44 protein-coding genes (1 of these 44 running past the window's edge) are annotated in these 57,671 nt (G+C 67.9%); 21 read left to right on the forward strand and 23 right to left on the reverse strand.

Going from position 1 to position 57,671, the window contains the following annotated elements:
- The first annotated feature begins 35 nt into the window (after positions 1-35).
- Both ON37_RS01145 and ON37_RS01150 read left to right on the forward strand, forming a co-directional pair.
- Positions 36-668, forward strand: a complete 633-nt coding sequence (locus tag ON37_RS01145) for an SMI1/KNR4 family protein (RefSeq protein WP_051031028.1) — start codon at positions 36-38, stop codon at positions 666-668.
- Positions 669-869: 201 nt separating this feature from the next.
- Positions 870-1,985: a hypothetical protein gene (locus ON37_RS01150; protein ID WP_040715506.1), complete on the forward strand. Its 1,116-nt coding sequence runs from the start codon at positions 870-872 to the stop codon at positions 1,983-1,985.
- A 111-nt stretch (positions 1,986-2,096) separates the two neighbouring features.
- On the opposite strand, the gene ON37_RS01155 is transcribed toward ON37_RS01150, so the two are convergent.
- The 3 genes from ON37_RS01155 to ON37_RS01170 form a co-directional block, all read right to left on the reverse strand.
- Entirely contained in the window at positions 2,097-2,381 is a 285-nt protein-coding gene (locus ON37_RS01155; protein WP_157171319.1) for a hypothetical protein, read from the reverse strand.
- A 311-nt stretch (positions 2,382-2,692) separates the two neighbouring features.
- Positions 2,693-4,114: a hypothetical protein gene (locus ON37_RS01165; RefSeq protein ID WP_040715513.1), complete on the reverse strand. Its 1,422-nt coding sequence runs from the start codon at positions 4,112-4,114 to the stop codon at positions 2,693-2,695.
- Positions 4,115-4,119: 5 nt separating this feature from the next.
- Positions 4,120-4,392 carry a hypothetical protein gene (locus ON37_RS01170; protein WP_157171320.1) on the reverse strand — a complete coding sequence of 91 codons (273 nt, stop codon included), beginning with the start codon at positions 4,390-4,392 and terminating at the stop codon, positions 4,120-4,122.
- A 579-nt stretch (positions 4,393-4,971) separates the two neighbouring features.
- On the opposite strand from ON37_RS01170, the gene ON37_RS01175 reads away from it, so the two are divergent.
- Complete coding sequence (locus tag ON37_RS01175; protein ID WP_040715517.1) at positions 4,972-6,873, forward strand: ArnT family glycosyltransferase; 1,902 nt, start codon at positions 4,972-4,974, stop codon at positions 6,871-6,873.
- 32 nt (positions 6,874-6,905) lie between these two features.
- Here the strand turns inward: ON37_RS01175 and ON37_RS01180 are convergent, their stop codons facing one another.
- The 8 genes from ON37_RS01180 to ON37_RS01215 form a co-directional block, all read right to left on the reverse strand.
- Positions 6,906-7,664 (reverse strand): glucose 1-dehydrogenase, encoded by a 759-nt coding sequence (locus ON37_RS01180; RefSeq protein ID WP_040715519.1) that lies wholly within the window; start codon positions 7,662-7,664, stop codon positions 6,906-6,908.
- Positions 7,625-8,569 (reverse strand): helix-turn-helix transcriptional regulator, encoded by a 945-nt coding sequence (locus tag ON37_RS01185; RefSeq protein WP_083892626.1) that lies wholly within the window; start codon positions 8,567-8,569, stop codon positions 7,625-7,627. Before ON37_RS01185 ends, ON37_RS01180 begins: the two co-directional genes overlap by 40 nt.
- 101 nt (positions 8,570-8,670) lie before the next feature.
- Complete coding sequence (locus tag ON37_RS01190) at positions 8,671-11,370, reverse strand: fumarate reductase/succinate dehydrogenase flavoprotein subunit (RefSeq protein ID WP_040715521.1); 2,700 nt, start codon at positions 11,368-11,370, stop codon at positions 8,671-8,673.
- A gap of 87 nt (positions 11,371-11,457) precedes the next feature.
- Positions 11,458-12,213 (reverse strand): ABC transporter ATP-binding protein, encoded by a 756-nt coding sequence (locus tag ON37_RS01195; RefSeq protein ID WP_040715523.1) that lies wholly within the window; start codon positions 12,211-12,213, stop codon positions 11,458-11,460.
- Positions 12,210-13,076, reverse strand: a complete 867-nt coding sequence (locus ON37_RS01200) for an ABC transporter permease (protein ID WP_040715525.1) — start codon at positions 13,074-13,076, stop codon at positions 12,210-12,212. Before ON37_RS01200 ends, ON37_RS01195 begins: the two co-directional genes overlap by 4 nt.
- Positions 13,073-14,500 (reverse strand): ABC transporter substrate-binding protein, encoded by a 1,428-nt coding sequence (locus tag ON37_RS01205; RefSeq protein ID WP_040715527.1) that lies wholly within the window; start codon positions 14,498-14,500, stop codon positions 13,073-13,075. The genes ON37_RS01200 and ON37_RS01205 overlap by 4 nt, the downstream gene beginning before the upstream one ends.
- A gap of 51 nt (positions 14,501-14,551) precedes the next feature.
- A complete protein-coding gene (locus ON37_RS01210; RefSeq protein WP_030516520.1) occupies positions 14,552-14,779 on the reverse strand; it encodes a 4Fe-4S dicluster domain-containing protein in 228 nt (75 codons plus the stop codon).
- Complete coding sequence (locus tag ON37_RS01215) at positions 14,754-15,617, reverse strand: GntR family transcriptional regulator (RefSeq protein WP_083892627.1); 864 nt, start codon at positions 15,615-15,617, stop codon at positions 14,754-14,756. The genes ON37_RS01210 and ON37_RS01215 overlap by 26 nt, the downstream gene beginning before the upstream one ends.
- A 474-nt stretch (positions 15,618-16,091) precedes the next feature.
- On the opposite strand from ON37_RS01215, the gene ON37_RS01220 reads away from it, so the two are divergent.
- Positions 16,092-17,372: an ROK family protein gene (locus ON37_RS01220; protein WP_040715529.1), complete on the forward strand. Its 1,281-nt coding sequence runs from the start codon at positions 16,092-16,094 to the stop codon at positions 17,370-17,372.
- Positions 17,373-17,454: 82 nt separating this feature from the next.
- Here the strand turns inward: ON37_RS01220 and ON37_RS01225 are convergent, their stop codons facing one another.
- Positions 17,455-19,074 (reverse strand): DUF2207 family protein, encoded by a 1,620-nt coding sequence (locus ON37_RS01225; RefSeq protein ID WP_040715531.1) that lies wholly within the window; start codon positions 19,072-19,074, stop codon positions 17,455-17,457.
- 429 nt (positions 19,075-19,503) lie between these two features.
- On the opposite strand from ON37_RS01225, the gene ON37_RS01230 reads away from it, so the two are divergent.
- Both ON37_RS01230 and ON37_RS01235 read left to right on the forward strand, forming a co-directional pair.
- Positions 19,504-20,454 carry a neutral zinc metallopeptidase gene (locus ON37_RS01230; protein WP_245552922.1) on the forward strand — a complete coding sequence of 317 codons (951 nt, stop codon included), beginning with the start codon at positions 19,504-19,506 and terminating at the stop codon, positions 20,452-20,454.
- Between the two features lie 189 nt (positions 20,455-20,643).
- Complete coding sequence (locus ON37_RS01235) at positions 20,644-21,720, forward strand: neutral zinc metallopeptidase (protein ID WP_040715533.1); 1,077 nt, start codon at positions 20,644-20,646, stop codon at positions 21,718-21,720.
- A 5-nt stretch (positions 21,721-21,725) separates the two neighbouring features.
- Here the strand turns inward: ON37_RS01235 and ON37_RS01240 are convergent, their stop codons facing one another.
- From ON37_RS01240 to ON37_RS01255, 4 genes are all read right to left on the reverse strand, one after another.
- Entirely contained in the window at positions 21,726-22,409 is a 684-nt protein-coding gene (locus ON37_RS01240; protein WP_040715535.1) for a TetR/AcrR family transcriptional regulator, read from the reverse strand.
- Complete coding sequence (locus ON37_RS01245; protein WP_040715537.1) at positions 22,409-24,670, reverse strand: MMPL family transporter; 2,262 nt, start codon at positions 24,668-24,670, stop codon at positions 22,409-22,411. Before ON37_RS01245 ends, ON37_RS01240 begins: the two co-directional genes overlap by 1 nt.
- 88 nt (positions 24,671-24,758) lie before the next feature.
- Complete coding sequence (locus ON37_RS01250; RefSeq protein WP_040715683.1) at positions 24,759-26,066, reverse strand: ammonium transporter; 1,308 nt, start codon at positions 26,064-26,066, stop codon at positions 24,759-24,761.
- 93 nt (positions 26,067-26,159) lie between these two features.
- On the reverse strand, positions 26,160-27,002 hold the full coding sequence (locus tag ON37_RS01255) for a hypothetical protein (protein WP_210741008.1): 843 nt from the start codon (positions 27,000-27,002) through the stop codon (positions 26,160-26,162).
- A 485-nt stretch (positions 27,003-27,487) separates the two neighbouring features.
- On the opposite strand from ON37_RS01255, the gene ON37_RS01260 reads away from it, so the two are divergent.
- The 4 genes from ON37_RS01260 (at position 27,488) to ON37_RS01275 (ending at position 37,999) form a co-directional block, all read left to right on the forward strand.
- Entirely contained in the window at positions 27,488-30,421 is a 2,934-nt protein-coding gene (locus ON37_RS01260) for a DNA polymerase III subunit gamma and tau (RefSeq protein WP_040715689.1), read from the forward strand.
- Between the two features lie 327 nt (positions 30,422-30,748).
- Positions 30,749-31,960, forward strand: coding sequence for an acetyl-CoA C-acetyltransferase (locus ON37_RS01265; RefSeq protein WP_040715538.1), 1,212 nt, complete (start codon positions 30,749-30,751; stop codon positions 31,958-31,960).
- Positions 31,961-31,997: 37 nt separating this feature from the next.
- On the forward strand, positions 31,998-34,160 hold the full coding sequence (locus ON37_RS01270) for a 3-hydroxyacyl-CoA dehydrogenase NAD-binding domain-containing protein (protein WP_040715540.1): 2,163 nt from the start codon (positions 31,998-32,000) through the stop codon (positions 34,158-34,160).
- 263 nt (positions 34,161-34,423) lie between these two features.
- Positions 34,424-37,999: a serine/threonine-protein kinase gene (locus ON37_RS01275; protein WP_040715541.1), complete on the forward strand. Its 3,576-nt coding sequence runs from the start codon at positions 34,424-34,426 to the stop codon at positions 37,997-37,999.
- 80 nt (positions 38,000-38,079) lie between these two features.
- On the opposite strand, the gene ON37_RS01280 is transcribed toward ON37_RS01275, so the two are convergent.
- Both ON37_RS01280 and ON37_RS01285 read right to left on the reverse strand, forming a co-directional pair.
- On the reverse strand, positions 38,080-39,399 hold the full coding sequence (locus tag ON37_RS01280) for a class I SAM-dependent methyltransferase (protein WP_040715542.1): 1,320 nt from the start codon (positions 39,397-39,399) through the stop codon (positions 38,080-38,082).
- The gene (locus ON37_RS01285) at positions 39,396-40,862 is read right to left on the reverse strand and encodes an FAD-binding oxidoreductase (protein ID WP_051031029.1); all 1,467 of its coding nucleotides are present in this window, start codon (positions 40,860-40,862) and stop codon (positions 39,396-39,398) included. Before ON37_RS01285 ends, ON37_RS01280 begins: the two co-directional genes overlap by 4 nt.
- A 371-nt stretch (positions 40,863-41,233) precedes the next feature.
- Here ON37_RS01285 and ON37_RS01295 point away from each other — a divergent pair, with 371 nt between their 5' ends.
- Positions 41,234-41,665, forward strand: coding sequence for an SRPBCC family protein (locus ON37_RS01295; RefSeq protein ID WP_040715544.1), 432 nt, complete (start codon positions 41,234-41,236; stop codon positions 41,663-41,665).
- A 39-nt stretch (positions 41,666-41,704) separates the two neighbouring features.
- Here the strand turns inward: ON37_RS01295 and ON37_RS01300 are convergent, their stop codons facing one another.
- The 3 genes from ON37_RS01300 to ON37_RS01310 form a co-directional block, all read right to left on the reverse strand.
- Positions 41,705-42,058 carry a VOC family protein gene (locus ON37_RS01300; protein WP_040715545.1) on the reverse strand — a complete coding sequence of 118 codons (354 nt, stop codon included), beginning with the start codon at positions 42,056-42,058 and terminating at the stop codon, positions 41,705-41,707.
- A 50-nt stretch (positions 42,059-42,108) separates the two neighbouring features.
- Positions 42,109-42,930, reverse strand: a complete 822-nt coding sequence (locus ON37_RS01305) for a MerR family transcriptional regulator (RefSeq protein ID WP_040715546.1) — start codon at positions 42,928-42,930, stop codon at positions 42,109-42,111.
- Between the two features lie 66 nt (positions 42,931-42,996).
- On the reverse strand, positions 42,997-43,614 hold the full coding sequence (locus ON37_RS01310) for a hypothetical protein (RefSeq protein ID WP_083892628.1): 618 nt from the start codon (positions 43,612-43,614) through the stop codon (positions 42,997-42,999).
- A 146-nt stretch (positions 43,615-43,760) separates the two neighbouring features.
- Between ON37_RS01310 and ON37_RS01315 the strand changes: the two genes are divergently transcribed.
- A complete protein-coding gene (locus ON37_RS01315; RefSeq protein ID WP_083892641.1) occupies positions 43,761-44,102 on the forward strand; it encodes a YbaB/EbfC family nucleoid-associated protein in 342 nt (113 codons plus the stop codon).
- A gap of 19 nt (positions 44,103-44,121) precedes the next feature.
- Positions 44,122-44,730 (forward strand): recombination mediator RecR, encoded by a 609-nt coding sequence (gene recR, locus ON37_RS01320; RefSeq protein WP_040715549.1) that lies wholly within the window; start codon positions 44,122-44,124, stop codon positions 44,728-44,730.
- A gap of 43 nt (positions 44,731-44,773) precedes the next feature.
- Here recR and ON37_RS01325 read toward each other — a convergent pair whose 3' ends face one another.
- The gene (locus ON37_RS01325) at positions 44,774-45,415 is read right to left on the reverse strand and encodes a hypothetical protein (RefSeq protein ID WP_040715550.1); all 642 of its coding nucleotides are present in this window, start codon (positions 45,413-45,415) and stop codon (positions 44,774-44,776) included.
- 201 nt (positions 45,416-45,616) lie between these two features.
- Between ON37_RS01325 and leuA the strand changes: the two genes are divergently transcribed.
- The 8 genes from leuA (at position 45,617) to ON37_RS01370 (ending at position 57,228) form a co-directional block, all read left to right on the forward strand.
- Positions 45,617-47,443, forward strand: coding sequence for a 2-isopropylmalate synthase (gene leuA, locus ON37_RS01330; protein ID WP_040715552.1), 1,827 nt, complete (start codon positions 45,617-45,619; stop codon positions 47,441-47,443).
- A gap of 257 nt (positions 47,444-47,700) precedes the next feature.
- Positions 47,701-49,923, forward strand: coding sequence for a MinD/ParA family ATP-binding protein (locus tag ON37_RS01340; protein ID WP_245552923.1), 2,223 nt, complete (start codon positions 47,701-47,703; stop codon positions 49,921-49,923).
- Between the two features lie 115 nt (positions 49,924-50,038).
- A complete protein-coding gene (locus ON37_RS01345) occupies positions 50,039-51,793 on the forward strand; it encodes a hydroxysqualene dehydroxylase (RefSeq protein WP_040715553.1) in 1,755 nt (584 codons plus the stop codon).
- A gap of 134 nt (positions 51,794-51,927) precedes the next feature.
- Positions 51,928-52,545 (forward strand): pyridoxamine 5'-phosphate oxidase family protein, encoded by a 618-nt coding sequence (locus ON37_RS01350; protein ID WP_040715703.1) that lies wholly within the window; start codon positions 51,928-51,930, stop codon positions 52,543-52,545.
- Positions 52,546-52,636: 91 nt separating this feature from the next.
- Positions 52,637-53,884, forward strand: coding sequence for a Mur ligase family protein (locus ON37_RS01355; RefSeq protein WP_040715554.1), 1,248 nt, complete (start codon positions 52,637-52,639; stop codon positions 53,882-53,884).
- Complete coding sequence (locus ON37_RS01360) at positions 53,884-54,594, forward strand: type 1 glutamine amidotransferase (protein WP_040715556.1); 711 nt, start codon at positions 53,884-53,886, stop codon at positions 54,592-54,594. Before ON37_RS01355 ends, ON37_RS01360 begins: the two co-directional genes overlap by 1 nt.
- A 135-nt stretch (positions 54,595-54,729) precedes the next feature.
- A complete protein-coding gene (locus ON37_RS01365; RefSeq protein WP_040715557.1) occupies positions 54,730-56,346 on the forward strand; it encodes a GMC oxidoreductase in 1,617 nt (538 codons plus the stop codon).
- Between the two features lie 75 nt (positions 56,347-56,421).
- Positions 56,422-57,228, forward strand: a complete 807-nt coding sequence (locus tag ON37_RS01370) for an ion transporter (RefSeq protein WP_245552924.1) — start codon at positions 56,422-56,424, stop codon at positions 57,226-57,228.
- Between the two features lie 3 nt (positions 57,229-57,231).
- Here ON37_RS01370 and ON37_RS01375 read toward each other — a convergent pair whose 3' ends face one another.
- Positions 57,232-57,671 carry the end of a low temperature requirement protein A gene (locus ON37_RS01375; RefSeq protein ID WP_040715709.1) on the reverse strand. It continues 769 nt past the right edge of the window, so the window shows 440 of its 1,209 coding nt (coding positions 770-1,209); its start codon lies off the right edge, out of view; the stop codon is at positions 57,232-57,234.

Raw genomic sequence — 57,671 nt, forward strand, 5'->3', positions numbered from 1 at the left:
ACGTGCCTTGTCGCTGATTGCGAAAGGGATTCACCATGGGCGTTCACCCCGATGTAGCCGTGTTGCTCGATCTTGTGCCAGCCGATTTTGCGGGCGGCGAGCGGCTCGACTGGACGGCAGCCGAGGCTTTGCTCGGTACCAGGCTTCCGCGCGACTACAAGGCACTGCTGGACACCTACGGCGTAGGCGATATCGGAGAGCTCGTCATTCTGCCTCCATTGCCGAGTGACGTGCCCAGGCGGGAGGGGACTCACATCGGCAGTCACACGGCCGGTTTGCGCAGGCTCTGGGACAGCGACGGAGGTGTCCCCGGCGTGACGCTGGGTGCTGATGCCGTGCTGCCTTGGGGCTCAGGAATGAACGCCAACGAGATGGCTTGGCTCATGAACGACCCCGAACCGGACAATTGGCCAGTCGTAGCCTGGCGGCGGCACGTCTCGTGGGGCGAGTCGCCGTGGGCCCTGTTCGAGTGCGGCATGGTCCAGTTCATCACTCGAATGATGCTGGGCCAGTTCGAATCCTGCCCGCTGAGCGATGCGTCGCTCTGGAACCGGACTGACACCTTCGTCAGCTGGCGTGAGCAACATCGACGGCTTCTGGCCGGCCTGGACCCGCAGACCGGCGAGCCCGATCCATACGCTGACATGTTTCCCATCACCGAGAGCTGACCCGAGTGGGACGAGGATGTCCCCTGATCGTCGGCTGGTGGGCCATCTGGATCGGGAAATGTTGGTGAGCAACGCATCAGGCACATCTTTCCGCGACCGGTGCCATCGTCGGCATGCGTACCTTCCCGTCACATGGAACAGGTGCGTGGGTATCGGTCTTGGGCTCGAACACAGTGCAACGAAGACCAATGAGGAGAATGCGTGTCCAACGATCTTCCGGATTGGCAATCAATCGTCAGCTCTCCTTCGGAAGCACTCCTCGAGGCTGCGGACCGGCTCACGGAGAGCGGGATCATCGGGGTCTCAGCGGCATACTCCACCACATTCGGCACTGTCACCGGCGACTTCGTCCTCACCACGAATGGGTACGCGTCCGGCACGATCAAGGACAACTATGGCTGGGACCAAGCGGAATTTCTCGCGTCGCCGACCACCAGTGCTGTGCGCGGTGACGTCGACTGGTGGGCGCTACGAGCGCCCCGCCAGATCAGTCAGCTCGCAGACAGGTGGATTCGCCTCGACCGGGACATCGACTGGGCCAACCCGGACCAGGGCGGCGCGTTCGCGGTCGACATCGTCGACACACTCAGTCCCGATGCCCTCGCCGACGCCATTCGGGCTATCGCACCCCTGGCTTCCGCCGATATGTCAGAGATATCCGACGACTACGACATCTTCGGCCAAATAGCTCTCACGGCGGGCAAATGGACCGTCGTGTTGAACGGGAGCGCACCGCACGACATAACCGGAATCTGGATGCCGCTAGTCGGCGGCATCATCGACCGATCCGCCGTCCAAGATCTGGCCTCCGTCCCGCAAACCGACGATGACGACGTACCCCTGTGGGACGAAGCGGGTAGGCCGACCGGAATCAACGTCGCGATAACCACCCGGTCCGGTCACGCTGGGGCGCTTCAGATCCGAGCCGACCGCGTGCTCGCGGACGACGACCGATTCGCTATCGGTCCCCCCGCCCAAGTCGGTCTCACCGAACACGCGAGCCGCGTCGGCAACCTCCTCCTGGACACGGCAACAGCGCTCGATGACCCCGACAATCCGGGTCAGGCGCTCAATAACGTACTTGCCGGCCTCACGGAGCTGGAACCGGTGATCGTGACAAAGCCACCGGAAGTCGTTATAGGAGTTGATGTTTCACCGATACTCACGCCTGCCATTGTTCTGATCAATGTACTCACCGCCCGCGTCGCCAACCTCGAAAAAACGTCCCGAGATACGGTGATATCGACCCTCCGCGATCAACTCGATGCTGCCGCCCGACACTCACCCCCGTCCAACGGCCCAGCCGCCGAGGTGTAGACGCCGCTCGCGCGCTGACCTTGCCCATACAGCTGTGCGGAGCGTGGCGACTTCGATGGGTTCCATCGACCGGATCCAAGGGACGCGGGTTCGGTGCGCCCCGGCGCAGGCTCAAACGTACTGCATCCACAGCGGCATTACGAAGAAACAAACTGCAGCGCCCAGTAGGGCGGCTGCAATTCCCGTACCCCACTGCCGGGCGCGGCCACCGCAGGCACACAGCACAGCCGCCGCGATCACTTCAATCGCGTACACCACGACGAGGACGAGGATCAGATACGGATAGAAAAAGAAGGGCATCACGTTCAGCGTGAGGAAAATCGCAGCACTACGAAACGATATTGGGCCATGCCAAGCGCCGCGTCCCTGTTGCATACCGGAGCGTTCTGATTTCATCGGACGCTAGTACCCCACCACAATCAGGTAACAGCTGACGGCAGTCGAAACAATCCAGATCCCGGCTGTCGTAGCCGCAGCGAGAGCAACGCCACGGCCGGCACCGCGCGTTTTCCACCGCAACAGCAGTGTCAGGATGGTCCCGGCTATCGAAGCAGCCGTAAATGAGCCCACATACGTAGCATCAGAGCCCGAGTTCGAAATCAGGGCCGCGATCCCCATCAATATCACTTGCAGCCCGAAGAATCCCACGAGGCTCCAGGTGGCAAAGGCCCAGAAGTGGGTGTCGTCCGCCGACGGTACGCGCGCCATCAGGCCGTCCCGGTTGGTACCGGCTGGACCGGGACGCTGGGTGGAGCCGTGACCGGACCGAACGGTGTGGACGGTTTCGGGTTTCCTGGTACGTCGTACTGGTTGTTCCACTCGGAGAACGGAGCGAACGCAAGACCACCCACACCGATGTCGTGGTGAAACGGCAGATTCGTCGCCGGGCCGAGCGAGCTCCCGGACTGGGCAGGGTCCAATGCGATGGTCCGCGCACGACCGTCGGGAGTGTCCTGATAGACCTCCAACGACGGGTAGTCCGTGCGCGTACCGTTCACTTGAACTCCGTTCGGCCCAGGCTGGAACACCAAGTCTCCGTTGACCGTAACGTGGTGGCCATCGGCCCCTGGCGGCTTGGTAAGCACTTCCGGCGGCAATGGATTACCGGACTCGTATTGGATTCGCACCGATCCATCGGGGTTCTGCCAGACTTTCCCTTCCGGGACTCCGACTTTGACTTCGCCCGGGCTTCCGTCATGATTCTCGCGGACAGAAGGGTTCTGCCGCATGACAACAATCCCGTTCTCGTAGTCGATGTATGTCGTGACCTTGGTATGTTCAGGGTCGAAGTTCGGGTCGGCTGTGCGATTGTTTCCCAAGTCACGCGCACCGGGATTTCTATGAAATGGGTTCAGGTCCGGATCGGTGACGTCCCGTTGCTCAATGTACTGCGACGCTCGAACCACACCCTGGCCGGGAACAGGTTGGATTCGGACGACGCGAATCTCGGGTCCGACACCCTGAAATTCCGGCGTATAACTCTTCGGGTTGAGGACCTCCGCCGTACTCCAATCGGAAGCACTGGTCGGCGGCCGTCCGAAAATCTGCTGAAACGCCGCAGCGGAAGTGCGGAGCCGATCGGGATCGGCCCGGGCATCCGTGGACTTGAAGCTGTCGTCGGCGACTTTGACCGCTGTCAGCGTGGTCGCGGGTGCCATCCTCGCCAGCTCGCTGTTGGCAGCGGCAATCTTGGCGCCCCATTGCGCGTCCGCGGCTTGCAAGCTCGCCACCAACCCGGGCAAACGTGAAAGCTGCACGCCCGCTTCGGAATCAGGATCGTCGATGCCGGTGACGCTCCAGTCATCTGCCACCGCGACCGGTGGCACGACATAGTTCTGAAAGATGGCCTTGATCTCCGCGACGGGGTATTGGAGGTCCCTCGCGGCACCGGCACAGGCCGCGCTGAGGTCGTCGTAGGCGGTCGCGATCGCTCGCATCTGGGTCTGTTCGCGGTCGGCCTTGTCACCGGCGGCTCGGGCCGCCGCACCCTGCCAGGCCAAGTCGTCGTGGATCGTGGTGTGCATGGCCCCCGCCGCTTTGACAATCGCGTCGGCGATCCGAGTGGCCCGGTCGGCGACTCCCTGCAATCCCGAGGTATCCAGTGCCAGTACTTCTTTCGGAGTCGGCACGATATCTACCTCCCCGAGTGCGGGTCGCCGGAATTGAGATCCGCCACGGCGGCGATGCGCTGGGCTGCTTCCTGGTCGTTGCCGTGAAAGTTGTCGGCGCACACCACCAGCAAGGCCGAGAACTCGTTGAACCGCGCCTTCAGGAGGTCTTTCGCCTGAACACTAGCCGCGTTGGACTTGGCCAGCTCGGCACCGACCGCGAGGCCCGCGAGCGATTTCGCTACCGGATCGGCATCGAGCTTCGGCGCGTTATCGATATCCGTCGGTAGCAGTGCCACCGCCCCACCGGCTGCCCGTAAACCGTCCGGGCCTACTTCGAACGTCATGGTCGCCCCCCTCCTGGTGCTCCGGAGATTACCAGTAGATTCCGACAATCGTCAGTGCCCGCACGCGCGATCGAGCCGCTGCCGCTTGGACGACGCACCTGCGTCTCCCCCAGTTCCACCGTCCGGACGAGGAGGGGTCTTCCAGCGCGTTTGCCAGTAGGCGATAGATGCCGGCAGATAGCAATGCCCGAGGCTGGTGATGGTGTAGCCGCGAGGCTCGGGAGCATCTCCGCGTCGGACCACGGCCGTCTGGCTGTAAACAGGCCGAAAGCCGTGCGTCGGAAGCGATTCGGCACGGCTCGCGATCCGACCCGAACTACCCCTCGCCCGTGCTGCTGCGCCGCGTCTGCGCGTTCGCTCTGTACGTGACCGTGCACCCGGCTGCGGCCTGGCGCTGGGAGTACATGCCAGCCCGAACTTTTCTGAGTCGGGCCGCGTCGGGAACCGGCTCGCGCGCAGCGCCGACGGCCGGGTTGTGGGAATCGGAACAATTCGATTGACCAGCGCCCGGGGGCCAGCCGATATTGAACTGTGCCGACCGCTCGCACCGATGCCCGCAGCAATCTCGCCGAGTCCGTTCGGTGGCTGCGGTTCTGGCGTTCCCCGGCCGACCAGCCGGGTTGGGCGCGGCCGGTGCTGTTGCTGATCGCGGCCGGGGCCGCGCTGAGCTACGCGTGGGGGATCACGCACCAAGTGCCGCATCTGTATTACGCGGCCGCCGCACGCTCGATGTCGATGTCGGTGCACAACTTCGTCTTCGGAGCCTTCGACCCCGAAGCTCGCCTCGGGATCGACAAGCTCCCCGGCGCGCTCTGGCCGCAGGCGCTGTCGGTGTGGCTTTTCGGCCCGCACACCTGGGCAGTGGTGCTGCCGCAGGTGATCGAGGGCGTGCTGACGATTCTGGTGCTGTATCACATGGTGCGCCGCGTGCGCGGGCCGGTGGCCGGGACGGTCGCGGCGCTGGTGGCGGCGGTGGTGCCGGTGACGGTCGCGCTGGGACGGGGCAACCTGCCCGACGCGTTGCTGGTGCTGCTGCTGGTGCTGTTGGCGGATCGCGTGCTGGCGTTGATCGAGAACGGCCGCCGAGCCGATGCGGTGTACGCGGGAATACTCGCTGGTGCGGCCTTCCAGGTGAAGATGGTGCAGGCGTGGTTGCCGGTAGCGTTATTCGCGGTGGTCCTGGTCGTCACCGCACCGAGAGACCTGTTGCGGCAACGGATTCGCGCTACGGCGATCTTCGGACTGGTCACACTGGTGGTCTCGCTCGTCTGGATGAGCGCGGTGCAACTCGTTCCGGCCGCCCAGCGCCCGTATGCCGATGGTAGCCACGGCAATTCGCTGTACGAGCAGGTCTTTCTGTACAACGCGGCCGATCGCGCCGACCCGGCCTTCGATGTCGGCGCGGGAAGTTTCGGTAACGGCAAGGGACAGAGCTATCGTGCCGCGCTGGTACTCGGCCCGGACAATCGCCTCGACCACCTGTTCACCGGAGGTGGCGGCCGTGATGCCGGATGGCTCGTTCCGCTGGCGGTGTTCGCGCTGATCGCGCTGGCGATCATGGCTCGCCGCTGGGGCCGCACCGATCTGCGGACCGCGGCGGTCGGAATGTGGGGTGGTTGGTTGCTGATCCACTCGGTCGTTTTCCTGGTGGTCGGCACGGTGAACCCCTACTACCTGGCGGTCCTCACGCCGGCGGTGGCCGCACTGCTGGGCCTCGGTTTCGTCGAATACTTGCGCGCGCTGTCCCGCCCGGCCGTGCTGTGGGCGACCTGGTGCGCGGTGCTGGTCACCCTCGCGTACGGATGCCTGTTGCTGGCACCCGCGCCGCCTGCCGTGCGATGGGCGACATCCGGGGTCGCGCTGGCCTTGTGCGCGGGCGCGGCGCTACTGCAGGCATCGCCGACTCGATTCGCCGAATCGGATGCGACCGTCGCCGGGTCGCGGCGGATGGTGCTGCCGTCGGCTCTGCTGCTCGCCGCGGTACTGGCCGCGCCCGCCGCGGCCTCGTCGGCGCTGGTGGCCGACAACTACGGCTCGCTCGATATGCCCTTCGAATCCGGCGCCACCAGCGCCATCAGTCAGAAGGCGCAGGGCGAGGCATTTCGGGAGGCGCCGAACCTGCTGTCGGAGCTTCGGCACACCGCGCCCGGCGCGCGCTATCCGCTGATCGCCTCGACCTCGATGATCGCGGCGCCCTTCATCTTCACCGCCGGGATCGAAGTCCCCGTCATCGGCGGTTTCACCGGCACCGCACCGGTGATCTCCGTCGAACAGCTCGCCGCCATGGTGGCACACGGCGATGTCGGTCTCGCCCTCGTCACGCCGTCGGCCGACCCACGCGTGCAGTGGATCGGACGGCATTGCAGGCTTCTCCCGGGCGGAGATTCGGTGCGGGCGTACGCCTGCGCGCCGGCCCCACCGAAGCGCGGCTGAAGCGTCCGGCGCCGGGACGCGCGCCGGTGAAATCAGTTCGCGGCGTTCGGAACCAGATGGACGAGACCGCCGTCGACGAGAAGATCCTGGCCGGTGATGTAGGACGCCTCGGACGAGGCGAGGAAGGCGACCGCCGCGGCGACCTCCTCGGCGGCGCCGATTCGTCCCGCGACGATCTCGCCGGGCAGCGCGGCCTGTGCGGCGGCGGGAAGTTCGGATCGCAGTGCGGGTGTGTCGATATAGCCGGGGCTCACCGAATTCACCCGAATGCCCAGGGCGCCCAGCTCCGCGGCCAGGGTGCGCGCCAGATTGTGTACCGCCGCCTTGGTGGCCGCGTACAGCGAGCCGAACGGCATGCCACGATGCAGCGCCCACGAGGCGTTGACGACCACGGCCGAATCCCTCGCCAGCAGCGGGATCGCCTTCTGAACGGTGAAGAACACCCCCTTGAAATTGATGCCCACCACTCGGTCGAAGTCGGCCTCGGTCACCGTGTCGGTCGGTGGGAAGTAGCCGATTCCCGCATTGGCGAAGAGGACGTCCAGCCGGCCGTACCGCTGCCGGACGGCGTCGAACACCGCGTCGAGATCGGCCGGGTTCGATACGTCGGCCGCTACCGCGAGGGCGTCCGATCCGAGTTCTTCGGCCGCCGCCGCCAATCGGGCCTGGTCGCGCCCGGTGACGATCACCCGTCCGCCCTCGTCCCGGAACCGCCGCGCGGCCGCCAGCCCCATCCCGCTGGTGCCGCCGGTCACGAGTACCACTTTGCCGTCGAATCTGTTGTGCTGCATGCCGAAAGCTTGCCGAGCGGCGCGGACGGCAACCAGTGCGCAGCGAACGTGGGACAGCCACCACCAGGCTGAGCCGGTGCGACGGGCCGGACCCGGGACAGCCGGTTCAGTCGCTGCTCGGTCTCCGTACCCGGACGTGGGTTGTACAGCACGAGCTGCCACTCGGGATGGTCCGCGACGATCAGCGTGGTGGTGTCGAAGAGTAAATCGCCCACCTCGGGATGCCGCACCGCATGCACCGCCTGTACCGGCGCGCCCACCTCGTGCCGTGCCCACAATTCGGCGAATTCACTACTGACAGTGGCGAGTTCGGCGGTCAACCGGGCGAATTCGGCGCCGCCCCCGGCCGCATCCGCGCGGTAGGCGGCGACGACCGCCGGCGCGGCGGCGGCCCAGTGCAGGTGCATCTCCCGATACCGCGCATTGGTGAAGAACGAGACGAGGCAGTTGTAGTCGTCGCAGTCGTAACCGAACGCATCTCGCGACGCGTCGTTGATGGCCAAGATGTTCCAGTACCGATCCCGCAGCACCGCGGGCCGCGGCGACCATACCGCGAGCAGCCGTCGCAGCTCCTCGCTGACCTGGGCATCGCGAGACCCGGCCGCCCGCGGCGGGTTCAGACCGGCCAGAACATACAGGTGGGCTCGCTCCGGCTCGGTGAATCGCAGCGCCCGCGCGATCGCGTCGAGCACCTCGCCCGAGACCGTGATGTCGCGCCCTTGCTCGAGCCAGGTGTACCAGGACACCCCGACCCCAGCGAGTTGCGCCACCTCCTCCCGCCGCAACCCCGGCGTGCGCCGCCGCCCCGAAACCGCGAGCCCGACGTCCGCCGGGCCGATCCGCTCCCGCCGAGTGCGAAGGAATTCCCGCAGCTGAGCTCTCCGCCGCTCCGATTCACTGCTCATGACCGAGGACAACGCCGTGACCGGGGCGATTCAGTCCGGTGCGGCCGGTTGTGCAACCTCCGGATTCGACCGGACTTCAGCCCTCCGCGGCCGCCCTGCGCTCAGGCCGCCTCCAGGGTGCGGCGGGCGTAGGCGCGGACATCGGCATCGGTATCCGTGAGCACGACCTGGAGGGCGTCGCGGACGGCGGGGTGGTCGGGCCAATGGGACAGGGTCAGGACAGAAGCCTTGCGGACGTCCGGGTGCGGGTCGGTCAGGGCGGACTCGAGGGCCGCGGCGGCGGCTTCGGGGCCGAGGCCGGCCCAGCCGCGGGCCCCGCCCTCGCGGACCTGCCAGGCCGAATCGCGCAGCGCCGCTTCGAGAATCGACGCGTCGGCGGAATCGCCCAACCGGGCCAGGGCCGCCAGCGCGGCGGCGCGGACCAGCGGGTCGCGGTCGGTGACCAGTGCGCGGACCGTATCGGCGCCGCCCGCTCCGACCTCGGCCAGGCCCCGGGCGACCGCCACGCGGACCTCGCGGTTCTCGTCGAAGGCCGCGGCGGTGAGCGCCGACCAGTCGTCCAGCGACACCAGTGCGCGCACCCCTTCGATCCGGACGCGGTGATCGCTGTCGACCACGGCCTTGCCGAACAGATCGGCCGAACCGCGCCGCTGGGCGCGCAGCAGGTCCACCACGGCGGCCCGGACCAGGGGATCGGGTGATTCGGCGTGCGCGGTCAATTCGGTTGCGGGCGGCAGTATTTCGACGAGTTCGCGTAGGCCCGAGACAGCCGCAGCGCGGACCCCGGCGTCGGAATCGCCGAGGGCGGCGATCAGGGCATCGGCGAAGCCGTCCGGCGTTCCCTCGGTGAGCACCGACAGCGCCGTGGCCCGGACCCGTGGGTCGGCGTCGTCGAGATAGTCGCGGAGTTCGGCCACCGTCGGGGCGTCCAGGCCGAGCAGAATCGCGATCCGGGGCGCCGCGGAATCGTCGGCGGGCGTGCGGATGGTGATTCCCGGCCGGGGTGCGGCGGTGCTCGCCGCACCGGTGCGGGGCGGCCCGGCGATCAGTTCCGGCTGAGCCACGGCGATCGGTTCCAGGTCGGCGCCGGGCAGTTCCTCCCATTCCGGCACCGGTACGAAGTACGGAGCCACCGGCCGCTTCAGGAATTCCATCGCACCGTCGGCGCCCTTACGCAGATTCAGGTGGTAGCGCCAGTCCTCGTCGTTGCGTTCGGGCAGGTCGGCGCGGTCGTGATACAGGCCCCACCGGGATTCGGTGCGGGTCAGTGAGGACCGGGCGGCCATCTCGGCGCAGTCGCGAATGAAAGCGACCTCGAGGCAGCGCATCAGCTGGTGCGGGGTTTCCGCGCCCATTTCCGCGATCTCCCGCCGCATCCGCTCGAAGGTCTCGACCGCGAGTGAGAGCTTGGTCTGCGTCTTGGGCGGTGCGACGTAGTCGTTGACGAAGCGACGCAGCTTGTATTCGACCTGCTGCTGCGGCGGCCCGTCCGGATGCCGCAGCGGGCGGTAGATCAGTTCGTGCGCGGCCGCCAGCTGGTCGTCCGGAAGGACCTGCGGGGCAGCGACGTCGGCCAGCGTCGAGGATGCGTGCTCCCCGGCCAGGTCGCCGTAGACGAAGGCCCCGATCATGTAGTTGTGCGGCACGCACGCCAGATCGCCCGCCGCGTACAGCCCCGGCACCGTGGTGCGGGCATGTTCGTCCACCCACACCCCGGACGCCGAATGTCCACTGCACAAGCCGATTTCCGAGATGTGCATCTCGATGTCGTGGGTGCGGTAGTCGTGTCCGCGGTTGGCGTGGAAGGTGCCGCGGGTCGGCCGCTCGGTGGTGTGCAGGATCCCCTCGAGCGCGTCGAGCGTCTCCTCGGGCAGATGCGAAACCTTCAGGTAGATCGGACCGCGTGCGGATTCGATCTCCCGCTTCACCTCGGCCATCATCTGCCCGGACCAGTAGTCGGAGTCCACGAAGCGCTCACCCTGTGCGTTCACCTGATATCCGCCGAACGGATTGGCGACATAGGCGCAGGCCGGGCCGTTGTAGTCCTTGATCAGCGGATTGATCTGGAAGCATTCGATTCCCGACAGTTCCGCACCGGCGTGATAGGCCATCGCGTACCCGTCGCCGGCGTTGGTCGGATTCTCGTAGGTGCCGTACAGGTATCCCGACGCCGGCAGCCCGAGCCGCCCGCACGGTCCGGTCGCGAGAATGACCGCCTTGGCGCCGACGGCCACGAACTCACCGGTCCGGGTGTTCAGCGCGGCCGCACCGACCGCCCGCCCGCCGGCGGTGAGCACGCGCACCGGCATGAGCCGGTTCTCGATCCGGATCTTCTCGCGCATCTTGCGTTGCCGCAGCACGCGATACAGCGCCTTCTTGACATCCTTACCCTCGGGCATCGGCAACACATACGATCCGGACCGGTGCACGCGGCGCACCGCGTACTCGCCGTAGGCGTCCTTCTCGAATTTCACGCCGTACCGCTCGAGTCGCTGCACCATGGCGAATCCGCGGGTCGCGGTCTGGTACACCGTGCGCTGGTTGACGATTCCGTCGTTGGCCCGGGTGATCTCGGCGACGTAGTCCTCCGGTTCGGCCTTGCCGGGGATGACGGCGTTGTTCACGCCGTCCATACCCATGGCCAGCGCACCGGAGTGTCGCACGTGCGCCTTCTCCAGCAGCAGGACGTTCGCCCCGTTCTCGGCGGCGGTCAGCGCGGCCATGGTGCCGGCGGTTCCACCGCCGATCACCAGGACATCACAGTCCAGGCGCACGGTTTCGGACAGCTCGGGAATCTTCATCGGGCACACTCCTGAGAGGTGAATGGTCGGGGCCGCGGGACAGGCAGGTGGCGGACGGCCGACGTTCCGGCGCGGCCGGCGACCGGTTCAGGCAGCCGCCGCCCGCGGCGAATGATGCAGGGCAGCAAGGATTTCCGCGCGCTCGGCGCTGCGATCGACATCCTCGACCCGCGGACTCGGCACGTGGATCAGCGAACGCAGCGCGCGGTCGGCGCCGCCGAGTACCGCGACCCGATCGCCGAGGGTCAACGCCTCGTCCACGTCGTGGGTGACGAAGACGATGGTGGTGGGATGGGTCCGCCAGGTCTGAATCAGCAGGCGCTGCATGGTGATTCGGGTCGGCGTGTCCAGCGCCCCGAACGGCTCGTCCATCAGCACCGCACGCGGCGCTCCCGCCAGCCCGCGCGCGAGTTGTACGCGCTGGCGCATCCCGCCGGAAAGACTCTTGGGTAGATAGTCGCCGAACCCGGTGAGCCCGACCTCCTCGATCCAGCGCTGCGCTTGCGCCCGGCGGGTCGCCCGCGGCTCGCCGCGCAACTTCAGCGCCAGTTCGATATTGGACCGTACCGTGCGCCAGGGCAGCAGGGCATTGTCCTGGAACACCATCGCCCGATCGCGGGAGGGCCCGGTGATCTCGGCGCCGTCCGCGAGCGCCCGCCCCGACCGCGGCGGCAGCAGCCCGGCCAGCGCGCGCAGCACGGTGGACTTGCCGCACCCCGACGGTCCGGTGAGGACCAGGATCTCCCCGGCACGGATATCGAGGGTCAGGTCCGCCAGCACCGGCGCGCCGCCGTAGCGCAGCTCCACCGAGTCGAGTCGCAGATCCATTGCCGCTCCGGTCATTTCGCCGCCTCCCCGGCACGGGGCAGCCAGCGGGTGGCACGGCGGCCCAGTAATTCGATGGCCGCCGAGGTGGCGAATCCCAGCACGCCGATGGTGATGATGCCGACGAAGACGGCGGGATAGTCGACGATCGTGTAGGCCTGCCAGGTGCGGTAGCCGACGCCGAGGCGTCCGGAGATCATCTCGGCCGAGACCACACAGATCCAGGCCACGCCGATCCCCACCGACAGCCCGCTGAACACACCCGGCAGACTGCCCGGCAGGATCACCCGGATCAGCACGTCCCAGCGGGTTCCGCCCAGGGTGCGCACCGATTCCTCCCAGATCGTGGGCAACGCCCGCACCGCGTGTCGAGTACTCACCATGATCGGGAAGTAGGCCGCGAGGAAGGTGATGAAGACGATGCCGGCCTCGTCGGTCGGGAACAGCAGGATCGCCACCGGCACGATCGCGATCGCCGGAATCGGGCGGGCCAGCTCGGTCAGCGGGCCGAAGATATCGGCGAACCAGCGGGAACGGCCGAGCGCCACACCCGTCGCGACACCGATCACCGCGGCGAGTCCGAAACCGCTCAGAATGCGGATCAGGGACTGCCCGAGATCGAGCCAGTAGGTGTCGGTCTGCAACTGCTGCCGCAGCGTATGCAGGATCCGGGTCACCGTCGGCAGCGTGTCGAAGCGCACCCACAGCCGAATGTGGTTGGCGGTCAGTAACTGCCACGCGGCCAGCGCGGCGAGGACCGAGGCCACCCGCACCAGGCGGGAACGCCACACTCGCCCGCCGGTGCTCCGCTCGGCGGTTGCGGTGGCCGGCGCGGAGACGGCGGGGGCCGGTGCGTCGACGGGCACGGTGGTGACGCTCATGGCCGCACCTCTCCGATGGCCTGGTCGTAGCTCACCGCGACCGCGCCGGGGTGGCGCGCCTGATACCGCTGCACCGCGCTCGGGGTGATGAAGGGCAGGTACGTGTCACCCTCGCGCACCCACTGGGCCTTGTCGGCGAACCAGCGCGTGCCCAGCTCGGCATCGGGAACGTACGCGGCGCGGATCTTCTTGCCTTGTGCCCGCGCGTTTTTCACCGCGCGCAGCAGATCGGTCGGGTTCGCCGCGGGTTGAGCGGTGGGCTGACCGTCGAACCAGACCTCACCGGCGAGGGCGACGTCGGTGACGGGCTTCCCGGTGGTCGGATCGGTGCCCGTGACGGGCGCGGGGTTGGCGAAATTCGCCACCGCCGCGTCGTAATTCGCGCCGCGCTCGGCGAAGGCCTTGCGCAGTGGTGCGTCGTCGACGAATTTGTCGATATCGAAATCGGCGAAATCACCGATCGACTTCAGGTACGGCACGTCACCTTTGAAAGCCTGAATCAGCTGGGGCTTCAAGGGTGTATCGAACGAGGTTCCCCCGGGTCCGTTGTAGAGGTAGACGACCTCCGCCGGCAGGCCGGAGTTGTCCGCGACCAGCTGCGCGGCTTCGAGTGGTTTCGCGTGCAGGAAATCGGTGGCGTCCAGTTGCGCCTGCAGGAATGCATCGAGGACCTCGGGATGGGATTTCGAATAGTCACGTCGTGCGACGACTCCGTGGAAGGTCGGCACGTTCAATTCGGCGCCGTCGTAGAGCAGCTTCGCCTTGTTCTGGAACACCAGCAGGCCCGGCCAGGCGACGAATTGCGACAGCGCCTGAACCTGTCCGGATTCGAGTGCGGAGGCGCCGATCTGCGGCTGCTGATTGAGGACGTCCACACCGTGCGCCGGATCGATGTTCGCGCGGGTCAAGGCCTGTCGCAAGGTACCGTCCCCCGCGGAGCCGACGCTGGCGGACACCTTCTTGCCGGCGAGATCCGAGAGGGTGGTGGCGGTCGAATTCGGCGCCGTGACAATCATGTTCAGTGATCCGCGCGGCTGATATCCGGTGATCGAGACCAGTTCGGTGGCCGAACGCTCGGCGGCCGAGGTCCGGGATCCGTTGATCAGCAGCGGATAATCGCCCATCGAACCGATATCGATCTTCTCCGCGACCATTTGCGCGGTGATCGGTGCGCCGGTGTCGTAATCCTGCCATTCGACCTGGTATTTCGGGCCGCCCTTGGCGGTCAGGTCGTTCAGCCGCTGCTCCAGGAAACCCTTGGCTCGCAGCAGCGTCCCGGCGGTGACGGTGTTGATCGTTTTGGACTGATAGCCGACGACCACCCGGACGGTGTTGCCGGATCCGGTCTGCTCGAGCGAGCAGCCGGCCGCCAGGGCGGCGATCAGGGCGGCAGCGGCCGCGATGCGGGCACGACGGTACTTCATTGGTATTTCCTCGAAATCGGGCCGAGGGCGGCCACTGAATTCCGCTGCGGGTCAGCGCAGCAGATACGGCATGTTCACGGTGACGGCGCCGGTGGGACAGCGGGCGGCACAGGGACCGCAATACCAGCATTCGTCGACATGCATGAAGGCCTTGCCGTTGTCCGGGTTGATCGCGAGCGAATCCAGCGGACAGATCTCCACACACAGCGTGCATCCCTCGATGCACAGCGATTCGTCGATGGTTACCGGGACATCAGCCCGCTGATTGACCGACGCCATGGCGGCTCAGCCTCCAATCGTTGCTTTCGGTGGTGCGAACCAGACTGTCGCGCAGGGTGATTCGATCGCCGCGCATCCGGATGTACTCCAGGTCCACCGGCCGCCCGTCGGCGAGGTAGGTGAGCCGCTCCAACAGCAGCAACGCGCTGCCTTCGGGCGTCTGCAACGTGGCGGCGCTGTGGAGGTCCGCGGTGATCGCCTCGACCGCGAGATCAGCCGAACCGAGGGACTGCCCGCTGATCTGTTCGATCAGTCCGAAGATGTCCTCCGACCGGAGATCGCAATCGAGCACCTGTGCCCCGATATCGGGCGCCAGGTAGGTGTGATCCAGGCTCAGCGGCAGCTCGCCCAGGTAGCGCAGGCGCTCCAGATAGACCGCCGACTCACCGGGTCCCAGCCCGAGCCGATGGGCGACCGCCGGCGGCGGAACCAGCCGCAGTGCCGCGCGGACCTCGTTGCGGACCTCGCCGTGGCCGCGCAGGGTTTCCTTCAGCCCGCGCAGGCTGTCGAGACCGTGGTCGTATTTGCGCTGCGCCACATATGTGCCGACCCGTGGCACCCGGCCGATGAGACCCTCGTCACGTAAGAGCGCCAGGGCCTCGCGGACGGCATTGCGCGACACCGCGAATTCCGCGGCGAGCTCGGCCTCGCTCGGGAGCGGATCCGGGCACTGCCCGGTATGGATCTGCTGCCGCAGGACATCGGCCACCTGGCGAGCACGATCGGCCTTGCGGATGGCCCGGGCGCCCGTCGCCGCTCCCGCGGTGTCCGGGCCGGAGGCCGGATGCTCGGGCTCGGCGCCGCGGGGTTGCCGCAGGGGTACCGGATTCGCCGTCATCTCAACCTCCTTACGCTTGTGACCAGCGGTTTCCGAGCGTAATGGGGTTGCGGGGAGGTCGGCTCCGCCGGACGTGGCGGACGCCGGCGGACGGGTGGTTTTGCGCCGCCCGCGCAGGGGGCCGACCTGCTGCGATCGGGCGGATCGGAGGCAATGCGCCACCTGCCGCGCCGGCGGCGCACATTGAAATCAGTGTGAGCGCAATAGCGGCCGCACCCATTCGCTGGCGCGGGCCGGAATCGGGATGTTACCGTTTTACCCATGTCCACCAGCCGCTCGAACCGCGCACGAGTCACCTACGTGACCGTGGCGCTCGGTGTGCGGCTGCCGCGGCAGCGGGAACTGTGTTGTTCCCGGCCGCGCAGCTGAGACCGCTCTCGTCGTCCGTCTGTCGACCCTTTCGGGCCCATCTCGCTGCCTTGTTCTCGATGTAGTTCTGTCTCCGCGCGAGACATTCGACAAGGACTTCGCCCCATGACGAGCCCCACCCTCGAACGACAGTCTTCCTCCTCTCGTCCGCGGCCGGTACGCAGTGTGCCGCGGCCGGTGGTCCCGCCGGAACTGCGGATCACCGACAACCCGGCGGCAGCCGTCCTGCGCGCCGCCACCCGCGGGCCGATCTTCCGCGACAACGCCGCTCAGACAACAGGTTTGAGTATCGCCACCGTCAATCGCCAAGTATCGGCACTGCTTTCGTCCGGACTGTTGCGAGAACGCGCCGACCTCACCGCATCCGGTGCGGTCGGGCGCCCGCGGGTGCCGTTCGAGGTCGACACCGACCGCTTCGCCACCCTGGGCGTGCATATCGGGGCGAATGTCACCCGGATCGTGGCCGCCGACCTGTCCGGTCGCATCCTCGGCGGGCTGGAGATCGCCACCCCGCAGGCCGCGCAGGAGGCGGCCGTCACCATCATCGCGCGCAGCGCGAAGGCGTTCCTGGACCGATTACCGCGCCGCCGGCCGCTGTGGGTCGGCGTGGCACTGGCCGGACGGGTCGATCCCGTCGCCGGTGTCGTGGATCATCCGCGCCTGGATTGGCAGTCGGCGCCGGTCGGCCCGATCTTCGCCACCGTGCTCGACCTGCCGGTTTCCGTCGCCGCCCATGTGGAGGCGATGGCCGCCGCCGAACTGCTGCTCACCACCAACACGCCGGAACGGACCGCGGCGCAGGACCGTCCCGGCAGCAGCCTCTACATCTACGGCCGGGAGACGGTCGGCGTAGCGGTCACCCTGCACGATCGCGTCTATACGCCGGCCAACGGTCCCGGATCGATCGCACATCTGCCGACCGGCTCCGATATCGATTGCGCGTGCGGGCGGCGGGGTTGCTTGGAAGCCTCCGTCGGTGAGGCGGCGGTGCTGGCGCGCGCGGTGCGGGCCGGTATCGTGCCGAAGCGGGAGGCGCCGCGGAAACCCGTGATCGCCGAGCTGTACCGGGCCGCCGAACAGGGATCGGTTGCGGCCCGCGACATTCTGGTCGAGCGAGCCGAAATCCTCGGCCGCACAGCCGCTCTGGTTCGCGATATGTTCAACCCGGATCGGGTGGTACTGGGCGGTCAAGCCTTCACCGGCTACCGTCCCGGACTCGAACGCGTCGTGCAGGCCTTCGGGCAGGCCACCACGTTGCCACCGGCCGATCTTCGGATCAGCCGGTTCGGCGGCCGAGTTCAGGAACACGCCGCGGCCGTCACCTCGTTGAGTGTGTGCTACGCCGATCCGCTGTCGGCGCTGCGCCGCGCCACCCGCTCGCGCTGAGCCGCGCCGTCCGCCGAAACGGGCGACGGGTGTGGAACCGGTTGGCGCACAATCCGGTCCACGCCCGTCGGCAACGGTCGGGTCAGTTGCCCGCGGCGGCGAAGACACCCTCCAGCGCGGTGATGAAGTACGGGAAGTGCCCGGCGAACCGGTGCAGATTCCGATCGTTTTCGAAACCGCCGAACCAGTACAGCCCGCCCTGCCGATCGGCGGTGGGATCGGTGTCCCGGAAGGTCCGGATCCAGTTGTCGGCCCGGCCGCCGATGATCGTGAACGGCAGCGCCCGGGAGAACAACAGTTCCCGGTCGGCCGGCGGGATCTGCTCGGCGCGCTGTGCGTCGAGCCCGTTCTGCAGGGCCTTCACCTGTGCGGCCAGGGTGCGGCCGGCGCCGGAGCGCGTCGGTAGATAACGACCGAGCACCAGCATGGCCGCGCCGCCCAGCGCGATCGCCACGCCGACCAGCGCATACCCGCCGGAGATGGCCAGCCCGACGGTCGCGCCGACGCCGATCACCAGCAGCGCGACGCCCACCCAGAACGCCAGTCCCCGCCGGTTCCGGTCGACCAGGGTGCCGCGTTCGAGCGCATCGCGGCGCAGCGCCGAGCGCACCGGCTCCGCGGCGATGCGGCCGGGGTTGCGTAGTTCGGAGATCAGGACCGAATCCGTACCCTCGGGCAGAATCGTTGTGTAGATGTGCTTTTCGTAGCTGCGGAGCTGGTCGTCGACCGGATTCACGCGAGTGATCCGCCAATCGGAATCGCCGACCGGGCTGATCCACAGATAACGCCGCACCGCCAGATCGACCACCGTCGCCGCGATGTCGACCGCATCCGAGGACCCGTCGAGCAGCAGACCGGCCTCACCCGGCAGGATGCCGTCCGGTGAGACGAACTCGGCGTGTTTTCCGTTGCGCCGCACGGGGTCCAGCACCTCCGTCGAGGTGAGGGCGGCCGCGTCCTGACGGCGCACCCAGGCGAGATAACCGCCGAACAGCGCCAACGCGAGCAGCAGCACGCCGAAGGCGATCAGCACCGGGCCCGTCACCGCGAACGCGCCGGCGTCCCGGCCGTCCCGGATATCGGCGTTCGGGGTCACGGTGCCCGGCGGCAGCTGCATGCTGATGTCGAGCAGGTCACCCTTGTGCAGATTCTCCTCGTGCATGGTGAGCACGCCGTCCGGCTCGACCCGCGCATCGCGGCATTTGCGGGTGTTGCCGACCGGGCCGACCGTGCAGTCGGCGATACCCATCCGATAGCTCGGGCTGATCACCGACCCGTCGAACGAGGCGACGTCGGTGTTCAGCACACCCGTCCACCGGAACAGCTGCGTCCCCGGCGCTTCCGAGACGGTCCCGTGCACGGAGTAGTGGAACGTCGATGTCCCCGGCGGCGCGTCGACGCTGAACACATCGCCCGAAACCTTCGCCGATCCCGGTCCGGTGCTGGTGATGTCGGTGACGCCGAAGCGACGCTCCCCGCCGTCGCCGTGCGCCACCCGCAGCGGCAGCGCCATATGGAATTGGCCGCCGGGCGGAACCTCGACCGTTTCCGAAACCTCGAGCAGGCCGGCATCACTGAGTTTCACATCCGCGACGATCGACACCCCGGCCGATTCCTGCGCCCGCGCGGCGGGAGCTGCGGCGAACAGCCCCACCACGGTCAACAACAGAGCGCCGAAAGCGCCCCCCCGAAAGATCAGCATGGGGCAGTAGCTTAGCGGCGGGAGCGACAGCGGGCGGAGATGGAAGCTTGCGTAACCGCGGAGCCCGCCGCGTACGCCGCCGTTGAATACCGCGGCGGGAGCGACCGCGGGCGGAGATGGAAGCTTGCGTCACCGCGGAGCGACGCGGGCGCGGGGCACCGCTGCTTGCTATTCTGCGTCAGCGCCTGTCGGATTCGCGGAGGAACAAGGGGGAGCGGGGGAGTGAGTCGACCACCCTATGGTCCTGGCCCGTATCCGCCGGGCAGGCCGCAGGTTCCGCCGCATCGGCCGCCGGGCAATCCGCATCGCCCCGCATCCCCGCCGGGTTACCCGCCCGCGGGTCCCTATCCGGGCTATCCGCCGTCCGGATATCCCCCGGGATATGTTGCGCCACAAGGATATCGGCCGCCGGTGTATGGTGCTCCGCCGATGGGGCATCGGCCGCCGATGCCGCCGCCTCAGCCGTACGGTCCGGCCGGATCCCGTCCCGGTCCACCGCGGCGGCGTCGCGGGGGTGGGCTGGGCGCCGCCCTGGTCGTGGTGTTGTTGATCATCACATCGGGACTCATCCGAGTGGCTGCTCGAACGGGTCTCGACGCCGCGAGCCATTCGGGTGGGCACGGGAATTACAGCTACGGCCCCACGCCGGGTAAGGATTCCGCAGGGGTTCCGGAAACCGCGACCAATCCGCTGCTCGCCGACCCGGGTTCACCGCTGAGTCCGGCGCGCTGTCCGTACGCGCCCTGGGGTACGCAGGTCGATGCCGCTCGAGCCTTCTTCGAAAGCGCCGCCACCTGCCTGGCGGAGGCCTGGAAGCCGGTACTGGAGAGCGCGAAGCTGTCGTTCACCGCTCCGAAACTCGTTGTCACCGCGACAACTTCGGGGATCACCACGCCGTGCAGCGGATCCAGCAGCAATTTCGCGGCCTTCTACTGTGGTGCGGATCAGACCATCTACATGCCGGTCAGCCAATTGCAGACCGAGATGTTCCACGACCACTGGGAGATTTACCTGTCGGTCTTCGCGCACGAGTACGGCCACCACATTCAGGCCCTGTCCGGCATTCTCGGCGCCGCCAACAAACAGCGCCGGCAGACCGGGCTGTACAGCGAGCCGGGTCTCGAGCTGTCGCGTCGAGTGGAGTTGCAGGCCAACTGTTTCGACGGCATGTATTTCGCGTCGTCGGCCGCGGGGAAGTCGCTGACGTCGGTGCAGGCGCAGTCGGCTCGCTCGGACGCCTACGGACGCGGCGACGGCACCGGCGATATGCGCAGCCACGGCACCGCCGAACATGCCGGTGACTGGTGGAGCGCCGGCTTCGACAAGAACAAGACCGCGCAGTGCAACACCTTCACCGCGTCGGCCGGACAGGTGAGTTGATTCGAGATGACCCAACCTCCGGGATACCCACCCCCCTATGGTTTTCCGCCGTCGGGCCGGCCACCGTACGGGCCGCCGCCCGGGTACCGGCCGCCGCCGGGCTACGGTCCACCACCCGGTTATCCACCGCCGGGTTACCCACCACGACCACCGTACGGGGCGCCGCTGCCACCGCCGGGTCGATATCCCATGGGTCCGCACGGCGGTCCGCCGCTGCCGCCACCCGGCTACCTCGGCCGCCCGTATCCGCCACCGCGTTCCGGTGGCGGCGGTTTCGGTGTCGGCCTGGGCGTGCTGTTGGTCTTCGTGATCGTCGGCGGTCTGGTGGCTCAGGCCACCATGGGCGGACACGACAGTTCGTCGGCCTCGGCGTACACGACATCGACGCCGAGCTACACCTATACGACACCGTCGTGGGATCCCGCCACGGCCGAAACAACCACTGCCGCCGCGCAACCGTCGACGACGGCGCGGTACACCGCGACCACCCGGCCGTCCACCCGACGGACCAGCGCCGCTCCGACGACGACGAAACCCGCTGGGCCGCAGCCGGTGGTCGCCACCGCGACCAATCCGCTGTTCGACGATCACGACTCCGGCCTGATCAACATCCAGTGCGGATATCCGCGCTGGGGTTCGGACGTCGCCTCCGCGACCGCCTTCTTCCAAGCGGAGAAGGACTGTCTGGACCGGATGTGGAAGCCGGTGCTGCAGGGCGCGAATCTGCCGTTCACCAGCCCGACGGTGTCGGTGCCCGCGCGCGGCGTCGACGCGGTGTCGCCGTGCACCAGTTCGGGTGGCAGCTATGCCGCGTTCTACTGCTCGACGAACCACACGATCTATATGCCGCTCGACCATTTGCAGATCGAGCAGTTCGGCGATCAGGCGGAAATCTACGCGTCGGTCTTCGCCCACGAGTACGGCCATCATGTGCAGGGGATCTCCGGTATCTCGGAGAAGGAGAACCGGGACCGCTACAACGCGGGACCGCGCTCGGCGACCGGACTCGAGCTGTCCCGGCGGCTCGAGTTGGAGGCCAACTGTTTCGGCGGAATGTGGGCCGGCTCATCGCAATTCGTGGGCACTCTGACCGATGCCCAGGTCGGCCGCATTCGGCAGACCAACTATCGGCGCGGCGACCGCGACGGCGATATGCGTGACCACGGCACCCCGGACCACGGCGGCGCCTGGTACGACCAAGGCCACGACAACAACCGCACCTGGATGTGCAACACCTGGGCATCACCCTCGGATGCGGTCTCCTGATCGGACTAGCGGCGCTGCCGGACCTCGGCCAACCACCGCGCCCCTTCGTCCGGGCTCGGCGTGTCCCCACCGATGATGTCCAGCACCGCATGGCCCAGGCACGCCGCCGCCATCACCCGATCGGCGACCGCCTCGGCATCGCCCCACGGCAGATGCGGCTTGGCGATCAACAGCGAGGCGATGCCGTGGGCGGCGGACCATAGTTCCAGGACCACCGGCATCGGATCGCCGGGCGCCAGGAAGCCGGCATCCATCGCCTCCCGGACGCCGTTCGAAAAGCGTTGGAACGCACCACTTCGGAGTACCACATCCACCGCGGTGGGCCCCTCGCCCGGTGCGGCCGCGGTGGCCACCCGATATTGACCCGGGTGGCGTAACGCGAACCGGACATAGGCCAGGCCCTGCTCCCGCAACCGGGCGATCGGTGAGACCGTCGGATCGGTGGCGGCGGCGATGGCGGCGTCGAGCTCCTCGAACACCTCGGCCACGGCGGCATCGATGAGCTCGTCCTTGTCGGCGAAATGCCGATAGATCGAGGGGGCGGTGACACCGACCAGCTCGCCGACCTCCCGGATCGACACCGAATCGGCATTGCCGGTGCGGGCCAGCAGTTCTCGGGTGGCAGCGAGGATTTCGGCGCGCAGTTCGGTGCCGGAGCCGCGGGCCGACCGCGGTCGTCGTCGGGGCATCAGCGTCGCCCGGCGGGTTCGGGCGCCGCGTCCGGGTGTCGCGGCACGGATGCGGATTCCTCGGCGAGTCCGAACTTTTCGTGCCAGCGCGCCAACGGCCTCGGGGCCCACCAGTTTCCGCGACCCATCAGTCGCATCAGGGCGGGGACGAGCAACATGCGGATGACGGTGGCATCGGCGAGCACGGTGATCGTCAACCCGAGTCCGAACATCTGCATGAACGAGACCTCGGACGTGATCATTGCCCCCAGGACGATCGCCATCAACAGCGCGGCGGCGGTGACGATGCGCCCGGTGCGCGCGACCCCGACCGCCACCGAATGCCGGTTGTCGGCGACCGTGCGGTCCGAGGCCAACCAGGCCTCCCGGATGCGGGAGAGCAGGAAGACCTCGTAGTCCATCGACATACCGAAGGCCAGGCAGAACATGAGGATCGGCATGGTGGGCACCAGGAAGCCGGTGGGGGTGAATCCGAGCAGACCGGAGAAGTGGCCGTCCTGGAAGATCCACACCATCATGCCGAACATGGCGGTCAGCGACAGCGAGTTGATCACCACGGCCTTCAGCGGCAACACCAGACTGCCGGTGAACAGGAACAGGACCGCGAAGGTGGCCAGTGCGATCAGCGCGATCGCCAGGGGCAGCCGCGCGCCGAGGGCGTGGAGCGAGTCCACGTTCATCGCCGCCGCGCCGCCGAACAGGGTGGGCGCGGGCGCCGGGACGCCGCGCAACTGCCGTAGTTGATCCTTGGCCTGCTGCGAGTACGGGTCGAATGCCGATGCGACGGTGAGGTATTGGCTCGTGCCGTTCACCATTCCGGGCGGGGCGGCGCCCATACGCCCACCCGAGACGTAGACGCCGCTGCTGGACAGCACCGCGCTCACCCCGTTCACCTTCGACAATGCGGTGGCGTAGGTGCCGACGGCCGCGGGGTCGGCGGGCGCCTGCGGCAGCACGATGGTGGTGCCGGTTCCGGAATCGACGGCCGGGAAATCCGTGCGCAGCGCGTCACCCACCGCGCGGCTGTCCGACCCGGCGGGCAGCACTCGATCGTCCGGATAGCCGAATTTCACGCCCAGGAACGGCGCGCCCACGGCGAGCAGTACCGCGATGATCGCGATGGACACCGGCAGCGCCCGGCGCATCACCCACGACACCGTTCGATACCAGGCAGATTCCGTCTCCTGGCGGGGTGTGGGTTCGCCCCGGCCGATCAGCTTGCGCAGTGCGAGGCGCAGATTCCAGGCGTTGATCCGGTCGCCGAGCAGGACCAGCGCGGCGGGCAGGATCACGATGGAGGCCGCGGCCGCGGTCGCCACCACCGCGACGCCGGCATAGGCGAACGACTTCAGGAAGTACATGTCGAAGACGCTCAGCACAGCGAGCGCGAGGGCGACGGTGAGTGCCGAGAACAACACCGTGCGCCCCGCGGTCTGCACCGCGCGCACCGCCGCGGCCTGATGAGACGAGCCGGAGGCCAATTCCTCTCGGTATCGGCTGACGATGAACAGGCTGTAATCGATCGCCAGGGCCAGGCCGAGCGCGGTGGTCATATTCAGCGCGTAGATCGATACGTCGGTGAAGAGGGTGAAGCTGCGCAGAATCGCCAGCGTGCACAGGATCGCGAAGATGCCGACCGTCAGCGGCAGCGAGGCCGCGATCACGCTGCCGAACACCAGGACTAGCACCACGGCGGTCAGTGGAACGGCGATCCCCTCGGCCATCGCCAGATCCTTGGTGACCTGGGTATTCACATCGTGGTAGACCGCCGCCACCCCGCCGGCGCGCACGGTCACACCGGGTGTGCTGTTGTTCAGGGCGCCGGTGATCTCGCCGGCGGTGCGCTGCGCGGCGTCGTCGCCGCCGGTGAGGTACGCCATGACCAGCGCGCTCTTACCGTCGGTGCTGCGCAGCGCGGCAGCGGCCTGCGGCGGAGCGGTCCAGTACGAGCGCACGCCCGCGGCGTCCGGGCGTGCGCTCAGCCGCTGCGCGATATCGGTGCCGACCGAGCGGGCGGCGGCGCCGTCCACACCGTCGTCGGCTCGGACCAGCAACACCAGGTTGGGTTCGGCGCCGTCGAAGCGGTCGGCGATCAGTTTCGCCGCGCGAGTCGATTCGGCCTGGTCGGAGGTGAAGCCGCCGGCCTGCAAGCGGTCGGTGACCGTGGCGCCGAATCCGCCGCAGATCAGGGCCAGCGCCAAGGCGGCGAGCAGGACCTGCTTCGGATACCGGGTGGCGAGCCGGGCGATGCGGGTCAGCATGGGCGCTCCTCGATGCGGCCGACATAGGGTAACGGCGTTAGCGTAACGCCGTTACCCTATGCTCGGGCAAGGGGCGACACCGGTCGGATCAGTGATCCCCGTCACCGGCGGGGCGCTGGCCACCCGGCTGATGATGACCGAACAGGCCGCGTGGGGCGTGCCCGTGCACACCCTCCACATAGGCGGTCTCCGCATGCAGGGCGAAGTCGATACCGCCGATCTCGTCCTCCTTGCTCACCCGGAAGCCCAGCACCCGATCGATGGCCTTGCCCAGGGCAAAGGTGATGCCGAACGCCCACAGCGACACCACGATCACGCCGACGGCCTGCTTGCCGAGCTGCCCGAGCCCGCCGCCGTAGAACAATCCGCGCGCCCCACCGGTCATGACGTGGTTCGCCAGCAGGCCGATCAGCAGGGTGCCCACCACGCCGCCGGTGAAGTGCACGCCCACCACGTCGAGCGAATCGTCGTAGCCGGCCTTGAACTTCCAGCCGACGGCGAACGAGCAGACCACGCCGGCCACGAGGCCCACGATCACCGCACCGAGAGCGTTGACCGAACCGCACGAGGGGGTGATCGCGACCAGCCCGGCCACCGCGCCCGAGGCGGCGCCGAAGGTGGTCGGCCGACCGTCGCGGATCTGTTCGACGAGCAACCAGCCGAGCATGCCCAGGCAGCCCGCGACCAGCGTGTTCAGGAAGACCGCGGCGGCCAGTCCGTCGGCCTTGAACGCGGACCCGGCATTGAAACCGAACCAGCCGAACCACAGCAGTCCGGCGCCCAGCAACACGAACGGCAGGTTGTGCGGGCGCATCGCGTCCACCTTGAATCCGATGCGTGGTCCCAGGACCAGCGCCAGCGCCAGAGCCGAAGCGCCGGAAGCGATTTCGACGACGAGGCCCCCCGCGAAGTCGAGGGCGCCGAACGACGCCAGCCAGCCGTTCGGGCCCCACACCCAGTGGGCGATCGGGGCGAAGACCACCAGCGCCCACAGCGGGACGAACACCATCCACGCCGAGAACTTCGCTCGGTCGGCGATCGCCCCGCTGACCAGTGCGACGGTCAGGATGGCGAAGGTCAGTTCGAACGTCGCGTACAGCAGTTCGGGCACGCCGGCGCGCACCGTGCTCGGGGTGATCCCCGTCATCGCGACATGTTCGAGGCCGCCGATCAGCCCACCGCCGGCATCGTCACCGAAGGCGAGTGTGTAGCCGAACAGCAGCCACACCACGGTGACCAACGGGATCGAGATGAAACTCATCATCAGCATGTTCAGCACGCCGGTGGTGCGCACCATGCCGCCGTAGAAGATCGCGAGGCCGGGGGTCATGAGCAGCACCAGCGCGGTGCTGGCCAGCAGCCACGCCGTGGCGGCGGGGTCGATGGTCGAGGGCACGGACAACTCCTTTTCCACACGCGAGCGCGTGGCAAGAAAGTACCGAACGCCCTGTGCTGGGCCGATGGCCGACTCTGGTACTTCCGTTCGGATTCAATTCCGCTGTTTGCGCGCCCGCCGGGCCAGCGCGCGCCGACCGCGCGCTCCGGGCACCGGAAGGTCGTCCTCGACGGCCAGCCACTGCGCCGTCGTCAGCCATTCCTGTTGCGCGCGCGCATCGGCGGTGTCGTTGAAGATGCGGCGGCCGCGATCGTCGCGTAGATCGTGGGCCAGCACCGACCAGCGCGGCGGCCGCCCGTGCTCGGTGCGATAGGCGTCCAGAAATTCGGCCACCAGGGTGCCGATCGTGTTCACCGGCCGCAACGACACCCGATTGCCGTAAGCGGCCGAGTAGTAGCGGCGGGCGGCGCACAGCGACCGCGGTGCGGCGTCGAAGGCGATCCAGCCCGCCCGCTGGGCCCGTTCGATCAGCCAGAGATGTTTGATCGCATTGGGAGCGATATCGCCGACTCGTTCGCGGATCAGGTCCAGTACGGGCGCGGAGTGCAGAATGTCGCGCCGGGTGGGTCCCATGTGGTGCTTTCGCCGATATTCCTGGGTCGAGTCCGCGAGGATGCGACCGAATTCGTCGATGCTGCGTTGGGCACGCCGGCCGAGCCGTTCGATACGTTCGGCCTCGGCGCGGATTCGGTTCTGTGCGATCAGCGTGTGAATCGCGGGCAATGTCGGAACCTGGCCCCGGTCCAGTAATTCCAGAATGGCGCCGGCGGTGGCCGGATCGGCCGCTGCGGAAACGGGCAGCGAATCCCGATTGCGGGCGAAATCGCGCGGACTGATGGCCCGGCTGAGGAGTTCGGTGGCGGCCCGGTTCCCGGCGAATTCGGTGTGTGAGAGCCAGGCGGCGGCGATGTCGTCACACGACGGCACGGTCGTCATATACCTCCGAAGCGGGCGGGATGTTCGGCGACGCCCGAGGGGGAGAACTCCCGCTGCGTGCTTTGCGTAGGGGGGCCTTGCAATGTTGTGCCCCGGTCGGGATGAGGGACCGACCGGGGACACCAACCTGATGAAGGTTTGGCTACCGAAGTTGCCGAAATCAACGTTAGCCAGCCGACTGCGCGAGAGGCCAACCGATTGACGGAATCGTTACATCCATAAATTGGGGCGCAAACGGGGAGGGAGTTCGAAAGTTTTCGCGATACGTCGTCGCGGAGGCGAAATCGGCCGCAATTTTCGGCGGTATCCGATCGGTGCGTCGTGGCCGTTTGCCGTTCGGGTCGGTTGTGCGTGTGCGGATCCGACGAAAGGAATGATTGTGAGGTAGATCATGGTTTACGGCCGGGTGGGTCCGTTCCGATTTCCGCTCAGCCTACGGGGTGCGCGAATGGTTCGGTGTCGGTGCTCGCCGGTACCCTCGGGCCGTGGCTCTGTACCGGAAGTATCGACCGGCAACCTTCGCCGAGGTAGTGGGGCAGGAGCACGTCACCGATCCGCTGAGTACCGCATTGGACACCGGCCGGATCAGTCATGCCTATCTGTTCTCCGGACCGCGAGGTTGTGGCAAGACGTCCTCGGCGCGGATCCTGGCGCGCTCGCTGAACTGTGTCGAAGGCCCGACCTCGCGGCCGTGTGGCGTATGCCCGTCGTGTGTGGCGCTGGCACCAGGCGGCCCGGGCAATCTCGACGTGATCGAACTCGACGCGGCGAGTCACGGGGGCGTCGACGACACCCGCGAGCTGCGCGACCGCGCCTTCTACGCCCCGGCGGAGTCGCGCTACCGCGTGTTCATCGTCGACGAGGCGCACATGGTCACCACGGCCGGTTTCAACGCGCTGCTCAAGATCGTCGAGGAACCGCCCGCCCATCTGATCTTCATCTTCGCCACCACCGAACCGGACAAGGTGCTGCCGACGATCCGGTCGCGTACCCATCACTACCCGTTCCGGCTGCTTCCGCCGGCCACCATGCGGGGCCTGCTGGGCAAGATCTGCGAACAGGAGCAGGTGCAGGTCGAGGAGTCGGTCTACCCGCTGGTCATCCGGGCCGGCGGCGGGTCGCCGCGCGACAGCCTGAGCGTGCTGGACCAGCTGCTGGCCGGGGCCGGGCCGGAGGGGGTGACCTATCCGCGCGCGCTGGCGCTGCTGGGCGTCACCGATATCGCGTTGATCGACGAGGCCGTCGACGCCTTGGCCGATGACGACGGCGCCGCGCTGTTCGCGACCGTCGACCGGGTGGTCGAGGCCGGACACGACCCGCGGCGGTTCGCCACCGACCTGCTGGAGCGGATGCGCGATCTGATCCTGCTGCGGGCGGTACCCGATGCGGCACAACGCAATTTGGTCACCGGGCCCGGCGACGTCATCGAGCGCATGTCCGGTCAGGCCGAACGCATCGGACCCGCCACCCTGGCCCGCTACGCGGAACTGCTGCACGACGGTCTGGGTGAGATGCGGGGTGCGACCGCTCCGCGGCTGCTGCTCGAGGTGATCTGCGCGCGCATGCTGCTGCCGTCGGTCTCGGAGGCGGAATCCGCGACGTTGCAGCGCTTGGAGCGGCTCGAACGCCGGGTGGAGTCGGGCGGGGTCCCGGCAGCAACGTCGGCGCAGGTCTCGGCCGCGCCGGATTCGGCCGCGCCGTCGACACCTGCGTCGGCCGCACCGAGCGCGGGGCAGCCGGGCGAACCGCGTCGCCGCGGCGCCGAGGCGCTGGCCGCGTTGCGCGAGAAGAAGGGGGTGGCGGCTCCGCATCCCGCCCAGCGCGCCCAATCACCGAACGGGCCGCAAGACCAACGGCCGCAAGGCATTTCGAGTGCCGAATCGCAGCCGACTTCGGGCCCGGCTGCCCTGCGCCCGGCCGGCACGGATCCCGGTGCGGCGGCCGACGAGGTCGACCGGGCTCCGGCGCCGGACAACGCGGCGTCGGTGTCCGACGCCCCCGATGTCGATGCGCCGCCGGCGGATTCGGCCGGTGCGCAGTCCGGCGCGGCCGGAACGGTCGCGGAACCCGGTGCAGCGCAGTCGGCAACCGGCGGCACGGCCGGGCCGGCGGGGGCGGATGCTGGGGAGTCGTCCGCCGGTCACGCGCCCGGGGAGTACGAGCGGCCTGCCGACCAGGGGTCGGCTCAGCTCCGGGCGCCGGCCGGAACGCCCGGTCCCCGCACCGGCGCCGAAGATCAGCCGGCCGACCGCGCTGCGGCCACAGCGGCGCCCGGATCCGGTGCGACGGCGACCGGTGTCGGCGACGTCGAGCGACCCGTGGACTCCGGCGCACCGACCGCTGCTCCCGGCCCGGATCGGGCCGACCGGGCTGTGGCGCTCGGCGAAGGCGCGGCGGCAGAGGCTTCAACGACGCCGACGGCGGTTTCCGGCGAGCGTGCGGGCGGGCGATCCGCTTCGAATGGGCCGGTAGCGAACGTCGCCGGCGCCAGCGGCCCGGCTGCGTCGGCGCCCGGATCGGATGCGGACCGGCGCGAGCAGGCGGCCGGCCGGGCGGCGGAGTTCCAGGCAGCGGAGTTCGAGGCGGCCGAGGGATCGGCTGCTCCGGAAGCGGACGCAGGTCTCGGGGCGGCGGCTGCCGCCGGCGACGAGACGGCGGCCGAATCCGGCGGCACGGATGTGTTGCGGGAGATCGAGGGGGCGTGGGGGGATATCCGGTCGAAGGTTCGCGAATTCGGCGCGGCCGTGCATGCCCTGTTGTCGGGTGCCTCGGTGGCCCGGGTCGACGGCGACACCATCGTCTTCGCGCATCAGCACGCCCCGTTGGCGCAGCGCCTGGCCAACCCCAAATACGTCGAGGCCGTGCAGGAGGCGGTGCATGCCGTCGTCGGTCGCCGCTACGAGGTGCGCTGGGAGGTCGGCACCGGTGCCGCCGGTGGCGCTCGTTCCGGTGGCGCCCCGAGTACTCGGCCGGCGAATTCCGGCGCGGCTTCCGAACGCCCGCGCGGCGGCCGGGGCGCCGGCACCGGGCAGGCCCAGGCCCCGCGATACACCCGGCCCAGTCAGGCACAGTCGGCGGAAACGGATGCGCGCGGCCAGGCGACCGACAGCCGCGGTAGCTCGGGGCATGCGCAGCGCCGCGAAACCCACACCACCGAGGGCGGTCACAGCGGCGGCCGCGGCGAGCCCGACGACGATATTCCGCTGCCCGAGGCCCCGGACTATCCGGACGATCCCGGACCGTCGGACTACTCGTCGGTAGGTTATGAGGGTGTCCCACCTGCGTTGACGCCGGAGGAAGAGCAGGAGATGCTCGCCGAATCGGCCCGCCCGGTTCCGCCGGAACAGCGTCGCGACCCCGATGAGGTGGCCTTGGAGTTGCTCCGAACTGAGTTGGGTGCCACACAACTGGGTGGTTGACAGTCACCTGCCGGAATACGTTAAGTTAACCGGAGTTCGCATCCCGCTGTACTATGAACGGGTGGTCGTCAGCATCGGTGCTACGAGGTTCTATGGTATGCCCAGGCATACGGGCGCCCCGGAGCGTGCGTGGGCCGATGCGTGTCGGCGTTTGTACAGCGTTATGCGCTCGGCGGGCCGAGGAGGAAGCCCTGTGCGACCTCATGGATCGCCGGTGTGGTGGGCAGCTGTGTGATGGCGCCGGCGTCATGGCACCGCGGCTCACCGGGATCGAACACGGTCGGTCGGATGGCCGGTCGGCACCTTTAAGGAAGGAAACACTCCGATATGACCACAGAGGCCTACATTTTCGAGGCCATCCGCACCCCGCGCGGCCGCAACAAGAAGGGCTCGCTGCACTCGGTCAAGCCGATCGATCTGACGACCGGTCTGGTCCAGGAGCTGCGCAACCGCTTCCCGAACCTGGACGAGGACCGGATCTCGGACATCATCCTGGGTGTCGTCACGCCGATCGGTGACCAGGGTGCCGACATCGCCCGCACCACCGTGCTGACCGCGGGCCTGCCCGACACCGTCGGTGGCGTGCAGATCAACCGCTTCTGCGCCTCCGGCCTGGAAGCCGTCAACATGGCCGCGCAGAAGGTCCGTTCCGGCTTCGACGACCTGGTGATCGCCGGTGGTGTCGAGTCGATGTCGCGCGTGCCGATGGGTTCCGACGGCGGTGCGCTGTTCGCCGACCCGGCCACCAGCTACGACCTGTACATCGCGCCCCAGGGCATCGGCGCCGACCTGATCGCCACCATCGAGGGCTTCAGCCGCGAGGACGTCGACAAATTCGCGGTCCGTTCGCAGGAGCTGGCGGCCAAGGCCTGGTCGGGCGGCTACTTCGCCAAGTCCGTGGTCCCGGTCAAGGACATCAACGGCCTGACCGTGCTCGACCACGACGAGCACATGCGCCCCGGCACCACCGTCGAGGATCTGGCCAAGCTGAAGCCGTCCTTCGCCGGCATCGGTGAGATGGGTGGCTTCGACGCCGTCGCGCTGCAGAAGTTCCACTACATCGAGCAGATCGACCACGTCCACCACGGCGGTAACAGCTCCGGCATCGTCGACGGCGCCGCGCTGGTGCTGATCGGCTCCGAAGAGGCCGGTGCCGCCTCGGGCCTGACCCCGCGTGCCCGCATCGTCGCCACCGCCACCAGCGGCGCCGACGCCACCATCATGCTGACCGGTCCGACCCCGGCCGCGCACAAGGTGCTCGCCAAGGCCGGCCTGACCGTCGACGACATCGACCTGTTCGAGATCAACGAGGCCTTCGCCTCGGTCGCGCTGAAGTTCCAGAAGGATCTGAAGATCCCGGACGAGAAGCTGAACGTCAACGGCGGCGCCATCGCGATGGGCCACCCGCTGGGCGCCACCGGCGCGATGATCACCGGCACCATGGTCGACGAGCTGGAGCGCCGCAACGCCCGCTACGCCCTGGTGACCCTGTGCATCGGCGGCGGCATGGGTGTGGCCACCATCATCGAGCGCGTCTGACGCCGGTCCATCTAATTCTCCAGGAGAACGAAAAACTATGACAGAGAACATGATCGGCTGGGAAAAGGACGCCGACGGCATCGTCGTGCTGACCATGGACGACCCGAACCAGGGCGCCAACACGATGAACGAGCTCTACAAGAGCTCGATGCACGCCACGGTGGACCGCCTGGTCGCCGAGGTCGACGACATCAGCGGTGTCGTCATCACCTCCGCGAAGAAGACCTTCTTCGCCGGCGGTGACCTCAAGAACATGATGAAGACCACCCCGGAGAACGCTCCGGACATCATGGAAGAACTCACCAGCATCAAGGCCGACCTGCGTCGCCTCGAGACCCTGGGCAAGCCGGTCGTGGCCGCCATCAACGGCGCCGCGCTCGGCGGTGGCCTGGAGATCGCGCTGGCCACGCACTACCGCATCGCCGCCGACGTCAAGGGCGTGCAGATCGGTCTGCCCGAGGTCTCGCTCGGTCTGCTCCCGGCCGGTGGCGGTGTCACCCGCATCACCCGCATGCTCGGCATCGCCGACGGCCTGATGAGCGTGCTGCTGCAGGGCAACAAGTTCACCGCGCAGAAGGCCAAGGCCAAGGGCCTGATCAACGAGGTCGTCGGCAGCGTCGAGGAGCTCGTCCCGGCCGCCAAGGCGTGGATCAAGGCCAACAAGGACAACGCCGAGGCCGCCACCCAGCCGTGGGACCGCAAGGGCTTCAAGATCCCCGGCGGCTCGCCGTCGAGCCCGGCGCTGGCCGCCAACCTGCCGGCCTTCCCGGCCAACCTGCGCAAGCAGCTCAAGGGCCAGAACATGCCGGCGCCGCGGGCCATCATGGCCGCCGCGGTCGAGGGCGCGCAGGTCGACTTCGACAACGCGTCGCTGATCGAGTCGCGCTACTTCGTCTCGCTGCTGACCGGCCCGGTCGCGAAGAACATGATCCAGGCGTTCTTCTTCGACCTGCAGGCCATCAACAACGGTGGTTCGCGTCCGAAGGACGTGCCCAAGCGTGAGATCAAGAAGATCGGCGTGCTCGGCGCCGGCATGATGGGCGCGGGCATCGCCTACGTCTCGGCCAAGGCCGGCTTCGAGGTCGTGCTGAAGGACGTCTCCCAGGAGAACGCCGACCGCGGCAAGCAGTACTCGGTGAAGCTCGAGGAGAAGGCGCTCTCGCGTGGCAAGACCACCGAGGAGAAGTCCAAGGCGCTGCTGGATCGCATCCACCCGACCGCCGATCCCAAGGATCTGGCCGGTGTGGACTTCGTGATCGAGGCCGTGTTCGAGAACCCCGACCTGAAGGCCAAGGTCTTCCAGGAGATCGAGGACGTCGTCGACGCGGACGCGCTGCTGGGCTCCAACACCTCCACCCTGCCGATCACCCTGCTGGCCGACGGCGTGAAGCGGGCCGAGGACTTCATCGGCATCCACTTCTTCTCCCCGGTCGACAAGATGCCGCTGGTGGAGATCATCCGTGGCGAGAAGACCTCCGACGAGGCGCTGGCCCGGGTGTACGACTACACCCTCGCGATCCGCAAGACCCCGATCGTGGTCAACGACAGCCGCGGCTTCTTCACCTCTCGCGTCATCGGCACGTTCATCAACGAGGCCATCATGATGCTCGAGGAGAACATCGACCCGCAGACCATCGAGCAGGCCGGTCTGCAGGCGGGCTACCCGGCCGCGCCCCTGAAGCTGAGCGACGAGCTCAACTTCGAGACCATGCAGAAGATCTTCAAGGAGACCAAGGAAGCCGCCGAGAAGGACGGCCTCAAGATCTCCGAGGCGTCGCTGGCGTCGGGTCGCGTGATCGAGACGATGATCGACAAGTTCGATCGCAAGGGCAAGCTGCACGGTGCCGGCTTCTACAACTACGCCGACGGCAAGACCGCCGGTCTGTGGGAGGGCCTGCGCGACACCTTCAACTCCCGGCGGGAACTGCCCGAGGGCGTCACCTTCCAGGACCTGAAGGACCGCATGCTGTTCATCGAGGCGATCGAGACCCAGAAGTGCTTCGACGAGGGCGTGCTGACCAGCACGGCCGACGCGAACATCGGCTCGATCTTCGGTATCGGTTACCCGGCCTGGACCGGTGGCGTGCACCAGTTCATCGTCGGCTACCCCGGCGGCAAGGAGGGCTTCGTCGCCCGTGCCGACGAGCTGGCCGCGAAGTTCGGTGAGCGCTTCCAGGTGCCGGACTCGCTGCGCAAGTAAGGTTCTCGCTCCCGCGGACCACCGCAGAGGTTCGCGGGACCGGCCGGCGCCCGGCGTCGGCCGGTCGGTGGGATCGTCGTTTCGACGGCCCGGATCACGCGTTCGCGTGGTCCGGGCCGTCGTCGTATCCGGTCCGGTGGCCGGGCCGGACACCGCCCGGCCGCAGCTAGGGAACGGTCGCGACTCGAAGCGGACCGAACCGTGTCCGCATGCGCTCCGACCGCGCTACGTTGGAATCAGGGCGGAATGTTCGAGGTGGCCGGATGAACCCACAAAAGGGCAAGGTCCACAGCGAAGACGACCCCGCGGCGGACACGGCAGCGGGGGCGAATACCCAGCGCTACCAACCGATTCGCATCACGGACGAACTCGAGGCGATGGGCCTGTTCGACGCGCACGAGATCGGCCGGGGCGGCTTCGGCGTGGTGTATCGGTGCGCGCAGCGGGCGCTCGATCGCGTCGTCGCGGTGAAGGTGTTGTCCTCGGAGATCGACGAGGAGAGCCGCGAGCGATTCCTGCGCGAGGAGCATGCGATGGGCCGGCTGTCCGGCCATCCGAACATCGTCGACGTCCTGCAGGTCGACGTCACCCCGAGCGGGCTGCCGTTTCTCGTCATGCCCTACGCCACGCACGGCTCGCTGGAGCAGCTGATTCGCGATCACGGCCCGTTGAGCTGGTCGGATTCGCTGCGGGTCGGGGTGAAACTGGCCGGTGCGATCGAGAGCGCGCACCGCGTGCACGTCCTGCATCGCGATGTGAAACCGGCCAATGTGCTGTTGAGCCGCTACGGCGAACCGCAACTCACCGACTTCGGAATCGCCCGCATCCCGGGCGGTTTCCAAACCTCGACCAGCATGATCACCGGCTCGCCGGCCTTCACCGCGCCCGAGGTGCTCAAGGGTGAGGAGCCGACCGTCCGTTCCGACGTCTACGGGCTCGGCGCCACCCTGTTCGCGCTGCTCACCGGCCACGCCGCCTTCGAACGACGGTCCGGGGAGCGGGTGGTCGCGCAATTCCTGCGCATCACCACGCAACCCGTGCCCGACCTGCGGGAACAAGACATTCCCGCCGATGTGGCGAGCGTGATCGAGGCGGCCATGGCCCCGGACCCGGCCGACCGTCCGGCCTCGGCGCTCGCGTTCGGGCAGGCGTTGCAGGCGGTGCAGCGCGCCCATGGTGAAACTCCGGACGATATGGCGTTGCTGGATGGTGAGGCCACCGGCGCCGAGCGGGCCACGGCGGCCTATTCCGCGCTCCCGATCACCTCCCGCCGCAGCCGGGCGGTGCTCGGCCTGCCCGCGCTGCGCGCTCCCGGCGCACCGGCAGCGCCGTCCGCCGCGTTACCACCTACGGCAGCAACGAAATTCCGCCCCCCGACACCGACCCGCGAGCCGATTCCGCGACCGCGACTGCTGGATATCCTGCGGGCCGGCGGCCGTCGACGGCTAGCGGTGATCCACGGGCCGGCCGGTTTCGGCAAGAGTACGGTGGCGGCCCAGTGGCGCGCCGATCTCGGAACGCGCGACATTCCGGTCGCGTGGATCGGCGCCGACCGCGGCGACGACAACGAGGTCTGGTTGCTGGCCCATCTGATCCAGGCCATCCGCCGGGTGGTGCCCGATATCGGATCCGGGCTGGAAGAGGTGCTAGAGGAACGCCCGGCCGACGCCGTCGACTATGCCATCTCGACACTGATCGACGAGATTCACAACGGTGGCCGCACGATCGTGGTGGTGGTCGAGGATTGGGATCGGGTGACCGACGAGGGCGCGCATCGGGTGATGGACGCCCTGCTGGACAACGGATGTCATCATCTGCGATTCGTGATCACCACCCGGGAGCAGGCCGGACTGCCGCTGAGCCGGATGCGGGTGCGCGACGAGCTGGTCGAGATCGGCAGCGACGAGCTTCGGCTGACCCTGGCCGAGACCCGGCAGATCCTGGTGGAGCGCAACGGCTTCGATCTCACCGACGAACAGGTGGAACAGATCCACGCCGCCACCGACGGCTGGCCGGCGGCGATCCAGTTGGTGAGCCTGTCGCTGCGTGGCACCACGACGGGTGCGCCAGTGGATGCCGCGCGCCTGATTCCGCACCTGTCCGGCGGCAACCACGCGATCCGGGAGTACCTGGCCGAGAACGTGCTCGATGCGATCGACCCGCGGATGCTGGAATTCCTGATGTCGATTTCGGTGACGGAGAAGCTCAACGGCAGTCTGGCCGCCGCGCTGAGCGGTGAGCCGGATGCCGAACAGCTACTCGAACAGGCACAGCAGCGGGAACTGTTCGTGACGCGCGTCGAACACGATCCGGGATGGTTCCGCATCCAGCCGCTGTTCGCCGAACAGCTGCGCGCCCGGCTCGAACGCATTCACCCGGGGAAGCTGAAGTCGTTGCATCGCAGGGCGTCCCGCTGGTACGCCGAACATCAACAGCTGCGTAAATCGGTGGATCACGCGTTGGCCGCGACCGATCTGAAGCTGGCGGTGGATCTGGTCGAGAACGGCGGAATGGATCTGATCGACACCTCCAAACTGGCCACGCTGTTCGGCACGGTGTCGAAACTGCCGGTGCAACAGGTGACGTCGCGCTCCAAGCTGCTGATGACCCTGGCTCGGGCCAATATCAACCTGCAGCAGTCCAGCGCCGCGCGTACCGCGCTCGGACGTTTGTCGAGCATGCTCGCGCGCAGTTCCCCCTCCGATGCCGACGCCACTCGGCAGCGCTGCGAAGCGGCGGTCCTGTCCGCGGCGGATCTGGTCGCGCGCGACCGCACCGACGGGGTGCTGGAGAAGGTGCTGCCGTGTCTGGACCAGGCGGACGACCTCCCGCCGTGGACGGTCTCGACCGCGGCGAATCTGGTGTCGTTCGTGCGGCTGTGCGACTTCGACTTCGACGGCGCGGCGGCCATCCAGGACTGGGCCGCGCCCTACCACAGCCGGTCCAAGGACCCCCTCGGTGTGGTGCTGGGCCTGCTCAATACCGGCGCGGCGGCCTACGAACGGCTCGATATCGACACCGCGACAAGGTGTTTCGACAAGGCGAGGCAGATCGGCCGGGAGCGTTCGGGTCCGCATTCGCATGCGGTGCGGGTGTCCGCGGCACTGCTGGGCGAGCTGATGTATCGGCGCGGCGATCTGGCCGCGGCGGATCGGCTGCTCGAACAGAGCCTGCAACTTCCGGCCCGGGTCGGAGCGGTGGATTTCCTGATCACCACCGTCGTGGTCGGCGCACGGGTCAAGGCGGTACTGGGTGATATCGAGACCGCCCGGGCCCGCTTGGACGAGGGTGCGCGCCTGGCCGCCGAACGCAAACTGCCCCGGATGGCCGCGCATATCCGCGCCGAACGGCTGCGTCTCGGGCTGGCCGAACCACCGGCCGGTCCGGAGCCGGTGGTGCCGGTGCTGCGGCATTCCTCGGGCACGATCGCCCTGACCGCCGAGGCGGAGGAGGTCGCGGCGGTGCGGGCGCTGCTGGCACGGCACTATCGGGGCCTGGACAGTGCGAACGCGGCGGCCGAGGGAATCGAATCGGCGGTGAAGCGGGCCCGGGCCCTCTACGGCCGGATGGTCGAACAGCGCCGCCCCCGGGCAGAACTGGATGCCGCCCTGCTGCTGGTCGAATGCCTCTCGGTGGCCGGCTGGAACGGCGAGGCGATCACCACACTGCTTCCGGTGCTGGACCGCTGCTCTCGATTGGGTTGGACCAGGCCACTTCTCGATGCCGGGCCGGAGTTGAGTTATCTCCTGCAGTCGCTACGCGACGATGTGCTGCTGACGGGCGAGGGCACCGGATCCTTCGACATTCCGCGCCCCTTCCTGAATTCCTTGTTGCACTGAGTGCTTCGGTGGTCCGGAGACGGAACACCGGGACCGGATTCGCGGCGACGAATCCGATCCCGGCGTAGCGGTCGTTCGACTCAGGCCTTCCACCACGGGCGCAGCGGGACGTCCCAGGTCTGCTCCGGGCCGAGCTTCATGCCCAGCACCTGGTGCAGCTGAACGACGTTGCGCTGGAAGCCCAGTCGGCAACCGGCCATGTACAGGCCCCACACCTTCGCGGTGCCCTCGCCGACCTCTTCGACGCAAGCGTCCCAGTTGGCGACCAGGTTCTTGCACCATTCGTGCAGGGTCAGCGCATAGTGCGGACGCAGGTTCTCCTCGTGCAGCACCTCGAGCCCGACGTTCTGGATGTCGGTGATGATGCGGCCCGAACCGATCAGCTCACCGTCCGGGAAGACGTAGCGGTCGATGAAGTCGCCGGCCTTGGTGGTCCGGGTGTTGTCGGGCCGGGTGATGCAGTGGTTCAGGAACAGACCGCCGTCGCGCAGCTTGTTCTTGATGAAGGTGAAGTAGCTCGGGTAGTTGTGCACACCGATGTGTTCGGTCAGACCGATCGACGACAGTGCGTCGAAACCCGATTCCGGGATGTCGCGGTAGTCGCTGTGGCGCACCTCGGCCAGATCCTGCAGGCCCTCCTCGGCGATCTTCGCCTGCGCCCACTCGGCCTGTTCCTTCGACAGCGTCGCGCCGATGACCTTCACCCCACGGTGTGCGGCGTAGCGGACCATACCGCCCCAGCCGCAGCCGATATCGAGCAACCGGTCGCCGGCCTTCAGATTCAGCTTGTCGAAGACCAGGCGGTACTTGTTCTCCTGCGCCTGCTCCAGAGTCTGGCTCTCGTCCTCGTAGCAGGCACAGGTGTAGGTCATCGACGGCCCGAGGACCATCTCGTAGAACCGGTTCGACACGTCGTAGTGATGGTGGATCACCTCGGCGTCGCGGTTCTTCGAATGCCGCAGGCCCTCCAGCGCGATCCGGCGCCAGCGCGGCAGGGTTTCCTGCGGGGGCGGGGCGATCGGCTTGAGCGCATCCCAGCCGAGCGAGCGGGCGATGGTGACCAGGGCCAGCGCCGAGGGGCGCCGGAACTTCAGGTCGGTCATCGCCTTCAGGATGTCGTACGGATCGCCGGGGTGCACGCCTTCGGCAACCATGTCACCGGAGATGTAGGCCCGGGCCATCCCGAGATCGCCCGGCGCGGTGGCGATGTAGTTGATGCCGCGCGGATTGCGGATCTGCAGGCTGAATTTCGAATCGTCGGGTCCGGTGGCGCTGCCGTCGTAGGCGGAGAACCGGATCGGGACCTCGCCGTCGACGAGTGTCTCGAAGATCTCGGCAATGCTGAGTTTGGTCCCCAGCTCCGAGAACGGAGGTAGCTGAGAATCTTTGAATGTCGTCACTTGCGTTGCACCGCCTTCGAATACAAATCCAGCAAACGATGATCGGGGTCGTATCGTTTCTTCAGATTCGCGTAGACATCGCCCCCGTAGAGGCGCGCGAATTCGTCTTCTTCGTAGTAGGAATCCGAGTAGAGGGACTTGTGGCCGTCCAGGCGGGCGACCTGATCTTCGATGGCGCGGTTGGCCGCGCCCTCGCGTGCACCGGGTGTGGTCGGCACCGCCGACCAGAAGCCGACGTTGACGTAGGTGCGCTCCGGCTCCAGCGGGTACAGCGGCCACGGGCGCGCTGGGTCCACCACTGCCGGAGCGCGTCCGCCGTCGGGCGTTTTCCCGTTGTCCCGCAGCCGTAGTGGGCACAGCCACAACGGCTCGATCGGAATTTCCTCCAGGAACCAGTGCAGGAAGTCGGCGGTCCGCTCGATCGGCACCTCGATGTCCTGCACCACCCGCTCCCGGGGCGGATTGCCCTTGCGCGCCTCGAGCTTGTCGCCGATGTCGTATTTGTGGTCCAGCGCGATGAGCTTCCAATAGAAGCTGGATCGGCGATACCGCTTCGGCCAGAATCGGCGGATCTTCGGATTCTGCGTGCCGAATGCGCGTGAGCACCAGAACCAGTCGGTGTCCCAGCGCCACAGGTAGTCGTGAATGGTCAACCGATCACGCTTCGGGCGGGCGCCGTCGTGCCGAATGGACTGGTAGTAGATGTCCATGCCGGTGTAATCGCTGACCGGGCCCGGCTCGTCGGTCTGCCGGCCGAGCACCAGATAGCTTTCGTCGGCGGTGAACACCACGCCGTCGAGATAATCCACCGGCTCACCGTCGTAACTGCGCTCGATGACGATCCGCGCCATCACGGCCTCGAGTTCGCGCAGATCGTGGAAACGGACATGGCGCAGCGCCACATACGGTTGCACCGATTCCAGCTCGATTTTCAGGCGCGTCGAATAGCCCAGCGTGCCATAGGAATTCGGAAAACCCCGGAAAAGGTCGGCACAGTCGCCCTCGGGCCCGGCGGTGAGGATTTCGCCCGAGCCCGTCAGCACGTCGATTTCGAGTACCGACTCGTGCGGCAGGCCGTTGCGGAACGAGGTCGACTCGATGCCGAGACCGGTGACCGCGCCGCCCAGGGTGATGGTCTTCAGCTGCGGTACCACCAGCGGGGCGAGGCCGTAGGGCAGCGTCGCGGCGACCAGATCCTCATAGGTGGTCATTCCGGCGACATCCGCGGTCTTCGCCTGGGGATCGACGGCGATCACCCGGGTCAGGCCGGAAACATCCAGTCCGGGTGCGGGGTTCTTCGCCCGGGCGCGAAATAAGTTCGACGTCTTCTTCGCCAACCGCACGTTGGCGTCGGAAGGAATCGCACGATAGCTGGCGAGCAGACGCTCGACACCTTCTCGATGCGCGGCAAAACCTGATTCGCGTGCGGCCGGCGCGCGGCCGGCCTTCCCCAACAGACTCACTGCCACCCCCTGACGCTATCGCTCCGGGTTTCGCCCGGCCACCGCGAGGGTACCTATCGCGGCGATTCTTCACGCATATGTTGCATTGCGTTCGAAGATCGCGTCCCTCTCTCGCACACCGATATAGGTCCTGCTCGCGGACATATTTCCGGTCGGAATCGTAGGCGTGGCGCGGTGCTGCGCGGATGTGACGAACCAGTCGAAAATCGCCGCTTCCGCCGGAACCGGCGTTCCGCTTGTGCTGTCCGGTGGTGTGTCGCGCGGACCCGCGAGAGGCGCGTCGGCCGATCCGAATCCGGACCGGACTCGGCGTAGCATGAGCCGGCAGAACGGCCCGACCATCCGAACCCGGATCGAACTAGGAGCTCATTGTGGGACAGGTCAGTGCATCCAGCTCGACCGTCGTCGCTGCGGAACCGCAGCGCGTGCTGGAAGCGATCGCGGACTATCAGGACGTGCGGCCGCGCATCCTCACCGCGCACTACCACGACTACAAGGTGCTCGAGGGCGGCAAGGGCGCCGGGACCGTCGCCGAATGGACACTGCAGGCCACGCAGAAGCGCTCCCGCAATGTCCACGCCGTCGTCACCGTCTCCGATTCCATGGTGACCGAACGGGATTCGAACTCGACCATGGTCACCACCTGGACGGTGACTCCGTCCGGTGAGGGCTCACAGGTGACGATCCGCACCACCTGGAAGGGCGCCGGCGGTGTGGCCGGCTTCTTCGAAGGGATCTTCGCGCCGCTCGGCCTGAAGAAGATTCAGGCCGAGGTGCTGGAGAACCTGAAGCGCGAGCTGTAGGTCCGCCGTCCTCGCGGAGCTACTGCGGCGGAGCGGCTCTCAGTGCTGGTCCGCGAGGTCGAAGAGGTTGCCCTCGGGGTCGGCCAGGGTCACCCAGCGGACCCCGTACTCGTCGAAATCGCCGATGTGCTCGGCGCCCAATGACACCGCCCGGTCGATTCGGGCGCGCCAATCGGTCGCGCTCAGATCGAGGTGGACCACATTCTTGCCCGGGTTCTTGTCCGGGACCTGAATGAACATCAGGGCCGGGCCGTCTCCGCCCTGCCGGCCGATCGAGGCGAAGTACTCGTTGGCCTCCGGGTCCACCGGGCGCTCCAGCAACTGCGCGTAGAAATTCGCCAGTGCCGCGGCGTCCTTGCAGTCGAAGGTGACCGCGGACAGCGTGATCGACATGAAATGTCCTTTCCTCGTGGGTATTTCGTGAGTGATAGGGCTCGGTGCGGTCAGGCCGATTCGATCGGCCAGCAGACCTCGGTGCGGTAGGTGCCGGGATCGGCGGCCTCCGAGGGGCCCACCACGTAGATCTCCCGGATCGGCTCCGCCAGCGCGACATCGTGTTCGGCCACATGGGAACCCAGCGCGCCGTAGGTCCGGTCGAAATCGGTGAACGGGCCGGCGTGTACCGCAATCGCGAAGCGGCGCTGTGGAAATCGCCGGATCCGCGCATCGGCGTGTGCGGTCAGGGCGGCAGTCGAGTCCACCGCCACCGGGGCGAACGCCACCACCTCACCGACCTCGTTCTCGAAGAAGTCGGCCGAATAGGTCGCCCCGCTCGGGCCGGTCGGCGCCACTCCGGCGTTCGCCAGCAGCTCGTCCAGGCGTGGGAAGACTGCTCCGCACCACTGGCCGATCTCCGTGCGGGACACCAGCGCACGCACCGTCAGGGCGGTGAACTCCGGAATCACGCGATACTGCACGTCGATCGGGGACCGCGGGGACAACAGCGCCCGCAGCGAGGCCACCACATCGCGGGTCCGCAGCAACTCCGCCTCCATCCGCTCCAGATGCGCCGCCAGGGCGGCGTCCCGAGCGGCGCGATCCGGCGCGGCCAGCACCGCGCGGATCTCCGGCATCGGCATATCCAGATCGCGCAACCGCCGGATCAGATGGGCCTGCTCCACCTGTGTCGTGGAGTAACGCCGATACCCCGAAACCGGATCGACCGATGCCGGCTCGAGCAGCTCGATCTCGTGGTAGTAGCGCAGCGTTTTCACACTGAGATAGGTGAGCCGGGAGAACTCCCCGATGGAGACTGTCGCCGTCATGCCTACAGCACACACCCTCCAGCGAGGGGAGAGTCAATACTGTTGGCCCTCCGCTTCGCGTCGGCGCTACTGCTCGGTGAGGGCGAACGTGAGTAGTGGGGTGGTCTGGAAATAGCCGCGCCACCACGAATAACCGAACCAGACGCCGGGAGTGATCTGGCGGATCTCGTCCAGGATCTGGGGGGTGATCGAGGGGGCGTAATCCAACAGCCAGGCCGGTTGGCCGTCGATGCGCGACGGGCCGGAATAGACGTTGGCGGGGAAGCCTTCGATGCCGGCGGCGGTGATGCGGTTGGTCAGCGTGCCGCCGTCGGGCCCGGTTGTGAAGATCTTGCCGATCCAGAACGGTGGGGCGACCGCCTCCATGATGGGCGGGCTGGTCACCCAGCCGTTGGTGACCCCGTGCGGGACGTCACCGCGCTGCCCCGCGCGGTAGATCGCGTACTGCTGCTCCACCGAACAGTGGTTGTGCAGCGCATCGACCGTCGCCGCCGGATTGTCGGTGTAGAGCACACATCCGCCGCCGTAATCCTGGTCGGCCGCGGCGGTCGGGGCCCACACCGCGGGGACGATGCCCAGGACCGCGGTCGCGGCGACCGCCGCCAGCGCCGAAAGCCGTCGCCGGCGTGCCCGGGCAGCCGAATGCCCCGATGCGTCAGTGTGTTGATCTCGCTTGCGATACATGGCCGGCCTCCACCGGATGTTCCCGACCCTGTGTCCGTCCCCGACCCCGGTATCAGATGGTAGATGGCCGCACCCGGGCCGGTATCGGCCGCTACCCGATCGTGACTAGGCTGGTGCGCATCCGCATCCCGCAGAGAGGACATCCCGTGGAGCCTGGTGGACAGCTCGATATGCAGGCACTGCTCGCCCAGGCGCAGCAGATGCAGCAGGCGGTGATGGCCGCGCAGGCCGAAATCGCCGCGACCGACGTGGCGGGTGAGGCCGGCGGCGGTTTGGTGAAGGTGACCATCAAGGCCACCGGTGAGGTGCAGTCGCTGCAGATCGACCCGAAGGTCGTCGATCCGGACGATGTGGAGACGCTGCAGGATCTGATCGTCGGCGCGGTCAACAACGCGATGGCCAATGCCCAGCAGCTGGCCGCCGAGAAGCTCGGCCCGCTGGCCGGCGGTATGGGTGGTGGCGGTGCCATGCCCGGCCTGCCGTTCTGAGTCTCGGTAGGACGCATCCGTGTACGAGGGTCCGGTTCAGGATCTGATCGACGAACTGGGCAAACTGCCCGGGGTCGGTCCCAAGAGCGCGCAGCGCATCGCCTTCCATCTGCTGTCGGTGGAACCGCCGGAGATCGATCGGTTGCAATCGGCCTTGCAGAAGGTGCGCGACGGCGTGCGGTTCTGCGCGGTCTGCGGCACCGTCTCCGACGGCGAATTGTGCCGCATCTGCGCCGACCCGCGCCGCGACCGCACCATGATCTGCGTGGTCGAGGAGCCCAAGGATGTGCAGGCCATCGAGCGCACCCGCGAGTTCCGCGGCCGCTACCACGTCCTCGGCGGCGCGCTGGATCCGCTCTCCGGCGTCGGTCCGGATCAGCTGCGTATTCGGGAGCTGTTGGGGCGCATCGGGAATCAGGAGGACGGCGTCGACGTCACCGAGGTGATCATCGCCACCGATCCGAACACCGAGGGTGAGGCGACGGCCACGTATCTGGTCCGGATGCTGCGCGATTTCCCGGGGCTGTCGGTGACCCGGTTGGCCTCCGGATTGCCGATGGGTGGCGATCTGGAATTCGCCGACGAATTGACTCTCGGCCGGGCCTTGTCGGGACGGCGGACGCTCTAGGTTTCGGCCGATCGGCGCCGCGCACACCCGGGTCGGCTCCCGTTCAGAAACTCACGGCCTCCCAGGCGAGGGCGTCCAGCCGGCTCCGGTCGCCGACGGTCCAATCCCAGATCAGCGCGGCCACCTGCGTACCGTCCTCCAGCTGCACACCGAAATGGCGGTCCGGTCCGCCGTCGCGGTATTCGAGGGTGAACAGGCCGGGTTCGTCACGGTAGGTCTGGATGTAGACGTGATCGGAGCGCTCCACGATCAGGTACGGATTCGGTTCGGCGAGCTCCGGAATCCACTGGTGGGCGAGTTTCTCGGTGAGATAGGGGAATTCACCCGCACCGCCGTGGGTGACGGTGACATCGACCCGGCCGGTCGGATCGATCAGCCAGTCCAGCTGCGGATCGTAGAGCGCGTAGTCGCGCGGCGTCGCCAGCTCGAACAGCAGCGATCGCACGTGGCCGATCGCGTCGTAGGGGGCCGCGACGTACAGCGCGGCGCCGGCCTCGTCGCCGCCGGCCGGGACACTCAGGAACCCGTCCGCTTCGGGCAGCGCGTCGTTACGCCGGTTGAGCTCGGCCGCCATCGCCGCCACGACGTCGGTTTCGGGCTGTCCCTGCTGCCCGGCGAGGTAGGTCTCGACGGCGTCGGCCGAGGTGGCGGCGCCGACCGGAAGCAGGACGTGGTCGTAACTCATTCGGCCAGGCTACGTGGTGGTGTGGCGAGGCTCCTTTCCTCGCCTCCGCGGCGACCTGTAAACTGGCCGACATCATGCAGCGGGCACTCCTCCTCGGCCGCCGCGACGGGGTCTGAATCGGACCGGCTCCCGTCGCGGGGTTCAGCTGTGCCGGTCGACCCACATACTTGGGACACCCACCCACACCCTCGGAGAAACGCCATGTCACCCGCTGACGCCTTCGTATCCGGTACGCGCACCATCACCGCGCCGTCCAAACCCGCGCCCGCCGATCAGCCCGCGTGGAACAAGCAGAAGAACTCCTCGATGCCGACGTTCCGGTACCGGCCGTTCGACGAGGAGGTCCCGGGCGGCAGCCCGGCATTCGGCGCTGCGCCGAGTCCTTTCGACCGCACCTGGCCGGACCGGGTGGTGGACCGGGCTCCCGGTTGGTGCGCGGTCGATCTGCGCGACGGCAACCAGGCCCTGATCGACCCGATGAGCCCGGCCCGCAAGCGCCGCATGTTCGATCTGCTGGTGCGGATGGGTTACAAGGAGATCGAGGTCGGCTTCCCCTCGGCGAGCCAGACCGACTACGACTTCGTCCGCGAGATCATCGAGGACGGCGCGATCCCGGACGACGTCACCATCCAGGTGCTGACCCAGTGCCGCCCCGAACTGATCGAGCGCACCTTCGAGGCCTGCCAGGGCGCCGCGAATGTGATCGTCCATTTCTACAACTCCACCTCGATCCTGCAGCGACGCGTGGTGTTCCGCGCCGACCGCGACGCGGTGAAGAAGATCGCGACCGACGCCGCGAAGCTGTGCCTGGAGATCGAGCAGCGCTACCCGGACACCAACTGGCGTTACGAGTACAGCCCGGAGTCCTACACCGGCACCGAACTGGAGTACGCCCGCGAGGTGTGCGACGCGGTCTCCGAGATCATCGCGCCGACCCCGGACAAGCCGCTGATCATCAACCTGCCCGCGACGGTCGAGATGGCGACGCCGAACGTGTACGCCGATTCCATCGAGTGGATGAGCCGCAACCTGGCCCGCCGCGAGTCGATCGTGCTGTCGCTGCACCCGCACAACGACCGCGGTACCGCGGTGGCGGCCGCCGAACTGGGCTATCAGGCCGGCGCCGACCGCATCGAGGGCTGCCTGTTCGGCAACGGTGAGCGGACCGGCAACGTCTGCCTGGTCACCCTGGGGATGAACCTGTTCTCCCGTGGAGTGGATCCGCAGATCGACTTCTCCGATATCGACGAGATCCGCCGCACGGTCGAATACTGCAACCAGCTGCCGGTGCACGAGCGGCACCCGTACGGCGGCGACCTGGTCTACACCGCGTTCTCCGGTAGCCATCAGGACGCGATCAACAAGGGGCTGGACGCCATGAAGGCCGCCGCGGATGCCGCCGGCGCCGACGTCGACGACATCGTGTGGGAGGTTCCGTACCTGCCGATCGACCCCAAGGACGTGGGCCGCACCTACGAGGCCGTGATCCGGGTGAACTCGCAGTCGGGCAAGGGCGGCGTCGCCTACATCATGAAGACCGACCACGGTCTGGTGCTGCCGCGCCGACTGCAGATCGAGTTCTCGCAGGCGATCCAGAAGATCACCGACGGGGAGGGCGGCGAGGTCACTCCGAAGGAGATGTGGGACGTCTTCGCCGAGGAGTATCTGAACCCGATCCTGCCGCTGGAGCGCATCCGGCAGAAGGTGACCGCGGCCGAAACCGATTCCGGTACCGACACCGTCACGGCGGTGGTGAAGGTCGACGGTGTCGAGCAGGAGATCGTCGGCTCCGGTAACGGTCCGGTGGCGTCGTTCGTGGACGCGCTGGCGACGATCGGTTACGACGTGCGGGTGCTGGACTACTCCGAACACGCGATGTCCTCGGGCGACGACGCACAGGCCGCCGCCTATGTCGAATGCGCCATCGGGGACAAGGTCACCTGGGGCGTGGGTATCGCCACCTCGATCACCACCGCCTCGCTGCGCGCGGTGGTGTCGGCGGTGAACCGCGCCCTGCGCGCGCGCTGATCGATCCTGCGCGCGCTGAACGATCCTGCACTCCAGCTGATCGCACCGGCGCCCGCGCAGCCCGCGCCCGTCAGCCCGCTCGACAACAGCGACCGCCCACCGCCGGGAAGGCGGTGGGCGGTGTGCTGCGACAACGGGTCCGGTACGGGGTGCGTGCGGAGATTCACCGGGAGACCCGCATTCGGCCAGCGTGCTAGCGTTGTGGCGCATTGGCCGCGAGCTCTCTGCTCGAACTCTGTCGAGCAGATGGGGGAAACGTGACGACTAACGACAACTCCACTTCACCGCCGTGGTTGCATGGGCAGGGAACGGGCGAAACAGCTGCCGAACAGGACAATCCGATCTCGCTGCCGTCGCAGGACGATTCAGATGCGGAGCCGGAGGTGACGGCCGGGCCGAAGGCCGAGGCCGAACCGAACGGCGCCGAGGCCGAGGAGGCCGCCGAGTTCGAGCACGCCGCATCGGGAATCATCCCGCCGGTGCCCGACAGCATCGAGCAGACCGTCTTCGCCTCCGGTCCGCAATTCGGGCCCGAGGGCGGGCCGTTCACCCCGCCCGATCAGGGTGGGTTCGCGCCGTCCGGCCCCTTCGCGCCGCCGGGAAGTGGGCCGTACCCGCCGAATCCGGGTTTCGCTCCGCCGGGCGCCTTCCCGATGAACGACCATTCCGGGCCGTTCGCCCCGCCTGGTGATCCGAACGGCTTCCCCCCGCCGTGGGCGGGCCCGGGGCCCGACGGGTTCGCACCGCCCAACGGATTCCCCGGTGAGCAGGGCGGTTTCGGAGCGCCCGGCCATCCCGACGAGCAGGGGGGTTTCCCGCCCCCGGGCCGGCCGGGCGATCCGGCCGGTTTCGCGCCCCCGGCGAATCAGGGCGAGCAGAACGGTTACCCGCCGCCCGGCAACCCGGGCGATCAGGGCTTTCCGCCACCCGGAAATCCCGGTGAGGCAGGTGGTTTCGCACCCGGTGGTTTCCCGGGTGAGCAGGGTGGTTTCCCGCCGCCCGGCAATCCGGGTGAGCAGGGTGGTTACGCGCCGCCCGGGAACCCTGGTGAGCAGGGCGGTTTCGCCCCACCGGGCAACAACCCCGGTGGGCACGGTGGCTTCCCGCAGGGACCCGGTGAGCCGAATGAGTTCTCCGGCTACGGCGAGGTCCGTCAGGAGACGCCCTACGGTGAGATCCGGCAGGAGATCGGCTCCGACGGCATGGTCCGCCGCGTCTTCGACGAGCGGCAGGGCCCGCCGCCGGCGCCCGAACAGCAGGCCGGTGAGTCCGAGGCCGGTGGCCCCATCTTCAGCTGGGCGCCACCGCTGCTGCCATCGAATCAGCCGCCGCAGCCGCCGGCCCAGGCCCAGCAGCAACCGCCGCAGCAGGGCGGTTGGCAGGGCGGTCCGGGACCGCAGCAGGGCTATCAGCCGCAACCGCAGCAGCCGTCGTTCCAGCCGCAAAATATGGCGCAGCCGGGACCGCCCGGAAGCTCCGTCAACGACCTCAACCTGCTCAAGCGGGCGCGCCGTTCCCCGCGTAGCGGCTGGCGCCGGGCGGTGCACAAGGTCACCGGTGGCGCCATCAACCCGGGCGAGTCGTCGGCCGATCTGATCTACCGCGAACTGGTGGATCGGGTGAATCAGCCGGTGCGCGGCGACTATCGGATCGCGATCCTGTCGCTCAAGGGCGGCGTCGGAAAGACCACGACCACAGTCGGTTTGGGCTCTACCTTCGCCTCGCTGCGCGGCGACCGCGTCATCGCCATCGACGCCAACCCCGACCTCGGCACCCTGGCGCATCGGGTTCCGCGGCAAACCCGCTCAACGGTGCGCAATCTGCTCGAGGATCAGCACATCAGCCGGTATTCGGATGTGCGGGCACATACCTCGCAGGCGCCGAGCCGTCTGGAAGTTCTTGCCAGCGAACAGGATCCGGCGGTGTCGGAGGCCTTCAGTGAGGCCGATTACCGGCGCGCGATCGGCATTCTGCAGCAGTTCTACAACATCATCCTCACCGACTGCGGCACCGGACTGATGCACTCGGCGATGGCCGGTGTACTGGATATGGCGAGTTCGCTGATCCTGGTCACCTCGCCGGCGATCGACGGCGCCCGCAGTGCCTCGGCCACCCTGGACTGGCTGGAGCATCACGGCTACAGCAAACTGGTGGAGCGAACCGTGGTGGTGGTCAACGCCTCTCGCCGCGGCGCGTCGACGGTCGATCTGGACCAGTTGCGCAAACTGTTCCTCGACCGCACCCGGGCGGTACAGGTGGTGCCGTTCGACGATCACCTGGCCGAGGGCGCGGAGATCGACCTGGAGTTGGTCAGCAAGCCGACCCGACGGGCGCTGCTGGAGTTGGCCGCGATGGTCGCCGACGATTTCGGGTATCACGTCCCGCAGCCGCCGTTCCCGGGGCCGCAGACGCAATATCCGGGATCGCAGCCGCAGTACCCCGGACCGCAGGGGCCGTATCCGGGACCGCAGGGGTACTGATTTCCGGCGGATTTCCGGTGCCGCCGAATTGTGGCCCGGCCGGATTGTTACCCCGATCGATCCGGGACCGCCCCGCACCGCATACAGTTACCCGCGGTGTGGAGGTCGGCGATAGATGGCAGAACAATACGGAGCCGTCTCGCGAAGGACGGTACTTCGCGGGGCGGTCGGCGCGAGTGTGCTCACCGCGGGTGCGATGCTGCGCCCGATTCGTGCGAATGCTGATCCCGGTCGGCGGGTCGCGATTTTCGGCGGTGGTGTCGCGGGCCTGACCGCGGCACACGAATTGGCCGAACGCAGATTCGACGTCACGGTATACGAGCGTCGCGCGCTCGGCGGTAAGGCCCGCAGCATTCCGGTCGCGGGCAGCGGTCGCGGCGGCCGGCCGGACCTGCCGGGCGAGCACGGTTTCCGCTTCTTCCCGGGCTTTTATCACCATATTCCCGACACCATGCGGCGCATTCCCTTCGCGGGTAATGCCAACGGCGTCTGGGACAATCTGGTGCCCGCCGCGGAGGCGCGTTTCTCCCGCGCCGGGTCGGACGACACCATCGTGCCGATGGGCCGGGCCGGCAAACCGTGGGCCACGCCGGACGATTTCCGGCAGACCGTCGCTTCGGTGATCTCCACCTCGATGAAGATGCCGATGACCGACGCGGCCTATTTCGCCAATCGCCTGCTGGTTTTCAACACCAGTTGTGACGAGCGCCGATTCGGTCAGTGGGAGAAACTGGCCTGGCGTGACTTCGTCGGCGCGCGCGGCCGGTCTCAGGAATTCCGCATGTTGATGTCGCGGACGCTGACGACCCTGTTGGTCGCGGCCAAGGACGATCACGCCAGCACTCGCACGATCGGCGCGATGGGCGAGCAGTTCCTGGGCAATCCGCTGGAGACGGGTAACGACGGCCCACTGGACCGGTTGCTGAACGGCCCGACCAACGAGGCGTGGATCGACCCCTGGGTGGCGCATCTGCGCGGCCTGGGAGTGCGGTTCGAAACTGCCGAGCTACGCGGTCTGGACGTGCGTGATCGACGCATTTCCGGTGCCCGGGTGGCGGGTGGCAGCGGCGATCGTGCGGTCGACGCCGACTACTTCGTTCTCGCCGTCCCGGTCGAGGTGGCGCGCACCTTGTGGACGCCGGAAATTCTGGCCCTACAGCCGGAATTGGCCGCCATGAACGGCCTGGTGGTGAATTGGATGAGCGGTATCCAGTTCTATCTGCGCCGTCCCACGGAAATCGCGCGTGGCCATACCGCGTATGTGGATTCGCCGTGGTCGTTGACCTCCATCGCGCAGAATCAGTTCTGGTCGCGCACGAAGTTTTCCGATCTGGGCGACGGTTCGGTCCGGGATTGTCTGTCGGTGGACATCTCGGATTGGAATACTCCCGGCATCCTGTACGGCAAGCCGGCGATCGAATGCACGCACGACGAGATCGCCCGCGAGGTGTGGGCGCAGCTGCGGAGACATCTCGAAGGCCGTGCGGCACTGGAGGATTCGGATCTGGTGTCGTGGTTCCTGGATACCGGGGTGAGCTGGGATGCCGCCCAACGCCGCAACACCAATGCCGATCCGCTGCTGATCAATACCGCCGGTTCGTGGGCCGCGCGCCCGAATGTGCACGGCGCCATCGAAAATCTGTTTCTGGCAGGCGATTACGTACGGACGAATATCGACCTGGCGACGATGGAGGGAGCGTGCGAGGCCGCGCGCACCGCGGTGAACGCGCTGCTGGACGTGGCAGGTTCCGCTGCCGACCGCTGCCGGCTGTTCCAGCTGTACCGGGCTCCCCAGCTGGAGCCGCTGCGTCAACTCGACATCGCGCGTTACGCCGCCGGTCAGCCGAACATGTTCGACGTGCCGATGTAGGCCGCCGCACCCGGGTGAAATTCGTTGGCGGACCGGGGATTCGGCACGAGGTCCGGGTGGGTGTGCCGCGCACCGCCCCGGGTGGTGTGACCGAACCGACTGACAACGCCGGATCGCGCGCGTTCAATGAGGTGATGAGCGAGATCACCAGCGCCGCCGAACTTCGGGAACTGCTCGGTGAGCCGACCCCGCGGGCCGCGACGAAGGATCGGACGCGCCTGCATCCGCGTGACCGGGAGTGGATCGCGACCGCTCCCTTCGTCGTCCTGGCGACCAGCGATGCCGACGGTAACTGCGATGCCTCGCCCAAGGGTGATCCGGCCGGATTCGTGCACGTGATCGACGACCGCACCCTGGCCGTCCCCGAGCGGCCGGGCAACCGCCGGGGCGACGGATACTTCAACATCCTGTCGAATCCGCACGTCGGCCTGATCTTCCTGATTCCGGGTCGCAACGAGACCCTGCGGGTCAACGGCCGTGCGCGGCTCGTGCGCGACGCACCCTATTTCGACGAGCTGGTGGTCAAGGGCCACCGCCCGATCCTCGCCGTCGAGGTGGCGATCGAGCAGATCTTCTTCCACTGCGCCAAGGCGTTCCTGCGCAGCGAACTGTGGCGGCCCGAACGGTGGCCCGCGGATCCGCTGCCCAGCCATGCCGTGCTGGTGAAGGAGGTCCAGCACAACACCACTGAATCGCTCGCCGAGCTGCAGGAGTACTACTCGCCGGAGAACTACCGGCGCATGCTGTACTGATCCGCTACGGGGCCCGCGATCCGGACGCCGCCCGTCGGAGATCACATCGGCCGATAGCGCACCCGTGGGTCGTCACCAATACACTCGCGTCGTGGCAGACATCTCGGTGCGCGGACGGCTGGCGTTGCGGGCGGCGGCAGCGGCGTCGTGGGCCTCGCAGAAGGCCGGACGCGGTAAGGGGTCGATGATCGGCGGGCTGATCGCCCTGCAGATCGCCCCCGACATCATGACCCAGCTGGGCCGCAACCGGCGCACGGTGCTGGTCACCGGCACCAACGGCAAATCGACCACCACGCGGATGACCGCCGCGGCGCTGGCCGAGCTGGGCCGGGTGGTCACCCAGGCCGACGGCGCGAACATGGACGCCGGAATCGTCGCCGCGCTGAGCATCGACCGGACCGCGCCGCTGGCCGCCATCGAGGTCGACGAGCTGCATCTGCCGCACGTCGCCGACGCCCTGAATCCGGCCGCGGTGGTGTTGCTGAACCTGAGCCGCGATCAGCTCGACCGGGTCGGCGAGATCAACATGATCGAGCGGAAGTTGCGCGAGGGGATGGCGCGCCACCCCGATACCGTCCTGATCGCCAATTGCGACGACGTGCTCATCACCTCGATCGCCTACGACCACCCCAATGTGGTGTGGGTGTCGGCCGGCAGCGGCTGGGCGGTCGACGCCACCAGTTGCCCGCGCAGCGGTGAGCCGATCGTCTGGGAGGGCACGCATTGGCGTAGCACCGGGGCGGACTTTCAGCGCCCGGAGCCGCAGTGGTGGGTGGACGCGGACCATCTGTGCGGTCCCGACGATCTGAAACTGCCACTGCACCTTGCCCTTCCGGGCCGGGCCAACCGCGGCAACGCCGCGCAGGCGGTGGCCGCGGCGGTGGCGCTGGGCGCGAGCCCGGAGACTGCGGCGCAGGCCGCGGGAACCGTGCGCGAAATCGCGGGGCGGTATCGCACCGTCACGGTGGGCGACCATTCGGCACGGCTGCTGCTGGCGAAGAATCCGGCCGGCTGGCAGGAGGCGCTGTCGATGATCGACCCGGCGGCTACGGGGCTGGTGATCGCGGTCAACGGCCAGGTGCCCGACGGCGAGGATCTGTCCTGGCTGTGGGATGTGCGTTTCGAACACTTCGAGGGGACCCAGGTGGTCGCGTCGGGGGAGCGGGCCACCGATCTCGGCGTCCGCCTGACCTACGCTGGTGTCGAGCACACCACCGTGCCGAATCCGTTGCGCGCCATTGCTTCCTGTCCGCCTGGGCGGGTCGAGGTGCTGGCCAACTACACCGCGTTCCGGGATCTGAACCGCGATCTGGACGCCCGAGCAGGAGATAGCCACTGATGGCCGAGTCGGCGGTGCGGATCGGGCTGGTGCTGCCCGATGTGATGGGTACCTACGGTGACGGCGGCAATGCGCTGGTGCTGCGACAGCGCCTGCGCATGCGTGGAATCGACGCCGAGATCGTGGAGATCACGCTGAACGATCCGGTCCCGGAATCGCTGGACATCTACACCCTGGGCGGGGCCGAGGACTCCGCGCAGCGGCTGGCGACCCGGCACCTGCAGCGCTATCCCGGTCTGCAGCGCGCGGCCGCGAAAGGCGTTCCGGTACTGGCGATCTGCGCGGCCATCCAGGTGCTCGGCAACTGGTATCAGACCTCGGCCGGGGAGCGTGTGGACGGTGTCGGGCTGTTCGATGTGACGACTTCCCCGCAGCGGGTCCGGGCCATCGGTGAGGTGGCCACCAACCCGGTGCTCGCCGGTCTCACCCAACCGCTGACCGGGTTCGAGAACCACCGCGGCGGAACGACTCTCGGGCCGGACGCGACCGGCCTGGGCCGAGTCACCAAGGGTGTCGGCAACGGTGTCGGTGACGGTTCGGAAGGGGTCGTGCAGGGCTCGGTCATCGGGACCTACATGCACGGTCCGGCCCTGGCCCGCAATCCGGAGCTCGCCGATCATCTGCTCATGCGGGCTCTCGGCGTCACCGAACTCGCGCCGCTCGATTTGCCGGAGGTCGACCGGTTGCGCCGCGAACGCCTACGGGCGTGATCACCGCCTGCTCCGCCACCACCTGATATAGCGATCCGGCATGTAACGCCGGACCGTCCGCCGCCGATTCTGTTGAGGCAAAAGAAGTTCGGCGGTAATCTCGCGCGCGGCCATGCGTGATGAGGGAGGTGGCCGGTGCGTAGACGCGCCTTTCTGCAGGCGTCCGGTGCGGCGGTATTGCTGGGTGCCACGGGCGCGTGGCGCGGGGTCGGATCCGCGACGGCGAATCCGGTGTGGAACGACCTGTTCCGCAACTGGGTTCCGGAGATCTTCGCTCCGCTACCCGATCCGCCGGCGCACACCGAGGCCATCGTGGTCGGCTCGGGGTTCGGGGCGGCGGTCGCGACGCTGCGACTGGCCGAGGCGGGGATCACCACCACCGTGCTGGAACGGGGATCGCGCTGGCCGATCGATCCGTGGCGGGAGATCTTCACCGGCGACGATCTGCCCGACGGCCGCGGTTTCTGGCATCGCACCAGCTTCACCGGGGTGACCAAGGTCCCGATGAACTTCGCCGCCTTCGGCGGCGTGCTCGACGTCACGGAGTTCGGCGGTATCGACGTCTGGCGGGCCGCGGCCGTGGGTGGTGGGTCGATCGTCTTCAGCGGCTGCATGATCGCCCCGCAGCGCCGGCATTTCGACGACATCTTCCGCGGCACGGTCGCCTACGACGAACTCGAGCGCGTCTACTATCCGCGGGTCCGGCAGATGTTGCGGCTGTCGGCCATGCCGCCGGACATCTACGATTCGGCGCCGTTCGCGCATTCGCGGATGTGGGACGAGCAGGCTCGACGAGCGGGATATGAACCGCAGGCCAATGATTCGATCTTCAGCTGGGACGTCCTGCGAGCCGAATTGGCCGGCGGTAGCCGGCCGTCGGCCACCGCGGCGCGCAGCAATCTGGGCAATTCCAACGGCGCGAAATTCGATCTGAACCAGAACTATCTGCGATACGCCCAGAACACCGGCCGCGCGCTGATCTGCCCGGGCCACCGGGTGGACGCCGTCGGTCGCGACCGCGACCGGTACGTCGTGCAGGTGAGCAAGCTCGACCCGACCGGTGCGGTGCTCGCGACCCGCACCCTGACCTGCGACAAGCTTTTCCTGGGCGCGGGTTCCATCGGCACCACCGAATTGCTGGTTCGGGCCCAGGCCACCGGCGCGCTGCCGAATCTCAACGAACATATCGGCGACGGCTGGGGCACCAACGGCGATGTGGCGCTGGCCCGGGGGGAGAGCGCGCTCGCCGGGCTCGGGCAGGGGGTGCCGAGCGCGAGCCGGATCTTCGACGATTCCGGCATGCCGTTGACCCTGGAGAGCTGGTACATCCCCGGCATCCCGGTGGAGACCGGTGCGATCGCCTCGCTCGGCCTGGTCATCGATCCGACCCGGGCGCGCATCACCTACGACCCGGCCCGCAATGCCGCCGCGTTGAGTTGGCCACGCGAAGCGCAGGATCGGATCGTGGCGGCCTGCCGCGCGGTGGATCAGCGCATCGCCGAGCGCTCGGGTGCGCTGTTCGACTACGGCCCGCTCGGCTACGACGCGAACGCCCCGTTCACCGCGCACCCGCTGGGCGGGGCGGTGCTCGGCCGGGCTACCGACAACTACGGCCGGGTGGCGGGCTACTCCGGGCTGTACGTCGTCGACGGCGCCGCGATTCCGGGAAGCACCGGCGCGGCGAATCCGTCGCTGACGATCACGGCGCTGGCCGAACGAAATATGGAGGCGATCCTCCGCGCGGGCCACTGAGCCCGCACCGCCCGACCTTCACAGCGGCTTCCCGGCGCGGCAGGTGCCGCTACTCTCGGCGAGTACCCGTTCGATGTGGAAGGGACCGTTGTGGCGCAGTACACGGAGGTGACCGGGCGACGGCCCGAGGAGTATCCGCGCAAACCACCGGCGCTGTGGACCGATCTGGTGATGTTGGTGCTCGCGATCGTGTCGGTGGTGCTGGTCGTCTGGATCACCTTCTTCTCGGTGCCGCAGCACACCTATCGCGTCATCGTGGTGGTCGACTATTCGATCTGCGCGGTGTTCGCGGCCGAATTCGCCTGGCGCTGGCGACGCGCGGACTGGTCCTGGACCTTCCCGCTCGTGTACTGGTACGAGGTCCTGGGCATGATCCCGGTGACCAGCCCGTTCTTCCGCGGCTTCCGGCTGCTGCGGATCGTGGTGATCCTGGTGCGGCTGGCCCGGGTGGCCGACCGGGCGTTCGGCGACCGGGTCACCGCCGCGGTGGTCAATCGCTCGGTGGGTGTGATCGTGGAGGCGGTGAAGCGCCCGGTGACCATGGCGGTCCTGGAGGAGGTGGCCGATGTGCTGCGCCGTGGTCAGTACACGCGCAATATCGCCGCCGCCCTGGAGGAGAACCGCGACGAGCTCGACGCGATGATCCTGGAGCTGATCAAGAACGATCCGGCCGCCGGCCGGGTCCGGTACGTGCCCTTTCACGACGAGATCATCCGCGCCATCGCCGACACCAGTTTCCGCATCGTCTTCCAGGTGCTGGCCGACCCCCGCACCGATGAACTGGTCGGAGATGTCTTGCGGGAGAACATCAATCAGATGCGGATCGCGGTGCGCGAGGGCGGGCACGTGCCCGAGACCGTCGATCACAAACTGCTGCGGTGAGCCTCAGGTGTGGGCGTGCCGGACCTCGTGCCGCGGCTGCGCGTACCGCACCGTCTCCCAGCCGATCAGCACGGCCAGCACCGCGCACAGCACCGCCAACGCGGCCATCGCCGGCAGCATCGTCGCGAGTGGAATCAGGACCACCAGCACCGCCGCGGCCACCAGCCGCGGCCACAGCACCACCCGGGTCGCGTAGTGGCGGAAACCGACGAGCGACAGCAGATACAGCACCACACCGCCGTACAGCGCTAACAGCGGAATGCCGTACAGGTGATCGTGCAGCGTATGCCCGGCCGCACCACCGAGGTAGTTGAGCGTCTTCTTCAAGCCGAGCGACAGCGCGACGATGCCGGCCACCATCGGGAAATGCCAGAAGGTGTAGCAGTTGCGAGCGATCCGGATCCGGCGCTCGCCCCGGGCCCGCGTCATCGCCTCCTCGACCA

The organism is Nocardia veterana NBRC 100344 (assembly GCF_000308855.1).
GTDB classification, from domain to species: domain Bacteria; phylum Actinomycetota; class Actinomycetes; order Mycobacteriales; family Mycobacteriaceae; genus Nocardia; species Nocardia veterana.

Coding starts and splice junctions, on each gene's coding strand:
- ON37_RS01145 (WP_051031028.1), top strand. CDS start 36: ATGGGCGTTCACCCCGATGTAGCCGTGTTGCTCGATCTTGTGCCAGCC.
- ON37_RS01155 (WP_157171319.1), bottom strand. CDS start 2,381: ATGAAATCAGAACGCTCCGGTATGCAACAGGGACGCGGCGCTTGGCAT.
- ON37_RS01180 (WP_040715519.1), bottom strand. CDS start 7,664: ATGCAGCACAACAGATTCGACGGCAAAGTGGTACTCGTGACCGGCGGC.
- ON37_RS01185 (WP_083892626.1), bottom strand. CDS start 8,569: ATGAGCAGTGAATCGGAGCGGCGGAGAGCTCAGCTGCGGGAATTCCTT.
- ON37_RS01190 (WP_040715521.1), bottom strand. CDS start 11,370: ATGAAGATTCCCGAGCTGTCCGAAACCGTGCGCCTGGACTGTGATGTC.
- ON37_RS01195 (WP_040715523.1), bottom strand. CDS start 12,213: ATGACCGGAGCGGCAATGGATCTGCGACTCGACTCGGTGGAGCTGCGC.
- ON37_RS01200 (WP_040715525.1), bottom strand. CDS start 13,076: ATGAGCGTCACCACCGTGCCCGTCGACGCACCGGCCCCCGCCGTCTCC.
- ON37_RS01205 (WP_040715527.1), bottom strand. CDS start 14,500: ATGAAGTACCGTCGTGCCCGCATCGCGGCCGCTGCCGCCCTGATCGCC.
- ON37_RS01210 (WP_030516520.1), bottom strand. CDS start 14,779: ATGGCGTCGGTCAATCAGCGGGCTGATGTCCCGGTAACCATCGACGAA.
- ON37_RS01215 (WP_083892627.1), bottom strand. CDS start 15,617: ATGACGGCGAATCCGGTACCCCTGCGGCAACCCCGCGGCGCCGAGCCC.
- ON37_RS01220 (WP_040715529.1), top strand. CDS start 16,092: ATGACGAGCCCCACCCTCGAACGACAGTCTTCCTCCTCTCGTCCGCGG.
- ON37_RS01225 (WP_040715531.1), bottom strand. CDS start 19,074: ATGCTGATCTTTCGGGGGGGCGCTTTCGGCGCTCTGTTGTTGACCGTG.
- ON37_RS01230 (WP_245552922.1), top strand. CDS start 19,504: ATGGGGCATCGGCCGCCGATGCCGCCGCCTCAGCCGTACGGTCCGGCC.
- ON37_RS01235 (WP_040715533.1), top strand. CDS start 20,644: ATGGGTCCGCACGGCGGTCCGCCGCTGCCGCCACCCGGCTACCTCGGC.
- ON37_RS01240 (WP_040715535.1), bottom strand. CDS start 22,409: ATGCCCCGACGACGACCGCGGTCGGCCCGCGGCTCCGGCACCGAACTG.
- ON37_RS01245 (WP_040715537.1), bottom strand. CDS start 24,670: ATGCTGACCCGCATCGCCCGGCTCGCCACCCGGTATCCGAAGCAGGTC.
- ON37_RS01255 (WP_210741008.1), bottom strand. CDS start 27,002: ATGACGACCGTGCCGTCGTGTGACGACATCGCCGCCGCCTGGCTCTCA.
- ON37_RS01265 (WP_040715538.1), top strand. CDS start 30,749: ATGACCACAGAGGCCTACATTTTCGAGGCCATCCGCACCCCGCGCGGC.
- ON37_RS01270 (WP_040715540.1), top strand. CDS start 31,998: ATGACAGAGAACATGATCGGCTGGGAAAAGGACGCCGACGGCATCGTC.
- ON37_RS01275 (WP_040715541.1), top strand. CDS start 34,424: ATGAACCCACAAAAGGGCAAGGTCCACAGCGAAGACGACCCCGCGGCG.
- ON37_RS01300 (WP_040715545.1), bottom strand. CDS start 42,058: ATGTCGATCACGCTGTCCGCGGTCACCTTCGACTGCAAGGACGCCGCG.
- ON37_RS01305 (WP_040715546.1), bottom strand. CDS start 42,930: ATGACGGCGACAGTCTCCATCGGGGAGTTCTCCCGGCTCACCTATCTC.
- ON37_RS01310 (WP_083892628.1), bottom strand. CDS start 43,614: ATGTATCGCAAGCGAGATCAACACACTGACGCATCGGGGCATTCGGCT.
- ON37_RS01325 (WP_040715550.1), bottom strand. CDS start 45,415: ATGAGTTACGACCACGTCCTGCTTCCGGTCGGCGCCGCCACCTCGGCC.
- leuA (WP_040715552.1), top strand. CDS start 45,617: ATGTCACCCGCTGACGCCTTCGTATCCGGTACGCGCACCATCACCGCG.
- ON37_RS01345 (WP_040715553.1), top strand. CDS start 50,039: ATGGCAGAACAATACGGAGCCGTCTCGCGAAGGACGGTACTTCGCGGG.
- ON37_RS01350 (WP_040715703.1), top strand. CDS start 51,928: ATGAGCGAGATCACCAGCGCCGCCGAACTTCGGGAACTGCTCGGTGAG.
- ON37_RS01360 (WP_040715556.1), top strand. CDS start 53,884: ATGGCCGAGTCGGCGGTGCGGATCGGGCTGGTGCTGCCCGATGTGATG.